Annotated in this window: 50 protein-coding genes and 1 pseudogene (1 of these 51 cut by a window edge); 27 read left to right on the top strand and 24 right to left on the bottom strand. The window is 65.0% G+C overall.

Annotated elements, in window-relative coordinates; genetic code table 11:
* The 4 genes from J8G26_RS10645 to J8G26_RS10630 form a co-directional block, all read left to right on the top strand.
* Positions 1-480: the end of a DUF748 domain-containing protein gene (locus J8G26_RS10645; protein ID WP_210568897.1), read on the top strand. It extends 3,369 nt beyond the left edge of the window; only the last 480 of its 3,849 coding nucleotides appear in the window; its start codon lies off the left edge, out of view; it ends in the stop codon at positions 478-480.
* A 105-nt stretch (positions 481-585) separates the two neighbouring features.
* Entirely contained in the window at positions 586-2,826 is a 2,241-nt protein-coding gene (locus tag J8G26_RS10640; protein WP_210568896.1) for a thioredoxin family protein, read from the top strand.
* A 67-nt stretch (positions 2,827-2,893) separates the two neighbouring features.
* Positions 2,894-3,409: a CoA-binding protein gene (locus J8G26_RS10635; RefSeq protein ID WP_210568895.1), complete on the top strand. Its 516-nt coding sequence runs from the start codon at positions 2,894-2,896 to the stop codon at positions 3,407-3,409.
* Positions 3,410-3,460: 51 nt separating this feature from the next.
* Positions 3,461-4,783 carry an O-acetylhomoserine aminocarboxypropyltransferase/cysteine synthase family protein gene (locus J8G26_RS10630; RefSeq protein WP_210568894.1) on the top strand — a complete coding sequence of 441 codons (1,323 nt, stop codon included), beginning with the start codon at positions 3,461-3,463 and terminating at the stop codon, positions 4,781-4,783.
* 77 nt (positions 4,784-4,860) lie between these two features.
* Here the strand turns inward: J8G26_RS10630 and J8G26_RS10625 are convergent, their stop codons facing one another.
* Both J8G26_RS10625 and J8G26_RS10620 read right to left on the bottom strand, forming a co-directional pair.
* Entirely contained in the window at positions 4,861-5,442 is a 582-nt protein-coding gene (locus J8G26_RS10625) for a DUF2062 domain-containing protein (RefSeq protein WP_232476528.1), read from the bottom strand.
* 12 nt (positions 5,443-5,454) lie between these two features.
* Positions 5,455-6,426, bottom strand: a complete 972-nt coding sequence (locus tag J8G26_RS10620) for a TerC family protein (RefSeq protein ID WP_210568893.1) — start codon at positions 6,424-6,426, stop codon at positions 5,455-5,457.
* Between the two features lie 154 nt (positions 6,427-6,580).
* On the opposite strand from J8G26_RS10620, the gene J8G26_RS10615 reads away from it, so the two are divergent.
* The 4 genes from J8G26_RS10615 to priA all read left to right on the top strand — a co-directional run bounded on the left by J8G26_RS10615 (position 6,581) and on the right by priA (position 13,375).
* On the top strand, positions 6,581-7,486 hold the full coding sequence (locus tag J8G26_RS10615) for a LysR family transcriptional regulator (RefSeq protein WP_087743444.1): 906 nt from the start codon (positions 6,581-6,583) through the stop codon (positions 7,484-7,486).
* Positions 7,487-7,716: 230 nt separating this feature from the next.
* Complete coding sequence (locus J8G26_RS10610) at positions 7,717-9,297, top strand: MFS transporter (RefSeq protein ID WP_210568892.1); 1,581 nt, start codon at positions 7,717-7,719, stop codon at positions 9,295-9,297.
* Between the two features lie 155 nt (positions 9,298-9,452).
* The gene (hemE, locus tag J8G26_RS10605) at positions 9,453-10,565 is read left to right on the top strand and encodes a uroporphyrinogen decarboxylase (RefSeq protein ID WP_210568891.1); all 1,113 of its coding nucleotides are present in this window, start codon (positions 9,453-9,455) and stop codon (positions 10,563-10,565) included.
* A gap of 674 nt (positions 10,566-11,239) precedes the next feature.
* Positions 11,240-13,375 (top strand): primosomal protein N', encoded by a 2,136-nt coding sequence (gene priA / locus J8G26_RS10600; protein WP_210568890.1) that lies wholly within the window; start codon positions 11,240-11,242, stop codon positions 13,373-13,375.
* Between the two features lie 122 nt (positions 13,376-13,497).
* Here the strand turns inward: priA and J8G26_RS10595 are convergent, their stop codons facing one another.
* Together J8G26_RS10595 and J8G26_RS10590 are read right to left on the bottom strand one after the other, a co-directional pair.
* Complete coding sequence (locus tag J8G26_RS10595; protein ID WP_210568960.1) at positions 13,498-14,103, bottom strand: DVUA0089 family protein; 606 nt, start codon at positions 14,101-14,103, stop codon at positions 13,498-13,500.
* A 379-nt stretch (positions 14,104-14,482) separates the two neighbouring features.
* Complete coding sequence (locus J8G26_RS10590; RefSeq protein WP_210568889.1) at positions 14,483-15,436, bottom strand: AEC family transporter; 954 nt, start codon at positions 15,434-15,436, stop codon at positions 14,483-14,485.
* Between the two features lie 155 nt (positions 15,437-15,591).
* Here J8G26_RS10590 and J8G26_RS10585 point away from each other — a divergent pair, with 155 nt between their 5' ends.
* The 4 genes from J8G26_RS10585 to J8G26_RS10570 all read left to right on the top strand — a co-directional run bounded on the left by J8G26_RS10585 (position 15,592) and on the right by J8G26_RS10570 (position 20,212).
* Positions 15,592-17,691, top strand: a complete 2,100-nt coding sequence (locus tag J8G26_RS10585) for a UvrD-helicase domain-containing protein (protein ID WP_210568888.1) — start codon at positions 15,592-15,594, stop codon at positions 17,689-17,691.
* 15 nt (positions 17,692-17,706) lie between these two features.
* Positions 17,707-18,228, top strand: coding sequence for a hypothetical protein (locus tag J8G26_RS10580; RefSeq protein ID WP_246881347.1), 522 nt, complete (start codon positions 17,707-17,709; stop codon positions 18,226-18,228).
* Positions 18,225-19,442 carry a phospholipase A gene (locus J8G26_RS10575; RefSeq protein ID WP_246881346.1) on the top strand — a complete coding sequence of 406 codons (1,218 nt, stop codon included), beginning with the start codon at positions 18,225-18,227 and terminating at the stop codon, positions 19,440-19,442. The genes J8G26_RS10580 and J8G26_RS10575 overlap by 4 nt, the downstream gene beginning before the upstream one ends.
* A 383-nt stretch (positions 19,443-19,825) precedes the next feature.
* On the top strand, positions 19,826-20,212 hold the full coding sequence (locus J8G26_RS10570; protein ID WP_087743428.1) for a hypothetical protein: 387 nt from the start codon (positions 19,826-19,828) through the stop codon (positions 20,210-20,212).
* Between the two features lie 193 nt (positions 20,213-20,405).
* On the opposite strand, the gene J8G26_RS10565 is transcribed toward J8G26_RS10570, so the two are convergent.
* Complete coding sequence (locus J8G26_RS10565) at positions 20,406-20,888, bottom strand: universal stress protein (protein ID WP_210568886.1); 483 nt, start codon at positions 20,886-20,888, stop codon at positions 20,406-20,408.
* Positions 20,889-20,992: 104 nt separating this feature from the next.
* Between J8G26_RS10565 and tgt the strand changes: the two genes are divergently transcribed.
* On the top strand, positions 20,993-22,165 hold the full coding sequence (tgt, locus tag J8G26_RS10560) for a tRNA guanosine(34) transglycosylase Tgt (protein ID WP_210568885.1): 1,173 nt from the start codon (positions 20,993-20,995) through the stop codon (positions 22,163-22,165).
* Positions 22,166-22,474: 309 nt separating this feature from the next.
* A complete protein-coding gene (locus J8G26_RS19360) occupies positions 22,475-22,708 on the top strand; it encodes a hypothetical protein (RefSeq protein ID WP_246881345.1) in 234 nt (77 codons plus the stop codon).
* Between the two features lie 158 nt (positions 22,709-22,866).
* Here J8G26_RS19360 and J8G26_RS10550 read toward each other — a convergent pair whose 3' ends face one another.
* Positions 22,867-23,241 (bottom strand): DUF3597 domain-containing protein, encoded by a 375-nt coding sequence (locus J8G26_RS10550; RefSeq protein WP_210568884.1) that lies wholly within the window; start codon positions 23,239-23,241, stop codon positions 22,867-22,869.
* A gap of 80 nt (positions 23,242-23,321) precedes the next feature.
* On the bottom strand, positions 23,322-24,398 hold the full coding sequence (locus J8G26_RS10545; protein ID WP_210568883.1) for a cell envelope integrity protein TolA: 1,077 nt from the start codon (positions 24,396-24,398) through the stop codon (positions 23,322-23,324).
* A 250-nt stretch (positions 24,399-24,648) separates the two neighbouring features.
* On the opposite strand from J8G26_RS10545, the gene J8G26_RS10540 reads away from it, so the two are divergent.
* Positions 24,649-25,071: a hypothetical protein gene (locus J8G26_RS10540; protein ID WP_246881344.1), complete on the top strand. Its 423-nt coding sequence runs from the start codon at positions 24,649-24,651 to the stop codon at positions 25,069-25,071.
* Between the two features lie 73 nt (positions 25,072-25,144).
* A complete protein-coding gene (locus tag J8G26_RS10535) occupies positions 25,145-25,654 on the top strand; it encodes a YMGG-like glycine zipper-containing protein (RefSeq protein WP_210568882.1) in 510 nt (169 codons plus the stop codon).
* Positions 25,655-25,661: 7 nt separating this feature from the next.
* On the opposite strand, the gene J8G26_RS10530 is transcribed toward J8G26_RS10535, so the two are convergent.
* Positions 25,662-27,596: an MFS transporter gene (locus tag J8G26_RS10530; RefSeq protein WP_210568881.1), complete on the bottom strand. Its 1,935-nt coding sequence runs from the start codon at positions 27,594-27,596 to the stop codon at positions 25,662-25,664.
* Positions 27,597-27,807: 211 nt separating this feature from the next.
* Here J8G26_RS10530 and J8G26_RS10525 point away from each other — a divergent pair, with 211 nt between their 5' ends.
* On the top strand, positions 27,808-28,260 hold the full coding sequence (locus tag J8G26_RS10525) for a YXWGXW repeat-containing protein (protein ID WP_087743417.1): 453 nt from the start codon (positions 27,808-27,810) through the stop codon (positions 28,258-28,260).
* 35 nt (positions 28,261-28,295) lie between these two features.
* Here the strand turns inward: J8G26_RS10525 and J8G26_RS10520 are convergent, their stop codons facing one another.
* From J8G26_RS10520 to J8G26_RS10470, 11 genes are all read right to left on the bottom strand, one after another.
* Positions 28,296-29,078 carry a fumarylacetoacetate hydrolase family protein gene (locus tag J8G26_RS10520; protein WP_087743416.1) on the bottom strand — a complete coding sequence of 261 codons (783 nt, stop codon included), beginning with the start codon at positions 29,076-29,078 and terminating at the stop codon, positions 28,296-28,298.
* A gap of 84 nt (positions 29,079-29,162) precedes the next feature.
* Positions 29,163-29,885: an ABC transporter ATP-binding protein gene (locus tag J8G26_RS10515; protein WP_087743413.1), complete on the bottom strand. Its 723-nt coding sequence runs from the start codon at positions 29,883-29,885 to the stop codon at positions 29,163-29,165.
* A 41-nt stretch (positions 29,886-29,926) separates the two neighbouring features.
* Entirely contained in the window at positions 29,927-31,861 is a 1,935-nt protein-coding gene (locus J8G26_RS10510) for a branched-chain amino acid ABC transporter ATP-binding protein/permease (protein WP_246881354.1), read from the bottom strand.
* Positions 31,862-31,943: 82 nt separating this feature from the next.
* Entirely contained in the window at positions 31,944-32,819 is an 876-nt protein-coding gene (locus J8G26_RS10505; protein WP_026435300.1) for a branched-chain amino acid ABC transporter permease, read from the bottom strand.
* 107 nt (positions 32,820-32,926) lie between these two features.
* Positions 32,927-34,126 carry an ABC transporter substrate-binding protein gene (locus tag J8G26_RS10500; RefSeq protein WP_210568880.1) on the bottom strand — a complete coding sequence of 400 codons (1,200 nt, stop codon included), beginning with the start codon at positions 34,124-34,126 and terminating at the stop codon, positions 32,927-32,929.
* Between the two features lie 183 nt (positions 34,127-34,309).
* Positions 34,310-35,614, bottom strand: coding sequence for an FIST N-terminal domain-containing protein (locus tag J8G26_RS10495; protein WP_210568879.1), 1,305 nt, complete (start codon positions 35,612-35,614; stop codon positions 34,310-34,312).
* Positions 35,615-35,662: 48 nt separating this feature from the next.
* Positions 35,663-36,466, bottom strand: a complete 804-nt coding sequence (locus tag J8G26_RS10490; protein ID WP_087743405.1) for a PhaM family polyhydroxyalkanoate granule multifunctional regulatory protein — start codon at positions 36,464-36,466, stop codon at positions 35,663-35,665.
* A gap of 86 nt (positions 36,467-36,552) precedes the next feature.
* Complete coding sequence (locus J8G26_RS10485) at positions 36,553-37,038, bottom strand: copper chaperone PCu(A)C (protein WP_210568878.1); 486 nt, start codon at positions 37,036-37,038, stop codon at positions 36,553-36,555.
* Between the two features lie 68 nt (positions 37,039-37,106).
* On the bottom strand, positions 37,107-37,667 hold the full coding sequence (locus tag J8G26_RS10480; protein WP_210568877.1) for a YcnI family protein: 561 nt from the start codon (positions 37,665-37,667) through the stop codon (positions 37,107-37,109).
* Between the two features lie 14 nt (positions 37,668-37,681).
* Complete coding sequence (locus J8G26_RS10475; protein ID WP_210568876.1) at positions 37,682-40,021, bottom strand: TonB-dependent receptor; 2,340 nt, start codon at positions 40,019-40,021, stop codon at positions 37,682-37,684.
* 80 nt (positions 40,022-40,101) lie between these two features.
* Positions 40,102-40,470: a DUF2946 family protein gene (locus J8G26_RS10470; RefSeq protein WP_210568875.1), complete on the bottom strand. Its 369-nt coding sequence runs from the start codon at positions 40,468-40,470 to the stop codon at positions 40,102-40,104.
* A 127-nt stretch (positions 40,471-40,597) separates the two neighbouring features.
* Between J8G26_RS10470 and J8G26_RS10465 the strand changes: the two genes are divergently transcribed.
* From J8G26_RS10465 to J8G26_RS10445, 5 genes are all read left to right on the top strand, one after another.
* Positions 40,598-41,245, top strand: a complete 648-nt coding sequence (locus J8G26_RS10465; protein ID WP_210568956.1) for a glutathione S-transferase — start codon at positions 40,598-40,600, stop codon at positions 41,243-41,245.
* A 121-nt stretch (positions 41,246-41,366) separates the two neighbouring features.
* A complete protein-coding gene (locus J8G26_RS10460) occupies positions 41,367-41,738 on the top strand; it encodes a TraR/DksA family transcriptional regulator (protein ID WP_210568874.1) in 372 nt (123 codons plus the stop codon).
* Between the two features lie 65 nt (positions 41,739-41,803).
* Positions 41,804-42,178: a hypothetical protein gene (locus J8G26_RS10455; RefSeq protein WP_087743393.1), complete on the top strand. Its 375-nt coding sequence runs from the start codon at positions 41,804-41,806 to the stop codon at positions 42,176-42,178.
* A gap of 60 nt (positions 42,179-42,238) precedes the next feature.
* Entirely contained in the window at positions 42,239-42,652 is a 414-nt protein-coding gene (locus J8G26_RS10450) for a VOC family protein (RefSeq protein WP_087743392.1), read from the top strand.
* Positions 42,649-43,242, top strand: a complete 594-nt coding sequence (locus J8G26_RS10445; RefSeq protein ID WP_087743390.1) for a MarC family protein — start codon at positions 42,649-42,651, stop codon at positions 43,240-43,242. The genes J8G26_RS10450 and J8G26_RS10445 overlap by 4 nt, the downstream gene beginning before the upstream one ends.
* A 69-nt stretch (positions 43,243-43,311) precedes the next feature.
* Here the strand turns inward: J8G26_RS10445 and J8G26_RS10440 are convergent, their stop codons facing one another.
* Positions 43,312-43,851 carry an Rrf2 family transcriptional regulator gene (locus J8G26_RS10440; protein WP_087748130.1) on the bottom strand — a complete coding sequence of 180 codons (540 nt, stop codon included), beginning with the start codon at positions 43,849-43,851 and terminating at the stop codon, positions 43,312-43,314.
* 151 nt (positions 43,852-44,002) lie between these two features.
* On the opposite strand from J8G26_RS10440, the gene nhaR reads away from it, so the two are divergent.
* The gene (nhaR, locus tag J8G26_RS10435; protein ID WP_210568873.1) at positions 44,003-44,899 is read left to right on the top strand and encodes a transcriptional activator NhaR; all 897 of its coding nucleotides are present in this window, start codon (positions 44,003-44,005) and stop codon (positions 44,897-44,899) included.
* Positions 44,900-45,022: 123 nt separating this feature from the next.
* Here nhaR and J8G26_RS10430 read toward each other — a convergent pair whose 3' ends face one another.
* From J8G26_RS10430 to J8G26_RS10415, 4 genes are read right to left on the bottom strand one after another with little or no spacing between them, the layout of a single operon-like run.
* Positions 45,023-45,628: a DUF2894 domain-containing protein gene (locus tag J8G26_RS10430; protein ID WP_210568872.1), complete on the bottom strand. Its 606-nt coding sequence runs from the start codon at positions 45,626-45,628 to the stop codon at positions 45,023-45,025.
* Complete coding sequence (locus J8G26_RS10425; protein ID WP_210568871.1) at positions 45,621-46,277, bottom strand: OmpA family protein; 657 nt, start codon at positions 46,275-46,277, stop codon at positions 45,621-45,623. Before J8G26_RS10425 ends, J8G26_RS10430 begins: the two co-directional genes overlap by 8 nt.
* The gene (locus J8G26_RS10420) at positions 46,277-48,700 is read right to left on the bottom strand and encodes a DUF802 domain-containing protein (RefSeq protein WP_210568870.1); all 2,424 of its coding nucleotides are present in this window, start codon (positions 48,698-48,700) and stop codon (positions 46,277-46,279) included. The genes J8G26_RS10425 and J8G26_RS10420 overlap by 1 nt, the downstream gene beginning before the upstream one ends.
* A complete protein-coding gene (locus J8G26_RS10415; RefSeq protein WP_210568869.1) occupies positions 48,697-49,467 on the bottom strand; it encodes a DUF3348 family protein in 771 nt (256 codons plus the stop codon). Before J8G26_RS10415 ends, J8G26_RS10420 begins: the two co-directional genes overlap by 4 nt.
* A 1,580-nt stretch (positions 49,468-51,047) precedes the next feature.
* On the opposite strand from J8G26_RS10415, the gene J8G26_RS10410 reads away from it, so the two are divergent.
* The 4 genes and pseudogenes from J8G26_RS10410 to J8G26_RS10395 all read left to right on the top strand — a co-directional run.
* The gene (locus J8G26_RS10410; RefSeq protein ID WP_210568868.1) at positions 51,048-53,144 is read left to right on the top strand and encodes a hypothetical protein; all 2,097 of its coding nucleotides are present in this window, start codon (positions 51,048-51,050) and stop codon (positions 53,142-53,144) included.
* A gap of 2 nt (positions 53,145-53,146) precedes the next feature.
* A complete protein-coding gene (locus J8G26_RS10405; protein WP_210568867.1) occupies positions 53,147-55,861 on the top strand; it encodes a hypothetical protein in 2,715 nt (904 codons plus the stop codon).
* Positions 55,858-56,670 (top strand): hypothetical protein, encoded by an 813-nt coding sequence (locus J8G26_RS10400; protein ID WP_210568866.1) that lies wholly within the window; start codon positions 55,858-55,860, stop codon positions 56,668-56,670. The genes J8G26_RS10405 and J8G26_RS10400 overlap by 4 nt, the downstream gene beginning before the upstream one ends.
* Positions 56,671-56,701: 31 nt before the next feature.
* Positions 56,702-57,037 (top strand): annotated as a pseudogene (locus J8G26_RS10395) (DUF3363 domain-containing protein); the annotation flags it as partial.
* Between the last annotated feature and the right edge of the window lie 117 nt (positions 57,038-57,154).

Below are 57,154 nucleotides of genomic sequence, written 5' to 3'. Positions count from 1 at the left end.
CAAAGCCTGGACAAAGTGGCCCAGGCCCTGACCGAGCGGCCCGCGCTCAAGATCACCGTGACCGGCACGGCCAGCCTGGCGCGCGAGCGCGAGGCCCTCCAGCGCGAGCGCCTGCAAGCGCTGGTGCGCGCCGCCAAGCGCCGCGCCACCCCTGCCGACACCAGCCCCGTGCAGGCCGCCGAATACCCGGCGCTGCTCAAGGAGGTGTACCGCCGCGCCGACATGCCCAAGCCGCGCAACCTGGTGGGCATGGCCAAGGACCTGCCGGTGCCCGAGATGGAAGCCCTGCTGCTGGCCCACCTGCCCGCCGCCACCGAAGACCTGGCGACCGAGCTGGCCACGCAACGCGGCCAGGCCGTCAAGGCCTACCTGGCCGAGCAAAAGCTGCCCGCGGAGCGCCTGTTCATCGCCGCACCCCGGACCACCGCGGCGGACGAAAAATGGACGCCCCAGGCCCAGCTGAGCTTGGCGACACAATAGAGGCAACCCGTCAGGCCGCGCCACGCGCAGGGTGCACCACGCCCGGCGTGCCCTGCCAGGGCGCACCGGAACCAACCGCTGCGCCAGCGCTCACACCCTGTAACCATGCCTTATCGTCTGCTCTCGCGCCTCTTTTTCGCTCTGCTTTTCATAGCTGCCAGCGCTTCATGGACGGGCGTCAGCGCCCAATTTAGCCAAAAACCGGGGACCAGCACCAGCAGCGTGGTCACCACGCCCCGAGTGCGCGCCGAACTCATCGCGCACGCCCCCGAAGGCGTGGGCCCCGGCCAGCCGCTGTGGCTGGGCCTGCAAATCACCCACCAGCCCGAGTGGCACACCTACTGGAAAAACCCCGGCGACTCGGGCCTGCCCACCGAGCTGAGCTGGACGCTGCCTGCCGGCCTGGCCGCTGGCGACATCGCCTGGCCCGTGCCCCACACCATCCGCATCGGCACCCTGGCCAACCATGGCTACGAAGGCACGGTGCTGCTGCCCGTGCCGGTGCAGGTGGGCCCCGACTTCCAGGCGCCGCTGGCAGGCAACGGCACGCTGGCTGTGCGCCTGCGCGCCACCTGGCTGGTGTGCCGCGTCGAGTGCATTCCCGAAGAAGGCGAATTTGCGCTGCAACTGCCGGTGCGTGGCTCCACCGCGCTGCACGCCGCCGCCTTCGCCCAGAGCCAGGCCGACCAGCCGCTGGCGCTGGCGGGCGACGGCCAGGGCAGCCAGGTGCGGGTACAGGGCGAGCGCCTGCAACTGACCGTGCGCGGGCTGCCCGCTGCCGCACGCGGCCAAACGCTGGCCCTGTTTTCCGAAACACCCGAGGTGCTGATCCCCGCCGCCGTGCCCGGCAAGGACTGGACGCAGGCCTGGAACGGCGATGTCTGGACCGCCGACCTGCCGCTGTCGCCCCAGCGCGGCGACACGCCCGCCAGCCTGCCGCTGGTGCTGGCACTCGACCAGCGCCCCGCAGACCAGCAAGCGCCCCACGCCTGGCGCACCGTGGCCAGCGTGAGCGGCACCTGGGCCGCCGCCCCGCGCGCCAGCGTGTCGCCCGCCCTCGCGGCGGCGCTGGCGGCCAACCAGGCCCAGTCCGCGCCTTCCGCCCCCACCAGCGCCCCGCTGGGCACGCTGCTGGCGGCGCTGGCCGGCGGGCTGCTGGGCGGCCTGCTGCTCAACCTCATGCCCTGCGTGTTTCCGGTGCTGGCCATCAAGGTGCTGGGCTTTGCGCAGCACGGCAGCAACCGGCGCGCGCAGCGCCTGGCCGGTGCCGCCTACACGGCAGGTGTGGTGCTGTCGTTTCTGGCGCTGGGCGGCCTGCTGCTGGGCCTGCGCGCGGCGGGTGAGCAGCTGGGCTGGGGGTTTCAGCTGCAGTCGCCCGCCGTGGTGGCGCTGTTGGCCGGGCTGTTCACGCTGATCGGGCTCAACCTGGCGGGCCTGTTCGAGTTTGGCCAGTTCGTGCCGGGGCGCCTGGCCACGCTGCAGGCGCGCCACCCGGTGGGCGATGCGTTTTTGTCGGGCGTGCTGGCCGTGGCCATTGCCTCGCCGTGCACGGCACCGTTCATGGGTGCCTCGCTGGGCTTTGCCGTGGGCATGCCCGCCGCGCAGGCGCTGGCCGTGTTTGCCGCGCTGGGCCTGGGCATGGCCCTGCCCTACCTTGCCGCCAGCCTGGTGCCCGCCGTGGTGGGCTGGCTGCCCCGCCCCGGCCCATGGATGGACACCTTCCGCCGCGCCATGGCGTTTCCCATGTTCGCCACGGTGGTCTGGCTGGTGTGGGTGCTGGGCCAGCAAAGCGGTATCGACGGCGCGGGCGCCTTGCTGGCGCTGCTGGTGGCCGGCAGTGCGCTGGTGTGGTCGCTCACGCTGCGCGGGCGCACGCGGGTGGTGATTGCTTCTGTTTTGATAGCTGGCAGCGCTTGGCTGATAAGCGCTATTGGCCAAAATGTCATCAAACCGGTGGAGAACGCCGCCCAGGTCGCCACCGGCGGCAGCGGCGGCACCAGCGCTGCCAATGCCTGGCAGCCCTGGTCCGCAGACCGTGCGGCCGCGCTGATGGCCGCTGGCCAGCCGGTGTTTGTGGATTTCACCGCCGCATGGTGCGTGACCTGCCAGTACAACAAGCGCACCACGCTGGCAGACAGCAGCGTGCTGGCCGATTTTGCCGACCGCAAGGTGGCCCTGCTGCGCGCCGACTGGACGCGCCGCGACCCCGCCATCACCGCCGCCCTCACCCAGCTCGGCCGCAGCGGCGTGCCGGTGTATGTGCTCTACGCCCCGGGCAAGGCGCCGGTGGTGCTGACCGAGATCCTCAGCGTGGCCGAGGTGCGGCAAGCGCTGGCGACGCTGTAGCCGCCAACGCATCCGGCCTGCGGCGCGGGGCGGGCGGGGGCAGACGCGCTTGCGTACACTGCCCCGCATGAGCCGCACCCCCGACACCATCAGCACCCTGCGCGACGTGCTGGGCCGCTGCCGCACCATTGCGGTGGTGGGCCTGTCGCCGCAGTGGCACCGCCCCAGTTTCTTTGCCGCCAAGTACCTGCAGGCGCACGGCTACCGCATCGTGCCGGTGAACCCGGTGGTGGCGCAGGGCGGCGGCAGCATTCTGGGCGAGACCTGCTTCGCCAGCCTGTCCGACGCCTCGCAGGCCATCGCCCGCCAGGGCGGGCGCATCGACATGGTGGACTGTTTTCGCAAAAGCGACGACATCCCGCCGCTGGCCGAGGAGGCCATCGCCATCGGCGCCAGCTGCCTGTGGCTGCAGCTGGGCGTGGTCAACGAGGACGCCGCCCAGCGCGCCGAGGACGCGGGCCTGCAGGTAATCCAGAACCGCTGCGTAAAAATTGAGCATGCGCGCCTCTTCGGCGGCCTGGGCTGGATGGGCGTGAACACCGGCGTGATCACCGCCAAGCGGCTGCGCAAGCTTCCTTATTGATAGCTGCCAGCGCTTTCTGCACAAGCGCTGGAGGCACTTTTGACATAGACCATGGCCAATACCCCTTCTTCCGGCGCCGACCACGCCTACGGTTTCGGCACCCGCGCCATCCACGCAGGCGCCCAGCCCGACCCGGTGACCGGTGCGCGCGCCACGCCCATCCACCAGACGACCAGCTTTGTGTTTGACGACGCCGAGCATGCCAGCAGCCTGTTCAACCTGCAGACCTTTGGCAATGTCTACAGCCGCATCAGCAACCCCACGGTGGCCGTGCTGGAGGAGCGCATCGCCAGCCTGGAAAACGGCCGCGCTGCCCTGGCCTGCGCCAGCGGCATGGCCGCGCAGATGGCGGCACTGCTGGCCATCCTGAAAACCGGCGACCACATCGTGGCGGCGAGCACGCTGTATGGCGGCACGGTGGGGCAACTCGGCGTCGGGTTCAGCCGGCTGGGCATCGAGACCACGTTCGTGGACCCGGCCGACCCCGAAAACTTTGCCCGCGCCATGCGCCCCAACACCCGCGCCGTGTATGGCGAAACCATCGGCAACCCGCTGGTCAACGTGCTGGACATCACCGCGATTGCCGAGGTGGCGCACGCGCACGGCGTGCCGCTCATCATCGACAACACCGTGGCCAGCCCCTACCTGTGCAACCCGCTGCAGTTTGGCGCCGACATCGTGGTGCACAGCGCCACCAAATACATCGGCGGCCATGGCACCACCATGGGCGGCGTGGTGGTGGAAGGCGGCAAGTTTCCGTGGGACAACGGCAAATTCCCCGAGATGGTGGAGCCCAGCCGCGCCTACCACGGTGTGAAGTTTTACGAGACCTTTGGCGACTTTGGCTACACCATGAAGGCGCGCATGGAGGTCAACCGCACCTTTGGCGGCGTGCTCTCGCCCATGAACGCCTGGCAGCTGCTGCAGGGCGCCGAAACGCTGCACCTGCGCATGCGCGAACACTGCCGCAATGCCCTGAAGGTAGCGCAGTTCCTGCAAGGCCACCCGAAGGCGCAATGGGTCAACTACCCCGGATTGAGCGGCTCGCCGTACCACGCGTTGGCCCACAAGCAGTTCCGCGTGGTGGACGGTCACCCCGGCGCCTCGGGCATCCTGACCTTTGGCGTGAAAGGCGGCGCGGCGGCGGGCGAGAAGTTCATCGACGACTGCGAGTTTTTAAGCCACCTGGCCAACATCGGCGACGCCAAGACGCTGGTGATCCACCCGGCCTCGACCACGCACCGCCAGCTCAGCGAGGAGGAACTTGCCCGCGCCGGTGTCAGCGCCGACATGGTGCGGCTTTCGGTGGGCATCGAGGACATCGACGACATCCTGTGGGACATTGACCAGGCCTTGGCCCGCGCCACGGCCTGATTCCATTTCCCTTGCTATCGATTCAGCCCGTTGGCGTCTCCAGCGCCTTTCGGGCTGAGCGCATCCAAACCTGTTGGTCAATGCTCCGCAGGCGGCCTGGTGCAGCCTGCGGTGCGGCAGCGCTGCCAGCGGCGCCCGCGCTGCACAGCCGGAGCCAGCCACAGGATGTGCACGGCCACATAACCCAGCGCCGCCAGCAGCAAGCCCAGGGTGGGCAACCCCACCAGCAGGGGCGTGCCCAGGGCCTGCATCCATGCGGCCAGCGCCTGCACGGAAAACACTCCGTCCGGCGCCACGGTGCCCCAGGCGGGCATGACCTGCTCTCCCGGCATCGCCAGCGCGCCCAGGTAAAAGGCCAGCGCATACAGCGGCACGATCGTCAGGGGGTTGGTATAGAACGTGGTCATGCCCCCCGCCACCACATTGCCCCGCAGCCAGGCGCAAGCCAGCAGGGTGCCGGGCAACTGCAGCGGGCCGGGAATGAGCCCGCAGAACATCCCCGCTGCCACGCCCCGGGCCAGGGGCTGGCGCTGAAAACGGAACAGCGCGCGCTGCTCCAGCCAGGGCTGCAGGCTCAGCAGCCAGGGCCGGTCCATGTGGCCCCGCACGCGGGGCTCCAGCCCCCGCAACCAGCGGCGCAAGCTGCACAGCATCTGCATGGCGGCCAAAGCTCAGCCCTTGGGAGGCAGGGCAGGCGAGCCTTGGCTCGACGCCCGCAGCGACAGCACGATGGAGCCGGCAATCAGCGTGGCCGTGACCAGCAGCGCGTAGCCGATCGGAATCTTCACCAGGTCAATCAGCAGCATCTTGCCGCCGATGAACACCAGCACCAGCGCCAGGCCGTAAGCCAGCAGGTGGAAGCGGTTGGCCAGGTCGGCCAGCAAAAAGTACAGCGCGCGCAGGCCCAGGATGGCGAAGATGTTGGCCGTGAGCACGATGAACGGGTCGCTGGTGATGGCAAAAATCGCCGGAATGCTGTCCACCGCAAAGATGATGTCGGTGGTGCCGATCAGCACCAGCACCACGAACAGCGGGGTGTAGTGCTTGATGCCGCCGATCATGGTGCTGAGTTTTTCGCCGTCAAACCGGTCGGTGATGCGCATGCGCTTTTTCAGCAGCGTGAGCACCGGGTTGGTGGCGATGTCGGGTTCCTGCCCGGCGGCAAACCACATCTTCGCGCCGGTAAACACCAGAAACGCGCCAAACACATACAGCAGCCAGTGGAAGGTGGCCAGCAGCCAGGCGCCCACCAGAATCAGCAGGGTGCGCAGCACGATGGCGCCGATGATGCCGATGATGAGCGCGCGCTTTTGATACTGCGGCGGCACGGCAAAGTAGCTGAACAGCATCAAAAAGACAAAGATGTTGTCGATCGACAGGCTCTTTTCGACCAGATAGCCGGTGATGAACTGCATCGACACCGTGTTGGCCACCTCGCGGCCCTGGCTGCCATCGAGGTACCACCACAAAATGGCCACAAACACAAAGGCCAGTGAGAACCACAGCAGGCTCCAGCGCACGGCCTCTTTCATCGTGACCTTGTGCGCGCCCTGGCGCTCCATCACCAACAGGTCGATGGCAATGGCCACCACCACAAAGACGGCAAATCCCGCCCACATCCACCAGGTTCCTATCGTTTCCATGCTTTTTCTCCGAAAGGGAATTTGTTTTGCCCACCGCTCGCCTCGGGCACAGGGCTGCACTGTAGGGGCGGCATCGATTCTTAAAAACCTGTCATATTGGTAGCATTGGTTCGGTTTTTACGAACCCCACCGCTTCACCCACCGAAAGCCCCCCATGAGCCAAAGCTTCAATTACCGCCATCTTTTCTACTTCTGGGTGGTGGCCAAGGAAGGCGGCATTGCCCGCGCCGCCGAGCGGCTGGACATGGCCGTGCAGACCATCAGCGCCCAGGTGCGCGAGCTGGAAAAATCGCTGGGTGTAAGCCTGCTGCGCAGTGAGGGGCGCAACCTGGTGCTGACCGACGCCGGCGTGGCGGCGCTGCACGAGGCCGACCTCATCTTTGCGCTGGGTGAGCTGCTGCCCGTGCGCGTGCGCGAGGCCGCCAGTGGCCAGACGCTGCGGCTGAACCTGGGCATCTCTGACGGCATTGCCAAGCTGGCCGTGCACCGGCTGCTGACGCCCGTGCTGGACGAGCCCCACCTGCGGCTGCTGTGCCATGAGGGCGAATTTCAGCCGCTTTTGGGCGAGCTGGCACTGCACAAGCTCGACGCGGTGCTGGCCGACCGCGCGGCGCCGCCCAACCCCACCCTGCGCACCACCAGCCAGCTGCTGGGCAGCAGCGCCATCGCCTGGTATGCCCCGCCGCTGTGGGCCGAGGCGACAGCCAACGGCTTTCCGCACAGCCTGGCCGTGGTTCCCGTGCTGCTGCCCACCGACCACGCCGCCATGCGCGCGCGCATCGACCACTGGCTGGAGCGCGAGCGCATCCGCCCGCGCATTGCCGGCGAGTTTGAAGACAGCGCCCTCTTGAGCACCTTTGCCGCCACCGGCATGGGCGTGATGCCCGCGCCCGTGTCGCTGGGCGAGCACCTGGCGCAGACCCATGGCTTGGTGCAGGTGGGCAGCACGCCCGATGTGCAGGAGCAGTTCCACCTGATCTACAGCGCGCGCAAGGTGATGCACCCACTGCTGACGCGGCTGCTGGCGTCGGGGCAGAGTGGCACGCTACTGAATCAATAGCTGCCAGCGCTTATCCATCAAGCGCCGGATGCCAAAAACACCTCAAATGGTGCCAACCCACACCAGCGCGCCCCGGCCATCCAGTCCACCACCACCCGCAAGCACATCCACCCACGGCAGCGCAAACCGGGCATCGCGGCTATCCTCGCAGCACGTCGACCGCATGAACGGCAGCACGCTCGACTGCCGGCTCCACCCGAACCTTCATCGGCCCCATCCAACCAGCGCTCATGTCCTCGCCCTCAACCTCTTTATGGAGCCCCCTGCGCCAGACCGCTTTCCGGGGCCTGTGGATCTGCGGCGGGGTGTTCTTTGTCGGCAACGGCATGCAGACCATGGCGGCCGCGTGGCTCATGGTGGAACTCACGGGCTCGTCGTTCCTGGCGGCGCTGGTGCAGACCGCCGTGTTCATGCCCATGTTCTTGCTGGCGCTGCCCGCCGGCGTGCTGGCCGACACCACCGACCGCCGGCGCCTGATTTCGGGCGCGCTGCTGGCGCAGACCGTGGCCTGCGCGCTGCTGGCCCTGCTGGTGCTGGGCGGATGGGGTGGCCCGGCATCGGTGTTGCTGCTGGTGTTTGTGTGCGGCTGCTGCACGGCCATGCTCACCCCCGCCTGGAACTCGTCGGTGATCGACCCGGTGCCGCGCGACGGATGGCCGCAGGCCATCACCGCCGTCAGCATTGCCTACAACGCGGCGCGCGCCGTGGGGCCCACGCTGGCGGGGCTGCTGTTTGCGCTGCTGGGGGCGGGCTGGGTGTTTGCCGTCACGGTGGCCACCACGCTGGTGATGTGGGAATCGATCCGCCGCTGGCCGCCCAAGGCGCACCCGCCGTCCAAACTGCCCGCCGAGCGCCTGTGGGGCGGCACATTGAGCGGCCTGCGCTTTGCCTGGCATTCGCGCATGATCCTGGCGCAGCTGGTGCGGGTGACGGCCTTTAGCGCGGCGGGCTCGGCGCTGTGGGCATTGCTGCCGGTGATTGCGCAGCGCCTGGGCACCGGCGCGCAGGGCTTTGGCCTGCTGATGGGCTGCCTGGGCACGGGCGCGGTGCTGGTGGGCCTGGTGCTGGGACGGCTGCGCGCGCGCTTCGGGCTGAAGGCCATCGTGGGCACCGCCGGCGGCGTGTTTGCCGCGGCCATGCTGGTGGCGGCGCTCACGCAGCGGGCCTGGTTTGTCTATCTGTGGCTGCTGCTGGCGGGCGCGGCGTGGATGTCGGCCATGTCCACCTTCAACACCGCCACCCAGGCCAGCGCGCCGCAGTGGGTGCGCTCGCGCGCCGTGGCCATGCACATGGTGGCGGCGCTGGGCGCGTTTGCCATGGGCTCGGCCTTCTGGGGCGCCTCGTCCGACCTTATCGGCATCACGCCCACGCTGTGTGTGGCTGCGGCCCTCATGGTGGCCAGCCTGCTGCTGGCCCGCCCCATGCCCCTGCGCATGGGCGCACTGCACGAGGTGACCCAGGCCACGCCGTGGGACGAGCTTTTCATCGAGGCCGAGCCCCTGCCCGAGGCCGGCCCCGTGGCCGTGGAGGTGGGCTACCGCATCGCGCCGGGCACCGACGCGGCCTTTCTGGACGCCATCGGCCGCATGAAGGCCCCGCGCCGGCGCGATGGCGCCACCTTCTGGCGCGTGTACAAGGACCTGGGCGAACCCTCGCGCTATGTCGAGCGCTTCATCGTCGAATCCTGGGCCGGCTACCTGCACCAGCGCGCCCGCGCCACCCTGGCCGACCAGGCGCTGGAGACCGAGGTAAGGGCTTTCCTCGCGCCCGGCGAAATCGTGCGGATGTCGCACTACATCGCTGAACGGTGACCCCCCCTGAGCCGCTTCGCGCCTTCCCCCCTGAGGGGAGACGCTCCCAGCGGCCTGGCAAAGCCAGTTCCGCGGGCGCACTGGCTTGATGCGCGTCAAATTTCCACCGCCGGGTCGAGTGTCGAGGCGGGTGGTCCGCCTGCGACAATTGCGGGATGACCTTCGCGCCCCTCTCCAACGACACCTTCCTGCGCGCCTGCCGCCGCCAGGCCACCGACTACACGCCCCTGTGGCTCATGCGCCAGGCGGGGCGCTACCTGCCCGAGTACAAGGCCACGCGTGCCCAGGCAGGCAGCTTCATGGGCCTGGCCACCAACGTCCAATACGCCACCGAGGTCACGCTGCAGCCGCTCGATCGCTTCCCGCTCGACGCCGCCATCTTGTTCAGCGACATCCTGACCGTGCCCGACGCCATGGGCCTGGGCCTGTCGTTTGCCGAGGGCGAGGGCCCGCGCTTTGCCCAGGTGGTGCGCGACGAGGCCGCCGTGGCCCAGCTGGCCGTGCCCGACATGGACAAGCTGCGCTACGTGTTTGACGCCGTCACCAGCATCCGCAAGGCCCTCAACGGCCGCGTGCCGCTGATCGGCTTTTCGGGCAGCCCCTGGACGCTGGCCTGCTACATGGTCGAGGGCAAGGGCAGCGACGACTACCGCCTGGTCAAGAGCCTGATGTACGCGCGCCCCGACCTGATGCACCGCATCCTGGCCGTGAACGCGGACAGCGTGGCGCAATACCTGAACGCCCAGATCGACGCAGGCGCGCAAGCCGTGATGATTTTTGACAGCTGGGGCGGTGTGCTGGCCGATGGGGCATTTCAGGAATTCAGCCTGGCCTACACGAAGCGTGTGCTGGCGCAACTGAAGCGCACCGGCGTGGACGGCACCGACGTGCCGCGCATCGTCTTCACCAAAGGCGGCGGCATCTGGCTTCAAGATATGAAGGACATCGACTGCGAGGTGCTGGGCCTGGACTGGACGGCCAACCTGGGCAAGGCGCGCGCCATCGTCGGTGGCAAGGTGGGCGGCCCCGGCAAGGCGCTGCAGGGCAATATCGACCCCAACGTGCTGTTTGCCCCGCCCGCGCAGATCGTCAGCCAGGTGCACAAGGTGCTCGACAGCTTTGGCGCGCCGCACACCGACCGCACCACCACCGGCCCCACGCACATCTTCAACCTGGGCCACGGCATCAGCCAGTTCACCCCGCCCGAGCATGTGGCGGCGCTGGTGGAGACGGTGCACGGTTACTCGCGCGCGCAGCGCCAGCGCTGAAGGGACGGGGCCGCCGCCCCATGCACCACGCGGTGGCGTGCAGGCCACGGTTATGCACAAAATGGGGCGCCCCCAGTCGCTCGGCGGCGGCGCTTGCACACCGTTCCAACGGTCTGTGCCATTTCTAAAAATTTCCGCTAAGTGATTGATTTTGAACGATTTAATCCAAATGCCTTTTTTGTAAGCAAACCAGCCGAAACGCGTCATTTCAAGGACTTGCAGGCCAAACCCCCGAGATATCAACAAAGTTATCCACAGAAATTCTGGATTTCTTGCAAATCCCCCATGAAATCAATCACTTGCAGGTCAAATTGAAGAATTTTTTGAGGAGCAGCATCGGTGGCTAGCACAAATCGGGGGCATTTTTCCCTCTTGACGAACCCGGGCTGTACGACTTATGCACACAAATCGTGGTGCGGCGCAGCAAATATCCGGACGACCGTGCTAACACAAAAATTCCCCCTGAAATTCTTCAGACGATTGATTCATAAGGATTTTTTGTTCATGCCCTTTTTCCGGGCAATCTGTTGCAGGCCAGCATTCATGCGGCCTGGCAGGGCATCCTGACAGGATGTCAACAAAGTTATCCACAGAAAACCGGGATTACCTGCCGGCACCAGCCAAATCAAGCACTTAGCCGCCACACCCCCACATCACATCAAGATGCGCCCGTAATGTCCGCCCACCCCACCATCGTCCATGTGGCCCTGCAGACCCCGTCGCACAGCGGCGTGGGCGACCTGCTGAGCTACGCCAGTGAGCGCCCGCTCGCGCCCGGCACGCTGGTGCGCGTGCCACTGGGCACGCGCGAGGTGCTGGGCGTGGTGTGGGATGCCGACGCGGCCACGGGCGAGCTGCCCGACGGCGCCACCCTGCGCTCCATTGCCGGCGTGCTCGACGGCGTGGCCCCGCTCGATGGGCCCTGGCGCCGCCTGGTGGCGTTTGCGGCGCGCTATTACCAGCGCGCCCTGGGCGAAGTGGCCTTGGCCGCCCTGCCCCCGCAGCTGCGCGACCTGAAACCCGAACAGCTGGCGCGCCGCCTGCGCCGCCCGGCCCAGGCAGTGGGCGACCACTCAGACGCTATTCAAACCATAGCACTTAGCGCAGAGCAGGAAAGCGCCAGGGCCAGAATTGCCTCTGAAAAAGGCCCCTTCCTGTTGTTTGGCAGCACCGGCAGCGGCAAGACCGAGGTGTACCTGCGCTGCGTGCAGGAAATGCTGGAGGCCGACGCCACGGCCCAGGCGCTGGTGATGGTGCCCGAAATCAACCTCACGCCCCAGCTCGAAGAGCGCTTTGTCGGCCGCTTCGCACCACGCTTTGGCGCAGGCGCCGTGGTCTCGCTGCACAGCGGCATGACGAACCCGCAGCGCCTGAAAAGCTGGCTGGCCGCGCACAGCGGCAGTGCCCGCATCGTGCTGGGCACGCGCATGGCGGTGTTTGCCAGCCTGCCGGGCCTGAAACTCATCGTGGTCGATGAAGAACACGACCCGAGCTACAAGCAGCAGGAGGGCGCCCGCTACTCGGCGCGCGACCTGGCCATCTGGCGCGGGCGCGAGCAGGGCGCCAAGGTTCTGCTGGGCTCGGCCACGCCCTCGCTGGAAAGCTGGCACGCCAGCCGCCCGCCAACGGCCGAAGACCCCGAAGGCGGGCGCTATGTGCGGCTGCACATGCCAAGTCGAATCGGTTCCGGCAGCGGCGCCGGTGCCCTGCCCCGCGTGCGCCGCGTGGACATGAACCAGCAACCCCGGCGCACGGTGTTCAGCGCACCGCTGCTGGCCGCCATCACCGAGCGCGTGGCGCGCGGCGAGCAAAGCATGGTTTTGCTGAACCGCCGTGGCTACGCCCCCGTGCTGCACTGCGCCGACTGCGGCTGGAAAAGCGACTGCCCGCACTGCAGCGCGCACCAGGTCTTCCACAAAACCGACCGCACGCTGCGCTGCCACCACTGCGGCTATACCGTGCGCGTGCCCTACCACTGCCCCACCTGCGGCAGCCCCGACATCCACCCCATGGGCCGCGGCACCGAGCAGCTCGAAGAGCAACTTGGCGCCCTGCTGCGCAACGTGCAGCGCCCCGACGGCGCGCCCGCCCGCATCGCCCGCATCGACGCCGACACCACCCGCGCCAAGGGCGCGCTGGAGGCACAGCTGGCGCAGGTGCATTCGGGCGAGGTGGATGTGCTGGTGGGCACGCAGATGATTGCCAAGGGCCACGACTTTCGCCGCATCACGCTGGTGGCCGCCGTGCAGCCCGATGGCGCCCTGTTCAGCAGCGACTTTCGCGCGCCCGAGCGGCTGTTTGCGCTGCTCATGCAGGCCGCCGGCCGCGCCGGGCGCGACGCCGCCTACATGGCCGCGCAGGGCACGCCGTGCGAGATGTGGGTGCAGAGTTTTCACCCCCAGCACGCCGTGTTCGAGGCGCTGCGCACGCACGACTACCCGGCCTTTGCCGCCCAGCAACTGAAGGAGCGCGAAGAGGCCGCCATGCCGCCGTTCTCGTACCAGGCCCTGGTGCGGGCCGACGCGCGCACGCAAGAGGTGGCGCAGGGTTTTCTGACCGCCGCCACCGCCGCCGCCCATGCGGCAGGACTGCCGGGGCTGGAGGCGGTCACCCTGTTCCCGCCCGTGCCCCTGACCATCCAGCGCGTGGCCAATGTGGAACGCGCCCAGATGCTGATGGAAAGCCCCAGCCGCGCCGCGCTACAACGCTTTCTGGCCGCGTGGCAGCCGGTGCTGCAAACCACCCGCAGCCAGCCCGAGCACAAGGGGCTGGTGCGCTGGCTGGTGGATGTGGACCCGCTGGCGATTTGAAGTTGCCTGGGGTAGTTTGAGGTGTTTTATGGCTCCAGCGCTTGTAGATAAAGCGCCTTAAGCTATCAAAAGAGAAGCAGGCCGCAGCGTCGCCGGAAACCGGCATCTGGCCCTGTCGTTGCTCAGCGCGCTTTCGAGCGGCGCGAGGCAACGCCCAGACCGGCCAGCGCCAGGCCCATCAAGGCCAGCGAGCCAGGCTCGGGCACCGGGTTTGCCGACACATTCATTACATAGGCACCGCTGTTGCCCAGCGCGCCGCCACTGACGGCAAAAGCGTTTCCAAAGCCGCAACCGAAGCGGCACACCCCGATGAAGTAGTTACCCGCAGCCACGTTGAAGTTGACGATGGCGGCATCCAAAATAGAACCACCAAAGTCGTAGTTGTTGTCATCGTTCGCCGCCAACAAGGTGCCCGCAGCGTTCCACAGGCCGACTTCCATGTCCGTGTAGTTGACGCTGTCAAAGTCGATCGTGACGAGTCCACCAGACGTGCCAAAGGTGTAGAAGTCATACGCCGTCCTCAACCCGGTTGACCGCGTGACCTCGACGTGCGGCTGCGTGGTCGAGTTGGTCACTGTAGAGACGAAGTTGGTCGAAAACAGGCTTGCACCAAGGACTTGTGCGGTGGCAACACTGCCAGCGCCGATGGACGCCACCGGCAAGGCATGGGCCGCGACCCCGGCAACACTGATGGCAGCAGCAAGCGCTATTTTGGAGAACATGGTCATAGAACTTCCGATTGTTTTGGGTGAGGTAAATGGAGCCCCATGGGTTCGTTCCGCGCGATTGCCTTGGGTCTGGGCACTTGAAAGCAAATTACGCGCCACGCACGTGTTTTGTTGTTTTATTCGTTACAGATCAAACACTTACAAATGTTTCGGCGTGCGATCGCGATCCAAAAGAGCCGCGAGTGTAAAAAAACCCGACACTTCGACGGCCAAGACTACCTGGCTGGCGCCAGAAGCCCGGACGAACTGGCTCGCCCTGTGCTGGACATACCGAATCAGGCCAGCCCCTTGCAGAGAGTTTTCGACCACAAGAAAAGCGCATCTTTTTAACCTCTGGCGCTTATGGACAAAGCGCCACCAGCTATCAAAATAAAAGCACTCAGGTCAACAGCGCCACCGCCCCCGAAAAGCTCAAGAACGCCAGCGCCGTGGACACCAGGATGATCCGCGCGATGCGCCCGTTGTGCGCGCCAAAGCGTTCGGCCAGCAGCGAAACATTGCTGGCGCTGGGCAGCGCCGCCAGCAACACCAGCACCGTGAGGGCGAACGGCGTGAGCGGCACCCCCAGCGCGATGGCGGCCCGGCCCACGGCCCACACCAGCAGCGGGTGCAGCAGCAGCTTGGCCAGGGCGATGGGCACGTAGTCGCGCACCAGCACGCGCTCGTGCGGGCTCATCTGCGAGCGGGCCAGCACGGCGCCAATGGCGAACAGCGCCACGGGCGAGGCGGCGTCGGCCAGCATGGCCACGGTTTTGTTCAGCGGGCCGGGCAGCGTGAACTGCAGGGCCGAGGCCAGCGCGCCCAGCGCAATCGACCAGGGCATGGGGTTGGTGGCGATGCCCCTGAAGGCATTGCGCAGCGCCACGCCCACGCCGTGGGTGCCGGCGCCATCGAGCCGCGACAGCGCGATGCACAGCGAGCTGGTGATGACCATGTCCACCACGATGGCGACGATGGCCGGGCCCGCGCTTTGCGCACCCAGCAGCGCCACCAAAAGCGGCACGCCCATGAAGCCGGCGTTGGGGAAAGCCGCCACCAGCGCGCCAAAGGCGGCGTCGTTCCAGCCCATGCGCGGCCCGCGCGTGAGGGCCACCGTGCCGCCCACCATGACCAGCGCGCACAGCAGGTACACGCCGGCCACGGCCGGGTCGAGCAGTTGCGCTATGGGGGTGCTGGCGCCAAAGCGGTACAGCATGCAAGGCAGCGCAAAGTACAGCACGAAGGCGTTGAGCCCGGAAATAGCGGGTTGCGGCAGCACGCCGCTGCGCGCGGCCAGATAGCCGCAGAGCACGAGCGCGAAGAAAGGAAAGGTAACGACCAGAACAGACAGCACGGCGGGCATTCTCGCAGGACAGGGCGAAGCGGGGATGGGTGGCCGCCGCTTCGCCATGTGAAATTTTTTGCGCCTGTGCGGGGCGGGGCCGCTTGCCCCGGCTCTGTATCATTGCGCGCTCTGTCGTCCCCCGCTTCGCGCTCTCGTTCCCCCCCATGTCCGCAGGTCTCAATCTCGCCCAGCTCCAGGCTGTCCATTACACCGACGGTGCCTGCCTGGTGCTGGCCGGCGCCGGCTCGGGCAAGACGCGGGTGATCACGCACAAGATCGCGCACATGATCGAGCGCGGCATGGAGCCCAAGCGCATTGCCGCCATCACCTTCACCAACAAGGCCGCCGCCGAAATGCGCGACCGCGCCAAGGGCCTGATTGGCCGCCGTGCCAAGGATGTGCTGGTGTGCACCTTCCACGCCCTGGGCGTGCGCATGGTGCGCGAAGACGGCGCGGTGCTGGGCCTCAAGCCGCAGTTCAGCATCATGGATGCCGACGACGTGGCCGGCATCTTGAAAGACGCCGCCGGCGGCACCACCGACCTGGCCACGGCGCGCCAGTGGCAGTGGACCATCAGCAAATGGAAGAACATGGGCCTGAGCTCCGAGCAGGCGCTGGCCCAGGCAGCAGACGACAACGAGCGCAGCATTGCCGTGGTGATGGCGCGCTACGAAGAGCGCCTGGCGGCCTACCAGAGCGTGGACTTTGACGATCTCATCGGCATGCCGCTCAAGCTGCTGCGCGACTTTCCCGAGGTGCGCGCCAAGTGGCAGGCGGCCCTGGGCCATGTGCTGGTCGATGAATACCAGGACACCAACGCCACGCAATATGAATTGCTCAAGCTGCTGGTGGGCGAGCGCGGCCACTTCACGGCCGTGGGCGACGATGACCAGTCCATCTACGGCTGGCGCGGCGCCACGCTCGACAACCTCAAGAAACTGCCGCTGGACTACCCCGCGCTCAAGGTCATCAAGCTGGAGCAGAACTACCGCTCCACCAGCGCCATCCTGCGCGCGGCCAACAACGTGATCGGCCCCAACCCCAAGCTGTTTCCCAAGACGTTGTTCAGCGAGCTGGGCGAGGGGGAGCCGGTGCGCGTGGTCGATGCCGACACCGAAGAGCACGAGGCCGAGCGCGCCGTGGCCCGCATCCAGAGCCTGCGCGCCGCCGCCAACCCGCCGCCGGACTGGAAGAGCTTCGCCATCCTGTACCGCGCCAACCACCAGGCCAAGCCGTTCGAGAAGGCGCTGCGCAAGGCGAACATTCCCTACAAGGTGTCGGGCGGCACCAGCTTTTTCGACCGCGCCGAAATCAAGGACCTGTGCGCCTGGTTTCGCCTGTGGATCAACAACGACGACGACCCGGCATTCTTGCGCGCCATCGGATCACCGAAGCGCGGCATCGGCCACACCACGCTGGCCGCCCTGGGCGCCTTTGCCACGCAGCACAAGCAAAGCATGTTCGGCGCGCTGTTCAACGGCATGCTGCCCGCGGCCGTGCCCAAACGCGCGCTCGATGGCCTGCACGAGTTTGGCCGCTACATCAACGACCTGGAGCACCGCGCCCGCCAAACGCATGGCGCCGAAGACGCGCGCGCCTTTCTAACCGACTGGCTCCAGGAAATCGGCTACGAACAGCACCTGTACGACGGCGAAGACAGCGAGAAAGTGGCCGCCGCCCGCTGGAGCAATGTGCTGGAGTTCTGCGACTGGATGGCCCAGCGCGCCGGCGGCCAGATCGACGACACGGCCGGTGCCGTGGTGGCCAGGGAGACCAAAAGCCTGCTGGAGGTGTCGCAGACCATTGCGCTGCTCTCCACCATCTCCGAGCGCGAAAAAGAGCAGGACATGGTCACGCTCTCGACCTTGCACGCCAGCAAGGGGCTGGAGTGGCCGCATGTGATCTTGGTTGGCGTGACCGAGGGCATGCTGCCCTTCAAGCTCGACGACGACGAAGGCCGCCAGCTCAAGGTGGCCGACGACACCCTGCAGCGCCTGCAGGAAGAGCGCCGCCTGATGTACGTGGGCATCACCCGCGCCCAGCGCACCCTGGCCGTGAGCTGGACCAAAAAGCGCAAAAAGGGCCGCGAGATGGTGGCCGCGCGGCCCAGCCGCTTCATTGCCGAGATGGGCCTGGACAAGGCCACCACGCGCGAAGACCCGCGCGAAAAGCTCAAGGCCCTGCGCGCCGAATTTGCCGCCAAGGCCCAGGCCGCCAGCGCCGCCAATGCGGCTGCGCCCACCCACCCGGCGCCTACCGCCTGAGAAGGTTCACGCACCATGGCAACACATCCCGTCACCGCCCACGCCACGCCCGGTCCCACCGCGCCGCGTGCCCGCAGCGCCTGGGAAATTGCTGCGCTTTTGATAGCTATCAGCGCTTATCCCGCAAGCGCTATTGGCCAAAATGACCCAAAATCCACGGCAGCGTGCCCGGCTGCGGCCGACATGACGCACCAGCACCTGCAGGGCCGCTGGCAAGCCACGCTGCAGCCCGCCACACCCGATGCGGCGCCCCAACCCGCCACCACGGCCGTGCTGCAACTGGGCTCCCATCCCGAGCTGGCCGAAAGCGTGCGCGGCACCGTGCAACGGGGTGAAACCCGTGCGCAACTGAGCGGCGATGTGGATGCGGGCGAGCTGACCCTGGAAGAATCCATCAACGGCACCAACATCAGCGCCACCTGGACAGGCCAGGTGGTCGAAGGAAGTTGTGGCAAGGAAATACACGGAACATGGACCAACGCCCAACCCCCCACCGCCCTGCCTTTCGTCCTGCGCAAGCAGGCGGGCTGGCAATGAACGCGCGCCACGGCGCCGCCCTGGCGCTGGCGCTGCTGGCCCCAGCCAGCGCCGCCCTGGCCCAGCAGGCGCCCGCCGCCCGCAACGCAACCGCCAGCGCCGCACCTGCCAGCGCCGACACGGCATGGCGCCGGTGCGCGGCCCTGGCCGACGACAACCAGGCGCGCCTGGCCTGTTTCGACCAGTGGGCCAGCCAGCAGGCCTGGCAGGCGCCCAGTGCATCGGCCAAAGCAGGTGCAGTGGATGCACCGGGTGCTGCCGTCCAGCAGGGCGCAGACGCCTCGGCAGTGCCGCTGCCGGTGGACACCCGGCTGCCAGCCACCCGCATCATCGAGGTGTCGAACACCGCAGGTTGCCGTGACACGCAATACAGCGACATCTCGCGCTTTTGGGAACTGGAATCGGGCAGCGACTGCGGCACCTTCAGCTTTCGCGGCTACCGGCCCATCACCGTGTCGGTGGTGGCCGCCAACAGCGTGAACCGCCAGCCCAGCTCGGATGCCGAGGGGCACACCGCCACCGAAGCCACGCCCTACCGGCGCACCGAAACCCGCATCCAGCTGTCGGTGCGAACCAAGCTGGCCCAGGGCATGCTCACGCGGGGCCACCCCACGCTCAAGGATTCGCTGTGGTTTGGTTACACGCAACAGTCGCACTGGCAGCTGTTCAGCCCCGACCTTTCGCGCCCCTTCCGCACCACCGACCATGAGCCCGAGGTGATCTACGTCTATCCCACCGATGCGCAGCTGCCCTTTGGCTGGCGCTGGCGCTACAGCGGCGCCGGGCTGGTGCACCAGTCCAACGGCCAGAGCAACCCCTTGTCGCGCAGCTGGAACCGCGTCTATCTCATGACCGGCATGGAGCTGGACAACCGCTGGAACGTGCGGGCGCGCGTCTGGAAGCGCCTGTCCGAAAACAGCACCAGCGACGACAACCCCGGCATCAGCGACTACGTCGGCCGGGGCGAGTTGCAGGTGTTCTGGAACCTGGACAAGGACAACACCCTGGGCGCCACGGTGCGCCACTCGCTGTCCAGCACCGGGCGCGGCTCGGCCCGGCTGGAATGGCTGCAAACCCTGGGCACCGGCCTGGGCGGCAGCAAAAGCAACCTGCGCCTGCACACCCAGCTGTTCAGCGGCTATGGCGACAGCATGATCGACTACAACCACAAGCGCACGGCGTTCAGCGTGGGGCTGAGCCTGGTGGATTTCTAGCGTACATCCCCCTGAGGCGCTTGCGCGCCTTCACCCCTTCTCTCGAATTGCTGCGCAATTCGAGAGAAGGGGGACGCAGCCAGTGCGGCGGGGCGGCCCTTGCACGGCTGCCCTGGCTTGGGCCGCGCCAGTGTCACGCGCTGCAGGTAGCGCGCAGCGCCGGAGAGGGCCAGGGCCATCACTGCCGCCCTCGTCGCCTCACAACTCGTTACGACATCGCCCTCAAGTTTGGCCCTCACGCGCCGGGACGCCGCCACAATGGCACGCGCACCAACGCCGGCATGGCCCCTGCGAAAGGCGCCAGAAAAGAGCTGCTTTCCAGCCCTTTACCCGCCTTTGCCCGCACCGTGCGCCCTCGACAATGCCGCTAAAGAGGAAACCCCATGGACATGCAATACCAGCTCAAGGCCGGCAGCTATTACCTGTACGACATGCGTGACACGCCCAGCGCGGTCACGGGCGAGCGCCGGTTCAAGCTGAAGACCGACACGGTGGCGATTGCGTTCGATGCGCACACGGGCCAGGTGCACCAGCATGGCAGCCCCACGCGCATCCAGTCGTGGGCCAACAACACGCGCCGGCGCCTGCGCGCAGCGGGCGCGCAGGACATGGCCAATGACATCGTGGTGGTGTCGGGCCCACTGCCGGTGGACGAGCTCAACAAATGCCTGTGGGTCAATGGCTATGCGCGGCGCATGTTCAAGCGCCTGGCCAGCCTGCCGCACGGCAAGCTGCAGCGCACGGCCGAGCCGTTTCGCAAGGCGGCCTGAAGCCGCCGAAGCCCTCTGCTTCTTCCAACGCCAAGGGCCGCAGCAAGCGGCCCTTGGCGCATCTGCGGCTCAGAGGCTGAGAGNGGTCTAGGCGCAAAACACAGCCATAGCTCGGGCTATGGCGAGTATTTGCAACGACGAGCCGGTGTGTTTTGGCGTGCAAGGCGGGCATGGATGAAAGACTCTCAGCCTCTCAGGCTGCCAGGTCTGCGGCGCCTTCCCCATCATCCTCTTGCTCTGGTAGCTCGGCGTGCTTCACGATGGTCACCGGCACCGGGCTGGCATGGGCCAGCTCTTGCGATACCGACCCCAGCAACGCACTGCTGATGGCGCCCTGGCCGCGCGCGCCGATGATGACCATGTCGCAGCCCGAGCTTTCGATGATGTCCACCAGCACATGCGCCGGGTCGCCCACGCCCACGGCGGTTTCGCAGCTGAGACCGGCCGCCTGCAGCAGCACGCGGGCCGGAGCCATCAGGTGCTCGCCCGCCTCCACGCTGGCGGCGGCGATCAGGTCGGGGTCGCGCGACACCACCAGCTCATACAGCGACGCGGGTTCTTGCACGTTGGCCAGCACCACGCTGGCGCGCAGGCCGTCCTGCACCAGACGCAGCACATGGTGCACGGCGTCAAGCGAGAGTGCCGAGCCATCCACGGCGATGAGTATCTTGATCATGGCAACAACTCCTTTTGATTGAACGGTTCGAACCAGTGTAGCGGCGCGTTGGCGGCGCGCGGGCCAGCGGCAGGGAGATGGCTCCATCTGGGACAATCGCGCCCATGCTCCAGTTCGACCTTCTCACCACCGACCCCACCAGCCACGCCCGCCGTGGCACCCTCACGCTCAACCACGGCGTGGTGCAAACCCCCATCTTCATGCCCGTGGGCACCTACGGCACCGTCAAGGGCGTCATGCCGCAAAGCCTGCACGACATGGGCGCGCAGATCATTTTGGGCAACACCTTTCACCTGTGGATGCGCCCCGGCCAGGAGGTCATGCAAAGTTTTGGCGGCCTGCACGGCTTTGAGAAATGGGACAAACCCATCCTCACCGATTCGGGCGGCTTTCAGGTCTGGAGCCTGGGCGCCATGCGCAAGATCACCGAAGAAGGCGTGCACTTTGCTTCTCCCGTGAACGGCGACAAGCTCTTCATGTCGCCCGAAGTCAGCATGCAGATCCAGACCACGCTCAACAGCGACATCGTGATGCAGCTCGACGAGTGCACACCCTACGAAACCAAGGGCCACCTCACCACCGAGGCCGAGGCACGCAAGAGCATGGAAATGAGCCTGCGCTGGGCCCAGCGCAGCCAGGACGAGTTCCACCGCCTGAACAACCCCAATGCCCTGTTCGGCATCGTGCAGGGCGGCATGTACAAGAACCTGCGCCAGGAGTCGCTGGAACGCCTGGTCGAGATGGACTTCCCCGGCTACGCCGTGGGCGGCGTGAGCGTGGGCGAACCCAAGGACGAGATGCTGGACATCATGGCCCACACGCCCCACCGCCTGCCTGCGCACAAGCCGCGCTACCTGATGGGCGTGGGCACGCCCGAAGACCTGGTGGAAGGCGTGGCCCAGGGCGTGGACATGTTCGACTGCGTGATGCCCACGCGCAACGCGCGCAACGGCACGATGTTCACGCGCTTTGGCGACCTGAAGATCCGCAACGCGCGCCACAAGGCCGACCACAAGCCCATGGACACCAGCTGCACCTGCTACGCCTGCGCGGGCAGCTCCGGAGTATCGTGGGACGACGGCGGGCGCGAAGGCTTCAGCCGCGCCTACCTGCACCACCTCGACCGCTGCGGCGAAATGCTGGGCCCCATGCTCACCACCATCCACAACCTGCACTACTACCTGAACCTCATGCGCGAGGTGCGCGCGGCGCTGGATGCAGGGCAGTTTGCGCAGTTCCGGGCGCAGTTCAAGGCGGACCGGGCGCGGGGGGTGTGAACATGGGGTGATGGCGGCACCCTTTCGCTATTTATTTGATAGCTATTAGCGCTTATCACGCAAGCGCAAGGCGCCAAAACCATTCGTAAATTTCTGCACCATCTGCTGCGCTGGCCCGTGCGTGCCATGACTGGCCTGGGCAGCGGGCAGCGGGCTGCTGGCGCGCATTGGCCGCTGGCCTGGCCTGCGGTGGGTCGAGGCGCGTGTGCGCAGCCTGCCGCCCTGGGCGGCGGTGGCGGTCTTTCTTTTGCCCACGGCCCTGCTGCTGCCCGTCAAGCTGCTGGCCTGTAGGCGGTGGGGCGCGGGCTGGTGCTGCTGGGCATGCTGGTGATCGTGGTGACCAAGATCGTGAACACCGCCGTGGTGGCGCGGCTGTTCACGCTGACGCAGCCCACACTCATGCGGTTGCGCTGGTTTGCCTTGACCTATGCACTCTGGATGCGCTTCAAGCATGCCGTGCTGGCGCGCGCGCGGGCATCGTGGGCCTGGCGCCTGGCGCGAGTAATCAAGCGCCAATGGCGGCAGCGGTGGCGCAGGCGCTGACGCAGACCGGAAAACCTACACCCGTACATGGCAATACCAGGGCGGTGCGTGCCCAACGACGGGACTGCGTCACCAACACGGCGCCAGAAAAAAGGCCCCTGCCATGCGAGATGGCAGGGGCCTGCTGAGGCGGAACCGAAGGCGCGCGGCGCCGCGGATCAGTCGCGCAGATCGGCCGGCAGCGTGCCACCGTTGGCGGCGATGCTGCGCATCACCTGCTTGTGCAGCCCGATGTTCCATTCGGCCGAGCCGGGTTCGCCGTTGCCGCTGTAAAGCAGCTCGCCGGCCAGTTCCTTGCGGGCGGCCAGGCTGCTATCGAGGCCCAGCAGCTTGAGCAGGTCGACGATGGAGGTGCGCCAGTTCAGCGCGCTGGCGCCGGGCATGGCGTCGAGGATGGGCGCCACGTCACCCAGCGGGATGGACGCCGGTGCCGCGGGGGCGGCCGCGTCTGGCGCCGATGGCGCGGCCACTACGACTTCGGCAGCGTTGGCCGACGGGAAAATCTTGGAAAAAATATTGGAAAAGAAACCCATATGTGCTCCCGGAGTGACGTTGAGGTTGCTGAGAAACGCGGCACGCGGGGGGGAAGCCCTGAGCGCCGCCTGCCTTTGTATCACGCGGATGTGGCAGGTGGGATTGCCGGTGCGGTTGCGGCGGGCTGGCTCGACGTGCCGCAGGCGTGGCAAAACCGTGCAAACGCGCTCTTGCGCGTGCTGCAGTGGCCGCAGTGGTCAAACAGGCCAATGCCGCAGTGCGGGCAAAAATCGATCTTGTCGTTCTTCAGATCGACCGGGCGCTCACAACCGGGGCACACGCTTTTGGCCAGGCGCGCCAGGGCCACGTCGTAGCCCAGTTCCTTGCGGCGCTGCGGGTCGGGCAGGGACTCGGCCTGCTTTTGCCGCTCTAGATAGCGGTTGAGCGCCACGATGGCGTAGCGCCCCACCAGCGCCGTGATGGCAATGCCCACCACATAGCGCACGTAGCCGCCATAGCTGGGCAAATACGGCACCAGTTCGACAAAAAAGGCGAACAGCGCAAACCAGATGAAGCCCCACACAAACGGCCACCAAGTGCCCTTGCGCTTTTTGACAAACAGCCAGCCGGCGATGGCCAGCAGCGGCAGCGTGAGCGCCAGGCGGTACAGGAACACGCGCAGTTCGACCTTGCGGCGCTCGGCGTTGAGCTTTTCGTAGCCGGCGGCTTCGAGCTGGCCCAGGCGTGCCTGGGCGGCGGCTGCGGCCTGGCGGGCATCGAGCGCGGCCTGCTGCTGCGCCTCGACCGCCTGCTGGGTTGTGCGCTCGGCCTGCTTGAGCGTGTCCAGCGCCTGCGTGCGGGCCAGCACCTCGGGGTCATGCTCGGCGCGCTGGGTCACGCTGCGCGCGGCCAGCCAGTTGCTGAAGGTTTCGCGCTCGACCTGGCTTTCGCTGCGCGCCTTGCTGCGCTGCAGCTGGGCCTGCTCCAGCGCGGTCTGCGCCTCTTGTTCGGCCTGGCGCGCGTCCTTGACCTGGGCGCGCAGCTTGTCGGCTGCGGCGCGGTCCAGGAAGTCATCCACGCGCAGCGGTGTTTCGACCTTGGGCAGATCGCCCACAATGGTGCCGCCCAGCCCGATGAGGAAGCCGGCAAACACCAGCGCCACCAGCCACAGGCCTCGGCGGAACCATTTTTCGGACAGGCGCAGTGATTTGCTCATGGCCCCTTCTCCCTGCAAATGCTATGCATTTAATAGCTATTGGCGCTTTCAAATAAAGCGCTAGAGCCCGTTTTTACCATTATTCCCGCCCAACGATGCCGCTACACTGTGCACCGCGCTCCCGGCCTGGCGTCTGCTTCATGGCAGCGAGGGTGCCCGGCCTCGTAGCGGCCATGCCAGGCGCAGGGGAAGGAACTTTTGCCCCGGCATGGCCCCCAACAACATCCATACAGATCACCAAGGTGAAATCATGATGCGGCAAAAACTGCGGCCTCTCGCGCTGGCTGTGACGGCCCTCACCGCGCTGGCCGCCAGCGGTGTGGCGTGGGCCGATCGGGGCGGGCACGGCCATGGACACCGGGGTGGTGCGCGGGTCGGCATCGGCCTTTACCTGGGCCCGGGTTTCGGCTATCCCGTTTACCGCCCTGCCTACCCTTACTACTATGCCGACCCGTACGGCTGGTCGCCCCCGGTGGTTGCGGCGCCTGCCGAACCGCCCGTTTACATCGAGCGCGGCAACGACACACCGGGCTACAGCGGTGGCACCACCGGGCAGCCGCCCCAGGGCTACTGGTACCGCTGCAACCAGCCCGATGGCTATTACCCTTACGTCACCCAATGCCCCGGCGGTTGGCTGCAGGTGCCGGCCCAGCCACCGGCCAACGCCAACTGACGGACACCCCAGCCACCGACGGCCATGGCCATGGCGCCTGGCCGGCGCCCCATCTCCTACCTGAGGACGCATGATGAGAACCCTTTCCCTCGCAACGTTGCCGCTGCTGGCGCTCACCTTGACCGCCTGCACGGTGATGCCCACCGGCCCCAGCGTGACGGTGCTGCCGGGCAGCGCCAAGAGTTTTGAGCAGTTCCGGTATGACGACGTCAACTGCCGGCAGTACGCACAGGTGCAGGTGGGTGGCGCCACCGATGCCATCAATCAGAGCACGGTCGGCAGCGCGGTGGTGGGCACGGCGGTTGGCGCCCTGGCCGGCGCTGCGCTAGGCGGCAACCACCAGGGTGCAGCGGCGGGCGCGGGCATGGGCTTGCTGATGGGCTCCACCGTGGGCGCTGGCAATGCCCAATCTGCCGGCTACGGCAGCCAACGCGGCTACGACAGCGCCTATGTGCAATGCATGTATGCCCGCGGCCATCAGATCCCGGTGTACGGCCGCATGCTCACCAGCCCGGGGTCAACCGGCCCGGCCTACGGCGCACCCATGGCGCCGCCACCGCCGCCCGGCTACTGGCACCGATAGTCCTTCTTCAAGCCTCCAGCAGGCGCGCCACCCGCTCGCGCAGCAGCGCGGGCTGCACCTGGCGCGCTGGCATGGGGTGCCCCACGTTGAGACCCACGCGGTTGAACATGCCGCGCCGCAGCGGCCGCACCATGGCAGTGCCGCGCTCAATGCGGCTGAAGAATGAGCCCCACAGATTGGTCAGCGCCATCGGAATCACGGGCGCTTCCACGCCCTCTTGCTGCGCGCGCTCGATGATCTTCATGATGCCGCCCTTGAACTCCTGCAGCCGCCCATCCCTGGTGATGCCGCCTTCGGGAAAGATGGCCAGCAGATCGCCCTCGCGCAGCACCTGGGCCGCGCGCTCGAAGGCGGCTGCATACACGCGCGGATCGTCCTTTTGCGGCGCAATCGGAATGGCCTTGGCCAGGCGGAACAATGCGCCCAGCACCGGCACCCGAAAAATGCGGTGGTCCATCACAAAGTAGATGGGACGCGGGCTGGCGGCCATGAGCAGCACGGCATCGACAAAACTCACATGGTTGCAGGCCAGGATGGCGGCGCCGGTGGTGGGCAGGTGTTCGTCGCCCTGCACCTTGAAGCGGTAGACAAAGCGCGAGAGCACCCAGGCCACGAAGCGCAGCAGGTATTCGGGCACCAGCATGAAGATATAAAACGCCACCACCGCGTTCGCAATGCCGGTGAACAAGAAGATTTGCGGCACCGTGAAGCCCGCGCCCAGCAGCACGCCGGCAATGACCGCGCTGCCGATCATGAACAGCGCGTTCAGGATGTTGTTGGCCGCGATGATGCGGGCGCGGTGCGTGGGCTGGCTGCGCATCTGGATCAGCGCATACATGGGCACGCTGTACAGCCCGGCAAACAGGCTGAGCAGCGCCAGGTCGGCCATCACGCGCCAGTGCGCGGGCTGCGCCACGAAGGCGGCCAGGCCCATCACGTCGGAAGGCGGCAGGCCCCGCGCGGCAAAGTAAAGGTCGATGGCAAACACACTCATGCCGATGGCGCCCAGCGGCACCAGGCCGATCTCGACATGGCGGCGCGACAGCACCTCGCACAGCAGCGAACCGGTGCCGATGCCGATGGAAAACACCACCAGCAGCAGCGAAGCCACCTGCTCGTTGCCATGCAGCACCTCTTTGGCAAAGCTGGGGAACTGGCTCAGAAACACCGCGCCAAAAAACCACATCCAGCTGATGCCCAGCAACGAGCGGAACACCACGATGTTCTGGTGCGCCAGCTTCAGGTTGCGCCAGGTCTCGGTGAAGGGGTTCCAGTTGATCGCCAGGCCCGGGTCGGTGGCGGGCACCGGGGGGATGAACTGCGCCACGGCCCGCCCTAGCAGCGCCAGCAGCACACAGGCCACGGCCACGGTGGTGTGGCCCCCTGTCAGCCCATTCCCGGGCAGCGCCACCAGCAGGCCACCGGCCACGTTGCCCAGCAAGATGGCCACGAAGGTGCCCATCTCGACCATGCCGTTACCGCCCGTGAGCTCGCGCTCGCTGAGCACCTGGGGCATGTAGGCAAACTTCACCGGGCCGAACAGCGTGGAATGCACGCCCATCAAAAAGGTGCACAGCAGCAGCACCGGCACATGGCCCGCGATGAACCCACCCGCCGCCACCAGCATGATGGCGATCTCCAGGTTCTTCACGAAGCGGATCATGCGCGTCTTGTCGTACTTGTCGGTCAGCTGGCCCGAGGTGGCCGAGAACAGCAAAAACGGCAGGATGAACAGCGCCCCGATCACCAGCCCCGCCATGGCCGGCGGCAGCCACGACACGCTGAGCTGGTAGGTCACCATCACGGTGAAAGCGAACTTGAACAGGTTGTCATTGGCCGCGCCCGAGAACTGCGTCCAGAAGAACGGCGCAAAGCGGCGCTGGCGCAGCAGGGCGAACTGGTTGGGGTCCGCGTGCGCCGGATCGCTCTTTTCATTCGCCATGAAGACTGCTCCTGGGTGTTGCTGTGGGTGCAATTTTGCACAGTCTCCATGGCACCCAACCTGCGCCGGCACCGGCTTGCAGGGCGCGTGCGTGCCAGCGCGCTGAAACACAACTTCACAACACTTCGCACAGCACCTACATGCGCTTGACGCGGCGCCCCCACGATCAAGGCTCCCGGTTCCGCACGGAATCATTTCTGAGGAGAACACCATGGCACGCATTGCCCTCGCCGCCGCTTCCATCGCCCTGCTGTCGCTGAGCGCCCTGACAGCGGCGCACGCACAGGTCGGCGCCACTGTCGTCATCCAGTCGGGCAGCCCCCACTACCAGCAGCCTGTGCCGGCGCGGGTGCAATACCAGGCCCCGCCGCCACCGCGCCATGAGGCGGTGCCCCGCCCCCGACGCGGCATGGTCTGGGTACCCGGCCACTGGGAATGGCGCAGCCACCGCCATGTGTGGATGCAGGGCTACTGGGTGAAAGCCCGCCCCGGCTACCACTACCGCGAACCCCGCTGGGTGGAGCATGACGGCCGCTGGGCCATGCAGCGCGGCGGCTGGGACCGTGACCGGGATGGTGTGGCCAACCGCCACGACCGGGACCGCGATGGCGATGGCGTGGCCAACCGCCGCGACCATCAGCCCGACAACCCGCGCCGCAACTGACGCCGGCGCCCTTCGCCCGCGCCGGGCGCGGCACATCAGTGCAGCTGCAGCTCGGCGCGGCCCAGACCGGCGAAGTCTGCCACCACCACCGTGCCCGGCGCCACCAGCACGGTGCCGGTGCACGAGCCGGTGGTCACCCACTGGCCCGCCCGCAGCCCGCCCAGGCTGCGCGCGCCGTCGTTGGCCAGCCAAGTCAGCAGCCGCAGCGGGTCGCCCGCCGGGTTGCCCCAGGCAGAGTGCTGCACGGCCACCGCGCCATTCACCGACAGGCTCACCCCTTGTGCCAGGGACTGCACGGAAGCCACATCGACCGTGCCCGAACCCACGATGAGTGCCCCATGGCAGGCCTGGTCAGCCAGGCGGCTCCATTCGCCCTGCTGCGCCCAGGCGGCATAGCGCGTGTCGCACACTTCGATGGCGGCGCGCACCGATACCACGGCCGCCAGCACCTCGGCCGCTCTGTAGGGCGTTGCGCGGCCCGGCAGGTCGGCGCCCAGTTCGTACACCAGTTCAGCCTCCACCCCCATCACAAAAAAACCGGCGGCAGACAGGCGCACGGGCTGCCCGGCCGTCGCCACCCACACCGAATCGTGCGTGAGTGGCGCACGCGCGGGCTGCGCCTGGGGCGATGCGGCGCCCACCTTCCAGCCGGCGATCTCGCCGCGCTCGCGCACCACGGCGTCCTGCACGGCATAGGCCTGGACCGCATCCTGCGGACGCAGTGCGGCGGGCAAGTCCAGCGGCCGGGGCGTGCGCCCCAGGCGGGCCATGGTGAGCAAGGCCGCGCTGACAAAGGGATCAAAAGCGGTGTCGGGCATGGGGGGTTCCTGGGTTGGGATCAGCGTATCGACCGACAACGGGCACTGCGGCCCGGCCACTCCTCAACCGCCGAGTGCGCCAAGTCAGTGACTGCCGCCGAGGTAGGCGGCCTTGACGGCCGGGTCATCGCGCAGGCGCTCAGCCGGGCCTTGTACAGAAATACGGCCATTTTCCAGAACATAGCCGTAGTCGGCAACCGCCAGGGCGGCCGCTGCAAATTGTTCCACAAGCAGCATGGTGACACCCTCTCCCTTGAGGCGTTCAATGATGCGAAAAACCTCCGCCACCAGAATGGGCGCAAGGCCCATCGAGGGCTCATCGAGCAGCACCACTTCAGGGTTGAGCATGATGGCACGGGCCATGGCCAGCATCTGCTGCTCGCCACCGGACAGGGTGCCTGCCAGTTGGGTGCGGCGCTCCTTGAGGCGCGGAAACAGCTCCAGTGCCCGCTCCAGGTCACCGGCCACATCGCCCCGGGGGCGGCTGCCAGTCAGGCGGGGGAACGCCCCCAGGGTGAGGTTGTCGGTCACCGTCATGGTGGCAAAAACGCGCCGCCCTTCCGGGGAGTGCGCCAGCCCCTGCTTGGCAATGGTGTAGGCCTCCTGGCCATCAATGCGCTTGCCGTTGAGCGTGATCTGGCCCGCCGTGGGCGCGATCATGCCGCTCACCGCCCGCATGGTGGTGGTTTTGCCGGCGCCGTTGGAGCCGATCAGCGTCACGACCTTGCCCTTGGGCACTTCGATGGAGATGCCGTGAAGCACCTGTACCTTGCCGTAGCCGGCCGATAGATTCTGGATGGTCAGCATGTGTTGTGCGTCTTGTATCGTCGTTTCTGGGTGCGTCGGGCTCAGGCGGGCTGGGCCACGATAGTCTCGGCACCACCGCCCAGGTAAGCCTCAATCACCTTGGCATCGGCCTGGACCGCAGCGGGCATGCCCTCGGCAATCTTCTGACCAAAGTCCAGAACCGAGACCGTGTCGCAGATGCTCATCACCACATCCATGTGGTGCTCGATCAGGATCACCGTCACGCCGTGGTCGCGAATCTTCTTGATGATGGCGATCAACTCGACGATGTCCGGGGCGGTGAGACCGGCGGCGGGCTCATCGAGCAGCAGCAACTGGGGATCCAGCGCCAGGGCGCGGGCAATCTCCAGCAAGCGCTGTTTGCCATAAGGCAGGTTGCGCGCCTGTTCCGCAGCCAGGTCTTCCAGGCCGACCAGACGCAACAAGCCCATCCCCCGGGCAATGGAGGCATCGCTTTCACGGCGATAGCGCCCCGTGTGCACGGCCACATCAAACAGGTTGCTCGCAAAGCTGTGGTGCAGGCCCACCTGCACGTTTTGCAGTGCGGTCATCTCACCAAACAGCTGCACGTTCTGAAAGGTTCGTGCAATACCCGACAGCGCAATGTCCGACGAGGTGCGCCCCACCACAGAGCGGCCATCAAAGTTGATCGAGCCAGCGGTCGGCACGTAAATGCCGGTGAGCACGTTCATCATGGTGCTCTTGCCCGAGCCGTTAGGGCCGATGAGGCCGTGGATGGTGCCCCGCTGGATGCTCAGGTCCACATTATTCAGGGCCTTGAGACCGCCAAACTGCATGAGCACGCCGCTGGCTTGCAACAGTTCGGTCGATCTACCCGCCTTGGCGGCTGTGGACACCGCATCCGCCTGCGATGCATCGGCGGGTTGCACGGGCAACTCGGGAGGTGCCGTGCGCAGGTTGAGCGCGTTGCGGACAAAACCAACAATGCCATCCTGCAGGTAGTACACAACAAACAGCATGATCACGCCGAAGATCGACAAACGCCAGTCGGTCATGGTCTGCAACCAGAAAGACAGCGCTGCCAGCGCAATACTGCCCACCACCGGAATCACCATCTGGGATACGGTGGAGCGCCCGCTTCGGATGGCAACCACGGCGGTAATAGCCACCAACACCGCCAGGCCCACCGACACGTAGCGGAACAGTTCCACATCATCGAGCAGCTTGGGCAGCAGCACGATGATGGCAGCGCCCACCAGCGAACCAATGCGGCTCTTGCGCCCCCCCATGATCACCGCCAGCAGGAACAGCACCGTGAGTTCAAAGTTGTACGAGTTGGGGGAGATGTACTGCTCGGAATACGCGTACAGACAACCAGCCAACCCGGCAAAACCGGCGCTGATCACAAAAGCGTAGACCTTGTAGCGGTAAACCGATACGCCCATGCAATCGGACGCCACGGGGCTGCCGCGCAGCGCCTCGAAGGCCCGGCCCAGGTGGGAGCGCAAAATGCGGTGCGACACGATGAGCGACAGCACCATCATGGTGGCCACCAGCCAGAAATACTCGCGCTTGGCCAGCTGAAAACCGCCGATCTCGGGCTTGTCCAGCTTGATACCCATGGGGCCTTCAGTCAAAAAACTCATCTCGTTGATGAGAATCTGGATGATGGTGCCGAACGCCAGCGTCACCATGGCCAGATAAGGGCCGGAGACGCGCAGGGCGGGCAGCGCCAGCAGTGCACCAAAGCCCGCGGTCAGCACAATGGCGGCCGGAATGGTGACCCAGATGGGCGCGGCCAGCTTGAATACCAGCACACCCGCCGTGTAGGACCCCAGGCCAAACAAACCCGCATGGCCCAAGGACACCTGCCCGGTGTAGCCCACCACGATGTCGAGACCAAAGAGCACGATCGCGTAGATCATGATGGTCTCCAGCAAGTGGATGTAATAGGGATTGCCGACCACCGTGGGAAACGCCAGCAGCGCGGCGAAAGCCACAACGGACAAGACCAGCCGCAGCACCTTGGTGCCGTGGGACGTTGGCGATACAGCGCCGGGACCGGCCAAGGAGGTAGTAGAGGATGCAGCCACTTTGTCAGACCTTCTTGATCACGGATTTGCCGAAAATTCCCTGCGGACGCACGGCCAGCACGATCAGCAGGAGTACCAGGCCAGGAACATCCTTGTAGCCGGTGCTGAGATAAAAACCGGTGGTGGTCTCTGCCACACCCAGGATGATGCCGCCCACCACAATGCCCAGGCCGCTGGTCAAGCCACCGATGATGGCGACCGCAAACGCCTTGAGCCCCAGCACGGCGCCCATCGTGGCGCCCGTCAGCGTCAGCGGAGCAATCAGCACGCCTGCAAACCCGGCCGTCAGGGACGACAGTGCATATGAAAAAGTAATCACCAGCCCGGTGTTGATGCCCATCAGCTTGGCGGCATCGCGGTCATTGAAGGTGGCCACCACGGCTTTGCCGAAGATGGAGCGGCGGTTGAACAACTCCACCGCCAGCATCATGGCCAGCGCACCGCAGACCACCAGCACTTCCATCGGCAAAATGTTGGCCCCCAGGAACTGGAACGGAGCCTCCGGCAGTGGCGAAGGGAACTTGAGGTCATCGCGGCCCCACACGTTTTCTGCCACGTTCTTGAAGATGATGCCCAGGGCAATGGTGGACATGATCCAGCCGAACTCCGACTTGATCTTGATGGCGGGCCGCACGCCGATGCGCTCCACTACCGCGCCCTGCAGCGCGCCAAACAGGCACACCAGCGGGATCATGAGCCAGTAATTAACACCGAGGCCTACGAGCGTCAGACCAACCAGGGCGCCCAGCATCAGCGCGTCGCCCTGACCAAAGTTCAGGGTGTCCGACGTGGCAAAGGTGAGTTGATAGCCGAATGCAATAACGGCATAAATCATGCCGAGCGCAATGCCGCTAAAGACGAGTTGGGTAAAAATTTGCATACGGGGAGCCCTCGCGTACGGATCGGCCGAATGGCGTGAAAAATGTCAGTGAACGAAAAAATACCGCTGCCAGGCGTTTCTGGCAGCGGCAGCGGGTGGCGAACCGCTTACTTCTTCAGGCGAACTTCAGAAGCCTTCTTCTGGTCTTCGGGATAAGCGTAAACAACGCGCTGGCCCTTGACCTCACCAAACACCGGGATGTTGGCGGTAATGGCTTCGTGGTCGGTCTTGGAGAAAGGCTTCACGTAGGTAGTGACAACGCCTTCCACCGGAGCCTTCAGGTCCTCCAGGGCAGCCTTGACCTTGGGGCCATCCGTGCTACCGGCCTGCTTGATCGCAGCAGCCAGCAAGTAGATGGAGTCATACCCCTGGGCAGCCGACACTGGCGAATCGATGCGGCTGTTCTTCGGGTTGAAGGTTTTCAGGTAATTCACGATGAACGCCTGGCGCTTGGGCGTGGTGGGTTCTTGCACAAAGGTTTGCGGCATGCGCGCACCCTCGCCGCCAGGGCCGGCGTTGTCGATGTAGTTGGCCATGGACAGAGTCCAGCTGCCGACCATCGGGACTTTCCAGCCCAGCTTGGTCATGCCGTTGGCGATCTGGGCCAATTCAGGGCCGATTCCGTAGGTCAGGATCGCATCAGCACCTGCAGCCTTGGCCTTAAGCAATTGGGCCGTCATGTCGACGTCCTTGATGTTGAACTTTTCAACGGCCACCGGCGTGACGCCCTTGGCTTTCAGCGCTTTCTCCAGATCTTCGCGGCCGAGCTGGCCGTAGTTGGTGGAGTCCGCCAGGATCGCCACTTTCTTGAAGCCACGGCGTGTCACGGCTTCTTCAACAATCATGGGGGCCTGGATGCTGTCGTGCGCGGCATTGCGAAACACGTAGTTCTCAGACTCTTTTTCGAACTGCTTGGTGATGATGGAGCCGGTGGCCACGTTGTTCATGACCGGAATCTTGGCTTCCTGAAAGAAGCGCTGTGAAGCCAGGGCCACACCGGTGTTGATATAGCCCACCACGGCGACTACGCGCTCCTTGTTGACCAGCTCCTGGGCAATCTGCACGCCACGCTCATTCTTGGCTTCGTCATCGCGCTCAACCAATTGCAGCGGACGCCCCAGCACGCCGCCAGCCTTGTTGATTTCTTCAGCGGCCAGACGCACGCCATCCCGCATGCTGACACCCATGGAGGACGAACCGCCCGTGAAAGGACCGTCCACACCGATCTTGATAGGGTCTGCAGCGAAGGCCGCAGTGGACAGTGCGACAGCACCAGCGAGGGCAGCAAGTTTGAAGGTGAATTTCATGGGGTCTCCTGAATTTAGACGGTTCGAGCCTGACGTAACAGAACCAAGTTGCGCGGCTAACCAGGACGTTAGTGACTACCGCCCTACCCCCTCGACAGTGAAAACCCTTGAACGCCCGTCATTTTGCTGACATATCGCTGACCACCGATATATCAGGCACCCCTCCCCCAGAAAGTCGATGGACTATGCGCTGGCCGTGAACACGGTCAGCACGCCCGTATAACCGTACAGGTGGTGGCGCGCGATTTCACCGCCAGCGAAAAAGCCCACCAAAGGCACATCGCCCAGCGCATGCCGCACGATCTGCAACTCGGCACTAGGCCCACCAAAGTGCGGGCCACCACGGCCGGAGCAGCTCACGTAGATGGCGCCCCGGATAGACCGGGCCGGTTGGATGACAGCTGGCAGCCCCGCCGTGCCGGGCGCCATGCGCGCTGCTCCCTGCGCATCGCTGGCCAGCGGCGCTGGCTCCAGCTCTTGCGGCGACAGTTCTTCGCGGATTTCGGCGCAGATGCGCATCAAGTCGGCGCGGGCCGCAGCCACATTGCGCTGACAAAACGACAGGTGCATGCCAGGCTCCACATGGTCGGCCAGGGCCACGCCCCGGCGCGCACCATCGAGGCCCACGATGTGGCGTACGCGGGTGTCGGTGCCAAAGTGGCCGGTGCGCTGCGGCCCTTGCGCCGGTTCGCCGACATCGACCAGGCCCGCCAGCGTGGCCCGCACCTTGCGCAGCGCCGTCTGCGGATCGCCGTCCAGCGACACATCGAGCGTGGACAGCAGCACATCGAGCGCGGGCTCGCCGTCGAGCTGCAGCACCACGTTCTCGTGTGCGGCGGTGACGGTGTGCAAGCGCCCCACCGGCTGGCAACCCTGGGTGACCCGGGACAGCAGCGCCACGCCAGGCCCAAAGGCCACGCCCGACAGGCCGCCATCAAACACGCCACCGGCCGCGCCGTGGCCGGCAATGTTGCCGTTGCCAGCCACGGCGAACTGCACGCTGGCGCCGCGGCTGGCGCTCAGCCCCCCAAACAGGTAACCCGTGGTGGTGCGTGCGGCCATTTCGCCCAGCAGCTCCGCCAGTTCGGCGGTGTGGCCATCGGCGTGCACCAGCGCGGTGGCGGCCTCGAACCCGCTGGCAGGGTTGCGCGGCAACGGGGCCACGCCCGAGAACACGCGGTACTGGTCGGCAGGAATATCGAGCAGCATCACCGACAACGCGGGTTCGTCAAAATACTCGGCGTTGTTGGCCGATACACCCACGCCCACGGTGCCGCTCCAGTCGGTCACTTCGGGCAGTTCGCCGCTGACATAGTCGAGCAGCGCTTGCGCCTCGCTGGCGTAGTGGTCGGTGATGTAGAGCAGGCCCAGCGTGGGGGCGGATGCATAGCCGGGCAGGGCCATCTGGGCGCGCAATTGCGCCAGCACCAGAGCGGCAGCCATGCGCCACTGGGGGTGGGTGGCATGGCCGGTGGGAAAGAGTTTCATGGCGTGACTTTACCGGCTGTGGCGGGCACTGCAGGCAGCAACGCCAGATCAGCCTGCTGGCTTGCGCGGTGCGCGGCGAGCCGTGGCTTTTTTGGCGGCGGGCTTGGCTGCAGAGGGGGCGGGTGCCTTTTTGGCGGCGGCTTTTTTGGCAGCGGGCGCCTTTGCCGCGCTGGCGGCGGTGCGCCGGGCGCCCTGCACAGCCTGCATACCCTGGGCAGCAAACTGGCTGGCCACCTCGGTGGCCGTCTTGATGGCCTCGGCGGCCATGGTTTTGGTGGTGTCGATGGCGGCGGTCTGCTGGGCGGCGTCTTTCAATACGTTGGCCGCGATCTGCTGGAACTGGCTGGTCAGCGCGCCCCACCATTGCATGGGGTCCACCACGCTGGGTTCGGCCTCCTTGGTGGCCTGATCGCCGTCAGCCGGGGCGGGCTTGGCCGGTTCTGCGGGTTGTGGCGCAGGGGCGGCCGGAGCGGTTGCAGCGGCCCGGCTGGCAAAGCTGTCGGCCGCCTTGTCCAGGCCACTCTTGCCGCTGTCGGTCGCCTTGACCTTGAAGGCGTTGGCCACGTCGCCCATGCTGAAGTTCATGCCCTTGAGCGTGGCCAGGGTCATCTTCTGCACTTCCAGCGCCTGGACGGTGGCCGTGAGGGCGCGCGAGTTCTGCTCCAGCCAGAACTGCACGGCCTTGAGTTCGTCGATGCGCTTTTCCAGCTCTTCGACGCTGATGGTGGGCGCCACCCAGTTCGACAGGCTTGGCATCTGGGGAATGCTGCTGGAGGCACCTTTCGCCAAGCTTTGCAGAAAGTCAAAGCCGGGGACGAATTTGCCGAAACCAAAGTTGGATGTGTCGCTCATGGCCGCTCCGCAAGAGGTGGTCTGTAGTGGAGTCACAGCTTACTCCAATGCGTTACGCCCGCGAAGGCGCTGCGGCGGCGGTTACCTCAGTGTTTATGCCCATCCATCATGCCGCCCGCCATGGCGCCACCAGGGGCCGTCGTGCCCACGGGCACCGTCAGGTTGAGTTTGCTTTCCACGCCCTTGGCGTCCTGGAACACCAGGGTGAGCGGCACCGAGCTGTCCTTGGCCAGGGGCGCCTTCAGGTCCAGCAGCATGACGTGGTAGCCGCCGGGCTTGAGGTCCACCATCTTGCCCGCAGGCAGGTCCAGCACGGGCACGGCGCGCATCTTCATGATGTCGCCTTCCATCTTCATCTCATGCACTTCGGTCAGACCGGCGGCGGGCGACTCGACGCGCACCAGGCGGGCGCCGTCCTTGGCGGTGAGGCGCATGAACGCGCCCGTGGCCTTCTGGCCCTGCACGCTGGCGCGCGCCCAGGCGCCTTCGACCTTGACGGCGGCGGTCTGCGCCCATGCCGGGGTGCTGAGCAGTGCGGCAACAACGGCGGCGGTGTGAAGCAGTTTTTTCATGGTGAATGTCTTTCGGTTGGCTCAAAAAAATGGGAACGGGAATGGGAATGAGGGACTGGGCCCGACTGTCAATGATGGTGGGCAGCAGCGCCGCCGGTGGGCAAAATCTCCAGCGCTGCCGCTGGGGACTTCAGGTCCGACAGCTTCTGGCCCGGCTTGGGCACCTCGGTCCAGTCGCTCTGGCCCTCGGCGCAGACCTGGCGCACCGGCCAGTACACGGTGCCCGCCTGCTCCGGCGCCTGGGCGACCAGCACAAACTCGTCATAGTGGGCGCTCTGCAGCATGTCATCCGGCGTCTTGGCCGTCCAGGTGATGCGCACCACGTCTTCGGTGATGCTGCGGCCGTGGCTGCTGTAGGGCTGGGCCAGCTTGTCGCGCTGCACATCCAGCGTCCAGCCCGGCTTGGGCATGGGGTGCGCGCCGCGCATGCCGGCCGGGATGTCCACCGCAATCTGCCGCGTGGGCGACGCGCCGCAGCCGTGCCCGACCTTGAAGGTGGCCTTGTAGCTGGCGCCCGCAGGGGCCACCTGGTATTCGAGCACCACATGGGCCGATGCAGAGCCAAACAGGGCTGTAGCGCTTATCAACAAAGCGGTAGCAGCTATCTTTTTCATAGTATTCAGAGACATGGGATGTTTTCCTTTCAGAGGGTTACTTTCAGTTCAGCCATGTAGCTGCGCTGCGGGTAGGGGTGGAAGTTCCAGAACTGGTAGTTGTTAAGGTTGTCGATGCCCACAGCGGCGCTAACCTGCTTGGTGACTTGGTAGCGCACGCGCACATCGGTGGTGAAGTAGCGGCTCGCGCCCTGGTAGGCAAAGCCGTTGGGGTCGGTGTTGTCGAGCGTGCTGTACTGCTTGCCGCTGTAACGCGCGCCCAGGGTGTACGACCACTTGTCGTCCGGCCGGTAAGTGGCCACGGCAGTGGCGCGCCATTCGGGGATGCGCGGCTGCCATTTACCGACGCTGGCGGGGAACTTGTCGTTGCGCGTGATCTTGGAGTCCGTCCAGGTCAGGCTGCTGCCCAGATCCAGCCCGCGCACGAAGACGTTGGCGGCCTGGTACGACAGCTCAATGCCCTTCGTGCGGATGGCGTCCACGTTCTGCACGTTGGTGACGTTGGGTGTGACGAGCACATTGGTCTGCGAATACAGCGCGTCTTTGGTGCACTCAAAGAAGGCCGTGAGGCGCAGCAAACCATTCCCCATGTCCCGCTCGGCGGTCAGCTCGGTGGTCCAGCTTTTTTCAGGCTTCAGGTTCGGGTCGTTGTTGATGAGCGTGCCGCTGCCGCTGATGCCGCCCTGGTACAGCTCGGCCACGGTGGGCATGCGCACGGCGCGGCCCGTCGATGCCTTGAGCACCCACAGCCCATTGGCCTGATAGGCCACGGCAGCCTTGGGCGAGACATAGGTTTCGTTGCGCTCGGGGTGGCTCAGCGTGGTGGTGGCGTTGCCGGTCTGGCCGTTGCTGGCGCTCCAGCGCTCGGCGCGAGCGCCCAGCACGGCTTTCCAGCGCGGCGCGATCTTCCAGGTGTCTTGCGCCCACAAGCCGATGAGCTGCGTGTCACCGTTGAAGGCCTGGTTGCGGGCGCCTGCATCACCGCTGATCCAGTTCGTCGTAGCGTTTTCGATAGTGCGCAGTTGGTAGCTGTCGCGCTGCAAGCCAAAGTCCACGATGTGCGTGCCCTGGATGCCATCCGGCCGCCAGGTGCCCTTGGCAGCCAGCGTGTTCCAACCCGTGCCTTTGCTGTTGACGATGCGCCCTGCCCCGCCGTTCAGCGCCGCAGGCAGCGCGACGGTGGCGGCGCGCAGGGTGTCGGTCTGGTAGTCGTACAGGCTGGCGGCCACCTCCCAGTCAAACACGCCTTGCGTGCGGCTCTTGACCGACAGGCCGTGCATGAAATGCGTGAGGTCTTCGTTGGACACGTTGAAGTCCGTAGGCGCGAGCGCAAACCAGCGGCCATTGATGTTGACCGTGCCGCTGTACACCGCATTGCCATTGGCGTCCCGCAGGTAGCTGGTGGGCCGCCCTTCGGATTCGTTGTGCCACCAGCCAAAGGTGTAGGCCGCGCGCACGGTGGGCGAAAAGTCGTAGGCGATTTTGGCCTTGATGTGGTCTTGCTGCGTGTGGTACTGCGTGGCCGTGCCCAGCAGGTACCAGGGCTGGTTGCTACGGTTGTTGCCCAGCACCGCTCCGGTCACGGGCGTGCCCGCGTTGCCCACGGTGCCGGCGGACACCAGCCGCGTGGGGAAGGTGAGCGGCTGGCCTTCGCTGTCCGTCTTGTTGAAGTTGAGGAACCAGGACCAGTCGCCATTTTTGTTGCCCACCGAGGCGCTCACCTGCTTGCCCCCGTAGGTGCCGCTGGTGTTGTACAGGTCAAATGGCTGGTGCTGGTAGCTGACCTGCCCATGCGCCTCGAACTTTGTCGGCATGCGGGTGACGTAGTCCACCACCGCGCCCACCGAGTTGCCTGCGTACGCGGCCGAGAAGGGGCCGTAGAACACGTCCACGCGCTCGATCTCCTCGGGCGTGACCAGCATCCAGCGCGGCGCATTGGTGGGGCCGTTGCCCAGGTAGTTGCTGAGCAAAATGCCGTCGGCAAACACCATGGACCGGGCCGGGTTGCCCGTGCCCGAGGCGCGCGTGGACAGCACGGCGTGGTTGTAGTCGCCGATGTAGCGCTTGCGCACCAGCAGGCTGGGCAGGTACTTGAGCGCGTCTTCGCTGTCGGTGGCGTTGATCGAGTGCTCGATCTGCTCGCGCGTCACGCCCTCGATGGTGGTGGGGATCTGCGTGGGCAGCGAGGTGGGCTGGCCGCCGGTGATGGTGACCACGCCCAGTTCCTTGACCGGGGCAGGGCTGCTGCCGGTGCTGCTGCCATTGCTGTCAGCGGTCTGGGCGAATGCGGAGGAAGCCCCGGCATACGCGATGCCCAGGACGATGGGAAAGGCACTGGCCACGGCCAGCGCCATGCGGCTTTTGCGCATGGAAACTCCTGAAAATCAAGCCAAATAGGCCGCTAGCGCTTATTCATCAAGCGCAAGCAGCTATCAAACAAATAGCAATTTCAGGAGAAAGCCGGGGGGCCGCGGGGCGGCAGCGGCGCGGCGGTGCGCGCAGCAATGTGCGCGGCGGGGATGGGGCGCAGGGCATGCGCCAGGGGGTGTGCCACAGGCAGCTGGGCCTGCGAGGTGGGCAGTGGTGCCCCCACATGCGCGCACAGCGGACAGTCGAGCGTGTGGCTGGGCAGCTCCTTGGCGCCGTCGTCGGTCTTGACCAGCAGCTTGATGGCGCCCGAGCCCGAGCAGATCAGCTCCATCGCCTGCGGGTTGACCAGGGGCGACGCCACGGCCACGCCGATAGACAACACAAACCACGCCAGCACAAGGCGGGCGAGCCAGCGAAGGCTACGAAGGGTTGGCAGGGCGGTCGGCATGAAGGCGCTGATTGTAGGCCGCCAGCCCGCCATGCCCTTGCCCACGGGTCATCTGAGCGACGGGGCTTGGCCCTGGCACCCTCTTACGATGTGCACTTTGCCCAACCACTACAACGGAGACATCCCCATGCTGACACTCTGCGGCTTTTCGGCCAGCAACTACTACAACAAGGTCAAGCTCGCCCTGCTCGAAAAAGGCCTGCCTTTCACCGAGGAAATGGCCTGGGTGGGCGAGACCGACCGCAGCGCCAGCCCGCTGGGCAAGGTGCCCTACCTGCGCACGCCGCAAGGGGCGCTTTGTGAATCGGCGGTGATTGCCGACTACATCGAGGCCGCCCACCCCGAGCCCGCGCTGATCCCCACCGACCCGTACCAGGCCGCCAAGGTGCGCGAATTAATCACCTTTCTGGAGCTGCACCTGGAACTGGTGGCGCGCAACCTGTACCCGCAGGCATTCTTTGGCGGCACGGTGAGCGAGACCGCGCGCGAAAAGGTGGGTGCGCAGTTGGAAAAGAACATCGCGGCCTTCGGCCAGTTGGCCCAATTCAGCCCCTATGTGGCTGGCGACACCTTCACGATGGCCGACTGCGCGGCCATCGTGCACCTGCCGCTGATCAGCTCGGCCACCAAGATCATCTATGGCCGCGACTACTTGGCCGACCTGCCCGTGCGCGAATATCTGGCCCGCATGGCCGAGCGCGCCCATGTGCAGCGCGTGAACGCTGACCGCAAGACCAACACCGCAGAGATGCTGGCGCGCCCGCCCAAGCGCTGATCCCGCCGAGCGGCGCACCCAGGGCGGGGGGCACCGCGCACCATCCCTTGACCCTGATCAACCCAGGGCACCACGCACAGGCGCACCATGCAGGTATCCGATCACCCTGAGGAGTCCCCGCATGGACAAGACCCAAGCCGCGCCATTGCGCCAGCAGTTATTGGCCCAGCAATCCGAACTGCTGGCCCAGCTGGCGGCACAGCGCGGCGGTGTCGTCGGCCGCGCCGAGGCCGCCGCCGACCATTTCGGACAGCCCGAAGACCCACGCGCCCAGGTCGCCACCGAGCGCGAGGTGGAGTTTGCCCTCGACGAGCGCGAGACCGCACACCTGGCGGCCATCGAGTCCGCCCTGGCCCGCATTGAAGCGGGCACCTATGGCGAGTGCACGGACTGCGGCAACCACATCACCGCCGCCCGCCTGCACGCCACGCCCGAGGCTGCACGGTGCGTGCATTGCCAGGAAAAGGCCGAGCAATACCACCGGGCTGCGTGAGTTCGCTCACGCATTCAGTCCCCTTCCCTCCCCCGTTTTTGTCATCACTTCAAGAAAGCCGATTCATGAGCACTTTTCACGCCGTTGTCTGGATGGACCAATCCGAAGCCCATGTGGTGATGTTTGACCGCGAACACGCCGAAGCCCAGCGCATCAAGTCCCGCAGCCACCACAAGCACCAGGGCAAGGCCGACGACCTGACGCCATTCTTTTCCGACATTGCCCAGGCGCTGACGCATACCCGCGAGGTCCTGCTGGCGGGCCCAGGGCTGGTGCGTCACCAGTTCCGCGACTGGGCAGCAAGGCACCATGCTGCAGTTGCAGGCGTGGTGGTGGACTCGGTGGCCGCAGACCACCCGACCGACGCCCAGCTGGTGGCTATGGCACGCCAGTACTTCAAGAAGTTTGACAACATGGCCGCCGATCCATCCATGGCCTGACCGCTGCGAGACCCCATCGGGCCCGCCCAGGCGGTGCCCTTGGCTGCTATCCTTTGCGGGATGCGCAGCCTCTTTCACCTCGCCTTTCACGTCACCGACCTGGATGCCGCCCGCCGCTTTTACGGCGGCGTGCTGGAATGCCAGGAAGGCCGAAGCACCGACACCTGGGTGGACTTCGACTTCTTCGGTCACCAGATCTCGTTGCACCTGGGCACCCCGTTTGCCAGCACCCGCACCGGGCATGTGGGCGACCACCTCGTGCCCATGCCGCATTTCGGCGCCATCTTGGAGCTGCCCGACTGGCATGCGCTGGCCGCGCGGCTCAAGGCCGCCGGCACCGCATTTGTGCTGGAGCCCCAGGTGCGTTTTGAAGGCCAGCCCGGAGAACAGTGGACGATGTTCTTCCACGATCCCAGCGGCAATCCGATTGAGATCAAGGGCTTTCGCTCGCTAGACACGGTGTACGCAGCGTGAGCTATACCTTCGCGTCCGCCACCATCCTGCTCCTGCTGATCACCGATCCGCTGGGCAACATCCCCATCTTTGCCAACGCCCTGCGCGGCGTGGCGCCCGAGCGTCGGGCGCGCGTGATCCTGCGCGAGGTGCTGATCGCCTTTGCGCTGCTGCTGGTGTTCCTGTTCTTTGGCGCTCAGTTTTTGCAGGTAATGAACCTGAGCGATCTGTCGCTGCAGATAGCGGGTGCGGTGGTGTTGTTTTTGATCGCACTGCGGATGATCTTTCCGTCGGCGGACGGACCGCAAGCAGAGTTGCCGGGCGAGCCGTTGATCGTGCCGCTCGCCATCCCCGCGCTGGCTGGCCCCTCGGCACTGGCCACTGTCATGCTGCTGGTGGCCCAGGCACCGGAACGCCGGTGGGAATGGGTGGCCGCACTGTGCGTGACCATGGCCGTGTGCGCCGTGGTGCTGCTGCTGGCCGAACGCATCCAGCGCCTGGTGGGCGAACGCGTGGTGATGGCTTTTGAACGCCTGATGGGCCTGATCCTGGTCGCAATCTCGGTGGAGATGCTGATCCGCGGCATCAAGCAGCTCGCGCAGCAGCTGTAGGCCACATGCCCTGGGGCCGGCCTCAGGGCTTTCGGCTGGGATGTAGCGTCCCGGTCGCCGCGCGCAATTTCATTTGCGGGCCAGTGCCGGCATGGCGCCCAGCGCAAAGACCGAATTGGGCACACCGGCGCGTGCCATCAGCGGCGCCGGACGACGGGCCAGTTTTGCGCGCGCCACCACCGGCGACTCAACCCGAACGCCCCGGGCCTGCTGCTCGGCCACAAGATCGCGCAGCGTAACGGACTGGAGGTATTCCATAACCCGCGCGTTGAACGCCGTCCAGAGCGATCCGGTCATGGACACCATCTGCGAAGACACGTGCGCCGCTGGCACGGACTCTTCGCCAGGCTTGTGGTTCTCTACCGCCACCACGATGTCAGCCACCGACACCTGCTCGGGCTTGTGGGCCAGGGCATAGCCGCCCCCGGGGCCGCGTGTGCTGTCAACCAGCCCGGCCCGCTTGAGGGCGCTGAAAAGCTGTTCGAGGTACGACAGTGATGTGCCCTGGCGCGCGCTGATGGTGGACAGCGCAACGGGGCCGGTGTTCTGGCGCATTGCCAGATCGGTCATCGCAGAAACGGCAAGTTGACCTCTGGTGGTAATTCGCATCTTCACTCCTTGTGAACATTGATCCCTCCGAGCGCCGGCAAACCCCGTGCAGCTCGGTCCATCAAACCAATGTAGCGCATCAAACACTTCGCGTATATTCGTTTTATTGTTAAAAACATTGCGGTTTTTTCGAACTATTTCGTACCTTTTCATGAACTTCAAGCATCTCAAATATTTCTGGACGGTGGCCAAGGCCGGTGGCGTGGTGCGCGCGGGCGAGCAGCTGCACACCACGCCCCAGACCCTGTCAGGGCAGATCAAGCAACTGGAACAATGGCTGGGCCACGACCTTTTTCGCAAACGCGGCCGGGGGCTGGAGATGACCAGCGAAGGGCGGATTGCGCTCGGGTATGCAGAGCAAATATTTGCCCTGGGCGACGAGCTGGAAAAATCCGTGCGCCTGTCACGCGGTCAGGCAAAGACGCTGGAATTTCGCGTGGGCATCGCCGATTCGGTGGCTAAGCCGGTGGCCTACCATCTGCTGGAGCCGGCGCTGGGCCTGCCCGATCGCGTGCACATGATCTGCCACGAGGGCAAGTTTCCGGAGTTGCTGGCGCAACTCACCCTGCACCGCCTTGATCTGGTGATTGCCGACGAGCCGGTGTCCCGCAAGGTAGGGGTAAAGGCCTTCAACCACGCGCTCGGAACCAGCGCCATGAGCTTCTTCTGCGCTCCGTCGCTCGCCCGGCAGCTGCAAGGCCCCTTTCCCCAATGCCTGCACGGCGCACCGATGCTGATCCAGGGCCCGCAGTCTTCCGTGCGCCAACAACTCGATCACTGGTTCAACAAATACCAGCTACAGCCGCATATCGTGGGAGAGTTCGATGACAGCGCTCTCATGAATGCCTTTGGCCGCGAAGGACGCGGCGTCTTCACCTTGCCCAGCGTGCTCGAAGACGAAGCCATGGGGCAGTTCGGCGTGGAGGTGGTGGGCAGAACCTCCGAGCTGGTGGAGGAATTTTTCGCCATCTCCGTCGAGCGCCGCATCACCCACCCCTGTGTTTCAGCCATCACGCGAGCGGCCAGAGCGGAGTTGTTTGCGCGGTGAGACATCGCAGAACAGCAGGTGTCCGGGCACATCCCCTCGCGTTTTGCCAAGCCCGACCCCTCGCCGTGCGCGGGGGCCGATCCCTCCATGCTTGCCCCCACTGCGGTGCGCCCGCCGGGAGGCTCAGGGCCTGGGCCGACTCTTGCGCCCCGGTTTGGCCGTAGAGCGCAGGGGCTTCGCGCTCGCCTGCTCCAGCCACAGCAGCGAATCCACCTGCGACAAAAAGCGCCGCAGGTAGTCAGGCGACAGTGACTGCATCAAGCTGAGTGATCGCAACATGAGCCTGTGCGAGTTGAGCGGCCCGGCATTTTCGGGCCCACGATCCAGCGCCTGCGCCACCTGCCGTTGTGCAGAAATCTTGGACCAGACTTCGCTGAACTGGCGCACGCTCTTCATGTCTGACAGGCTGCCGCCATCGCCCGCACGAACGACATCTGCGTCGGCCTGTACGCGGGCGCTCAGGTCACGGTTCAATTGCACCAAGGGGGAGATCGCTGCAGGTATTGCAGACCGACCCACCTGCTGGGCCGCATCCGGGCTCGACCGGGCTCGCTCGGCATAGTCCGCTACAGCGGCATGCAGCCGCCCCTCCAGTACCTGCCGCACGGCCACAGGCTGGCCTGGCAGGCGCCGTGCCAGCACCTCCAGAAAGTGAAAGCGCGCCGGGTCGTGGCGGTCGGCGCCGTCGGCCCGCAAGGACCCCAACGTGGGTTCGCTCGGCTCACTCATTGCGGGCGGGCTTGGCATTGGGAGCCTTGGGCACCGGGGCCATCTCCACACGGCGGTTTTGCGCGCGCCCCTTTTCATCGGCGTTGTCGGCCACGGGTTGTTCGGCACCAAAGGCTGCGGCAAACACCTGCGACGAGGGCATGCCTTCGTCAATCAGGGCCCGAGCCACGGTGAGGGCCCGCTGGGCCGACAGCTCCAGGTTGTCGGCAAAGCGCTGCTGAGGCCCTTGCAGCAGCGTGGTGTTGTCGGTGAAGCCGCTCACCATGAGCATCTCGTCGCGCTCGCGCAGGTAGACCTGCAGGGGCTGCACCAGGCTCTTGAGGAGCTGACGGCCTTCGGAGCGCAGCTCGTCGGAGCCTGCAGCAAAAAGCACGCTGCCGCTGATGCCTATACGGCCGTTGTGCACGGTGACCCGGCCGCTGGCCAGTGGAATGGCCAGCGCCTTCTCCAGCGCCATGCGGCGCTGCTCTTCCATCTGGCGCTTTTCCACCTCCTGCTTGAGGCTGGCCACCAGGTCGATCTGCACCACAAGCACGCCCACTAGGATCAGTACAAACGCGCCCAGCAGACCTGCCATAAGGTCGCCGAAAACAGCCCACACGGGGGCCGTCTGTTCGGTGGCATCGTCCAGGGTGTCGTCAACGCCCATCACGCAGCCACCCCTTGTGCCGAGGACGCCTTGCCGTGCAGCCGGCGCAAGTCTTCCACGATGCCCTGCTGCGCGCTGATGCTCAGGTCGATCACCTCGCGGGCCTGGGCCACGTAGTAGGCCAGTTGCTCGTCACTTCGGCTCATCGACTGGCTGATCGCGCCTTCGATGCCCTGCAGGCTTTCCATGAGTTTCTCGTTGCTGGCGCTGAACAGGCCCGCACCGTGGCTGAAGGATTCACCCAGGCTGGCCAGTTCCACTGCGCTGGCAGCCACATGCGCGGCCACTTCGTCCACCTTGCGGGCCTGCGTGCTGATCGACTGAGCAAACTGCTGGCCTGCCTGCTCCAGCACCTGGGTAGCCGAGCCCACCAGGGCATCGATCGCTGCGCGCTGCTGCATGGCCACTTCGTTCACCGACTGCAGCAGCGTGCTCAGCTGCTCCAGCATGGCCGTGCGTTCTGCCAAGGCTACATTGTCGCGCTCGCTCAGGCGCGTCATTTCCTGGCGCAGCTGTGTGATGACCTCGGCTGCCGCCTGGGGTACGTTCGAAGCGGTCTGCAGCAAGCGCGTGAGCGGGGCCTCCAGGGCTGATCCCAGGGTAGCCAGGTGCTGCGCCACGGCAGCCTGCAGCGTATCGAGCCGCTCCACGGCAGCCTGACCGCGCTGGGCCTCGGCATCACGCAGGGCAACCAGCTCGGTGCGCCACACACCGGTCAGTTCGTGCATGCGCTGGCCTTGGGCCTGCACCCACTGGGCCTCAGCCTCCATGCGGGTGCGCAGCAGCGCGTCTGACTGGTCCAGCAACCTGGCAGCACCGCCCAGTGTGCGAGCCACCTGCTCGGTCATGCGTTCGGTGATTTGCGTGGCGGTTGCCTCCAGTGCTTGGCATACGCCCTGCTGCTGCGCCACTGTCTGTACACCCACGCGCTGCCATTCGGCGCTGAGCGTTCTGGCCATGGCCTCCATGGAGCGGCTCCAGCCATCCTGGCGCTGTTGGTCGGCCGCAGTTTGGGCGGTGTGCGATTGCGCCACGGTGTCCTGCAGCGTTGTCAGCAAACTGTCGGAGCGCTGGTCAAACGCCTGCGCGGCCATCTGCAGGCTGCGGTCGAGCTGCTGAACCGCACCTTCCAGGGCCTTACCGACACGCTGCTGCTGTTCCAGCATCTGCGCGCCTGTGCGTTGCCACTCGCCGCCGAGTGTGCTGGCCATGCCTTCCATGGAGCGATTCCAGCGTTCCAGGCGCTGCTGATCGGCAACTGCCTGGGCTGCGTGCGCTTGCGCAGTTGACGCCTGCAGCGAGTCCACTAATACGCTAGAGCGCAGGTCAAATGCTTGTGTGACCGACTGCAGAGCACCATCGAGCTGTGCCACCAGGCTACCTTGTGTCTGGGTGTGCCTGTGCAGTGCCGAAGTCCATGTGTCAGACACCTGACGGGCCGTTCCCTCCCATTGAGCCGAGAGCGCCTGCAGCTGTGCATCGGTGGTTTCGCGCAGTCGCTCATGCGAGCGCTGGGCCTCGTTGGCCAGCGTGGCCATTGCCTGCTCGACCACGGGGCGAATCGCCTCTCCCACCTGGCAGGCGCTGGCGCCCAGGCTCTCCTGCAAGGATGCCCCCACCGTGCTGGCAAGTTGGGTGTAGGCCGCTGCAGCTTCACGATGAAACCCCTGCTGCTGTGTCAGCAGCTGCTCGCCCAACTGACCGTTGCGGCGCTCCAGACCCTCCATCAGGCCCTGAAGGCGCTCGGCGATCAGCGGCAGTGCCTGGGCCTGTGTTTGCAGGGCCTGGAGCATTTCCTCGCGCCGATGGGCCGAAGAGAACGGACGGAACAACGTGAGTATGTGCGCATCAAGCTGGCGCACCGTCTCCAGCCGCTCCCGGCGGCTCATGGCAGACAGAAGACCCAGCATGGCCGACGCGGCTACCCCGGCGACCGAGGTTCCAAATGACAGGCCAAGGCCCTTGATGGGCGCCGCCAGCGCCGAACGGATCGACTCCAAGTTGGACGAGGCCTCCAGCGCAAACACGGCGCCATTGAAGGTAACGACCATGCCCAGAAAGGTCCCCAGCATGCCCAGCATGACCAACAGCCCCACCAGGTAGGGCGTGAGCGCAGCGCCGGGCAAGGCCACCCGTTCGCCCTCGATGCGCTGGCGCACAGGGTTGCGCAGTGAAGGGGCGAGGCGGCCCAGCCACCCGCCCAAATCCACCAGTGGCTCTGCGGAACAGCCCCCAAGCGCGGTGGCCAGGGACACCGTGGCCGCCCGAAACTGCATCTGCTCATAGGCGCCCAGCACGTAGACCCCACCAATGACAGCTGTCATTGCCAGCGCCAGCGGACTCGATCCCACAAAACCCCAGCCCACCCAGCCCACGACCGCAAGGCCCACGGCGAAGATGGCGGCCATCACACTCTTGTTCATTCCTGTTGTCCTGTTGTCTCGTTGTGTGTCGCTTCCAGCAGCCCCACGATCGGCTGAAGGCGGACCTGCATCTCTGCGAGCAGTAACGCCTGTAAATCCTGCTCGAAGGTCCACAGCAAGCCACCGGGCTGGCGCCAGCGTTGTGGTGCATCGTCCTGGCCACTGGTCTGCAGCGCCTGCTGGTGCTGCTGGAGCCGGTGCGCCAGGCGTCGCTCCAAATAACCCGGTAGCAAGGCCCAAAGCCGTTGCTCTCGCGCACCCAGCATCTGCTCCATCACACCGTCCAGGGCTGCCAGTTGTCGCAGGGCCGGCGTACTTCGAGACAGCCACTGCCGCATCTGCGCACGCAAGGCGGCCAGCTTTACGTCCATCTGCTTTTGTAGGCCAAGATAGCGCTGTATGTAAGCAGCGAAATCTTCTGGCGCCTGCGAATACGAGTCATCAGCGAGCGCGTGCTGTGCCCGCCCACGCATTGCCGTCGCTGGAGCGATATTGATCTGAATAAGCCCCATGACATCGGCTTTTGCGGTATGAAAATCAGCGTTCAACCTGCACATATCCACGGCTGGCCCCGACCGCTCCGCCACGGACGGCATCGACCCAATGGCGTGCAGTGCCCTGCTAAGTTGGATTGCATCCACGGCACGCAACCACTGGCTCAGCGCTTGCGCCGTGTCCTGCCGCGGCACGCCCTCTGGTTCCACGGCCGTCCATTGCTGCAGGAGGATAAGAAGACTAGAGCTATTAAATCGGTGGTGCAGATACATTCCATGGAAACTTGTCACTGCGCCAGCAATTCAGCCAAAAGGCGCAGACATCGGGGACGTAACCCGCGCCGCACAAAACCACTTATTTCCGCAGGAATGCGCTCTGGTGCGACTCCTCACCCTATCTTCATCGCAGCTTGAGGGCCCGCACACCTTCGTGTGCCGACTTCAAAGAGGGTGAACGCGCAGACCGTGATGATGACCACATCCGTATGCGTCCACGGTTAACGCATCTATGACTAGGTTTCGATACCCAAACAAACCTAAGTACAAACAACAAAGCCCACTTCAAAGTGGGCTTTGTTGCAGCGTTAACCGCTTTTTTGGTTGCGCGAGAAGGATTTGAACCTCCGATGGGTTATGAGTCGAAATAAACCATTGCATACCTGCATTGGTCTTGGATGTAGACAAGCGGCTTTAAACGACAACAATCCATATAAATCAATGCCTTAGACCGTGACATGATTTGCCACTTAAACACGATAGACGGCGTGTCCGTCACAGCAGCGCCCCAAAACTCTCCCCTGCGCCCCTCCAGCACTTTCCGACCATTGGGCTTGAATCTTGCAGATTTCATTGATCCCGCAAAGACTCTCAACACGCGCAAAACGCCGCCTGCTGCTGAGTGCGGCACTTGGGATTTCGTCACCGCGCCACGAAATCTTCGTCGATGATGGACAAGGCCAACCTGATCGGACAGGCCATCAAGTCCTTTGTACCAGTTCAAGCCGCGAAGCTCGCGGACGCAGACTTTGGCGGATCTGCAGCCCCTTCCGCCTAGCTGCAGGCCAGTTTTCGAGAGGCGATGACGTTTGTGGAACATGAGCCGCTTTTCGGCCTGGGCTGCGGGCTCGTGAATCTCTCCCTCCTCGCCTCTACTTTAATGACGCCGGGCGCGAGCCTGTGGATCTTGAATAAATGACCCGCCACGCTGGCCGAGCGCTTTGGCGCCCCGCATCTGCCCCAGGTGCATTAGTTTCAAGCGGGCGATGCTGCAGCTGTAGGCCCAAAGCCAACGCCCACTCTCTCAGTAAAGTTTGTGATCTTGAGAAGAAGATCGGCAACCATCGTCGTGCGTCTCGGCTGTGGAACGAATCATCGCGCGACGCCGCAAAGTGCCTCATCGATTTCGCATCTACAAAAAATTGTTATAAGATGTTCGATGTGTGATTTGCCAGTAGGCGAGTCGTAGGCAACCATGAAGACATTCGTGCTGCTTATTCCCTAAGTGCTAGGGAGTGCGCCGAGCTAACGGTCAATTTGGCAGTTTAATTTCACCAGCCATAGAGCACTGCTCCAACGCTGGTCTACTTGCCCATGTAAGGGCAACCGCGTCATTGCGGTTTTTATTTGACACGTCACTCGTGCCATTTTCATGACCCGCTGGTCTCCCAGCCATAGCGGGTCGACCTGTCTGTCAGGTTTCTCAACGCCCATCGCGGCGACGCGCTGCACGCCCTCGGCGCAATTCCCATTTGATGCGGTTCTGGTCCCGCTGCGCTTCGCATTGACCAATTAATCCTGACTACCCGGGCGTGGGGGGTCTTTTTCGTCCGCAATTTTCTTGAGGAGAAGGCCCCATGACTATGCTCATTTTCCCCGACCTGGAGCCGGTAGCTCGACTGCGCTCTGCTATCCCTGAATCCTGCCATGCGCTGCTCGCTCAGTTGCTTGGCATGGTGCCCCAGCCCCCAGATCAGCCAGCGTGCGCGACGTCTATCGCTACCCTGGCCAAGTGCCTAGTGGATTATGCGGAGACCATCGCGAACACACGTCCATTTTTTGTGGAGTGGGCGGGAGCCGCGCAATGCATCCACGACAGCGCCTCCAACCACATCCTGGATATTCAGGGCTTGACGCCGTCCGCGTCACTGACCGGTCGGTTCTCTGATTTTCCCGCCCTGGCCTTGCTGCTCACTCTCAAAGAGGAGCACCATCCGCTACGGGTCCCATTCGGCGCCGAAATTGCTCGCTGCCTGTTGGAGCAGACCCAGCTCAAACAGGATTACTGCGTTGCCCTGCGCCGAGACACAGCCAAGTATGGCCGCCCTCAGCCCGGCGACGTTCGCATGCCGGAGGACTTGGCCGAGTTGGGGTTTGGGCGCGGCTGGTTGGTGCGTTTCCAAAAAATTGATGTGCAGGTGCGCCGCCGGGTGGAACTGGACGAGCTCGGCCCGCGCCGCCCTCAGCATGCTCACCCCCACCATGTATTGGACCTGCTCGCCAGATTGCGCTGGCGCCTTGACTACCCGAATCCCAAACACCGCCAAGCGGCCATTGACGACAGTCACCTTCCTCTGGCGCATTACCGGCGTGTCGCGACGATGCTGCGCACTCGAGTCGAAGCCAGGGATGGTGCTGCAGTAATCCAGTCGCTGTGCCTGCTCGTGAACCTGCCTCCGCGCCTGTTGCTGAGTCTGCCCTTGGTGACTGGGTACCGACCGTTAAACATGCTCGGCATTTCCGTTCAGACCGGGTGCCTGCAGCTCAATCTGCGCGCGCTGTTTCCTAATCGAGCGCGTCCGCCGGATGCGACAGCCAACCTCTTTCACTTTAGCGGCGACACCGTTGTTGTGCCCCTGCCAGCTTTTCTTGTGCAGGAAATCCAGCGGCGCAGCCAAACCTGCCCGCAAGCGCTTCTCCTCGGAGACTTGGTGGACTGGGTGCAGGCGGACTCGCGAGACTCGCTGATTCCAGTCGAGTCTTGCAAGCTTCACGCCTCCCTGGCCCGTGCCAGCAAGTCCACCGGCGCTATCTCACTGGCCCTAGGCAACGACCGTCTTGTGTCCGCGTGCGTGGGCGCGGACTTTTCCCTGATCGGGTCGGCACGTATGTACTACGCCCGGCTGACAGGCCGCGAGATTCACACCGGCTGCACGAGACTCTATGCTGGCATTGGCTGGGGTGTGCCAGTCATGGATGCTGAACACCTGCCGTCTCTTGGTTCGCGCGCTACGCTGCGCCCCGATGGAGCCAAGCACTTGTTTTCCGCGCTGGCTGAAGCAGTCACCGCCTCTCGGCCAGGACGAAACGCGCATGCACCCCGCCTGCTCGCTCACCACACTCACTTCACCCGCTACTGTGTCGCGCTGATCTGCTTTTGCGCTGGGCTGCGCGACGTCCAGTGCTACCGCCTGCTGGCAGAGGAGCTCCTGTGGGGGCAGGATCAAATCGTGGTGCACGACAAGCAAGGCGGGGATGCGCTGATGGCCCAGCCGACCCTGCTGAATGCGCTGACAAGAGAACAAATCCGCCTCTATGCAGCGCACGCTAGAGCTTTGGTGCAACGGCTACAGCGGATTAATGACCGTCAGGTGCTCGTGCTCGCACAAGAGCTGCGTAATGCCCTGGCGGGCACAGGACCGCTTTTTCTGACACTCAGCTCCAGCGGAACCGTCCTTGCAGCAGGCGCCCATTTCACCTGGCGCGAGGTTCCCGAGTCCATCAAGGTGCCACCCAATATCGGCCGGCACTTCTGGCAGAACGTACTGCGCGAACGCGGGCTGAGTTCAAGGGACATTGATAGCTTCATGCGCCATCGTGTCGTGGGCCTGGAAAGAAATACCAACTCCCAGGTCAGCGTCCCCCGTCAAACCCTTGATCGCATCGAAACGACCCAACTGGCCGTCATGCGAGAAATCGGCATCCAAGCCCTGACGGGGCTGCGCAGGGAGTGATGATGAATCAGGCAAAAATTCGTCGATCGTCGTTCAAACATTCACTTTTCATCTCCGACCCCAGCCGGCGGATGCACTTCCTGCACCCGCAGAATCTCGGCAGCAGCACCCAGCAGTTCGAGGAATTTCAAGCCTGGCTGACCTCCTCCGGCGTGCAAGAGCTGAAACCTGCCAGCCTGACACTGGCATGCCTGATCGCATTTGATGGCATCGCCAACGACACCGAGCTGCAAGCCGCCTACGCCGCTTGCCCGCAGGCGAGTCGATTCGAGACCGCAGTCCGGTTGGACTGGAAAATTGGCTCCCGCCTTGATGCTCGCCACCTGAGCGCCTGGACCACCCAAGCGCTGGCCCGAGTGAAGGAGTGGGAACCATATGACCTGGTCCGCGGGCATCTCGTAGACGCGCTGAGCGCTCGCGCCCTCACGAGCTGCTTTGCCTCACCCGCCGAAACGATCTGGGAACATCTCCTCACGACCGCCATGGGTTGGTTGCAGATCCATCTGCCGGCAGTCCTGTACGGCCATGTGAGCGGTGCAGCCCCCTTAAGTGCCCTGCCGCGCGGCGCGCTGGCACGGGCGCAAACAAGACAGGCGATGCTGCCCGAAGTTGTGGATCCAGCGACAGAGGACACTCTCTCAACCCCGGTCTACGAGCGCGCCTTTGAAGCCGCCCTCCTTGGGCGTTCTGCCTCGGTTCGCAGTGGCACCGCCTTCATCCGTCAACTTCTTGCGGCACTGCGCTCACCAGCTAAAGGATCGAATGCCAGCAAGCGTGAAGAGATCCTGCGTCGGCTGCGTTCACTGGCTGCCAGCCTGGACGCTGCCGACGAAACATGCGCAGTCCTTTATGCATTTTCGCTGGATCTCGTCGAGCACGGCACCAAGCGCAAGAAGAATCTGGCGCCCACCACGCCGTCGGACTACCTGAACGCATTTGCAGATGATTTCCATGTAGCGCTTGACGGTGTTCGGCTATATGGCATCAGTGAGGCAACTTACGCTGGCGTTTTTCGCAAGTTATTGAAAAGCGGCGCAGCAACGGGCCCGGCACGCATCGCTGCGCTGAAAGCAGTCCACCAGTTCCTGCGCGCCTGGTGGCAAGTTCCGCCGCTACCGACTGACCTCCTACAAATCGAGGTCGAATCCACCGTCCGGGCCAACTTGGTCTGGCCTCACGAAAAAGAGCGGCTGCGTCAATGGCTAGCCGACGATGCACGAGAAAATCGCTTTGTCGCCCAGCTGGGTGCCGCCCTGGAAATTGCGGGCGATGCCCCGGTGCGCATTGGTGAGCTCCTGGTACTGCGTATTGGCAATCTTCTCGACGAGGGAAGCCATCTGGTCGTGGAAATCGCACGCGAGCTGCGTGACGGCCGAGAGAAGTCACGCGAGGGGCGGCGCCGCGTAATGATCTGCGACATCACGGCGATAGCCATCGTACGGACATGGCTCGCGCGGCGCGCAGCAGAACTTGCCACCCATGAAGACTATCTTTTTGGAGAGCCAAATCGACCGTCGGAATTGGCCCATTCCGGTCGGATGTACTTTTGGCTGAACCGACTTCTTAAGACGGTCACCGGGGATGAGAGCATCAGCTTGCATGCCTTCCGCCACGGCTATGCCAGCCAGCGCCTGGCCATTATGCTGCTGCAGGACAACGACGATGAAGTCAATCCGCTGGATCGGCTGACCAACGAGGTAGGACACATTGGCGGACATATCACCGCGGTGCACTACTGCCATATCTATGACGCTGGTATCAGGCACGCCATCGACTTGGCACTGAAACGTCTGCAACTGGACTATGCAGGGACATCGGCCTGGACAGGGGTGACCCCCGAAACACTGCGCCAACGCGCGAGCCGCGCCACCAGACGCGGCGCATCCAGTGCGGAGGTGCTGCGAAATTCGCTCACCGAAGCAGCCCTGCGCGTTTCACTTCCAGCGATCAACGAGTCCATCGCCATGGCAATACCGGCCAATCCATTGCCGTCACCGCAACCGCATGCGCTTACATACGCTCAGGTCGTGGGAGTACTCCGTGAAACCGCAGCGGGTCTTTCGACGCAGCAGGTTGCATTGCGCCATGGAGTGCCCGAGGAGCAGGCCATTCGAATCCTAGAAGCCATTGGCACCTTTGCAGAGCGCCACGGTAGAACGCCTGCGTTGATGCTGGATGCACTCAACCATGGCGTGCATGCGCTGCAGGAGCCATCCGGTAGTGTGCTGGGAACGCGAGCGGACTTTGGCAGGCTCTCTCAGCGGCGCTGGTGTCAGCTGACAGAGGTGTTTGGAAAGATAGAGGTCCTACGACTGCAACAAGCGACAAGCTATTGGGAGCGTGCCGTCGACGGCCAACACCTGGCCGTGCGCCCCGGATCGGAATGGGACAGCTTCATATGGCTGCTCGCTGACTCCGGCATCAACAGCAGTCTTATGTCCATGCACTGGTCATCGACCGAGCAACGGCTCAATGAGATCAGTGACACGCTCGCACGTGCACAGGCGACCGTGCGATATCGGCTGGGAGCCTCGTTTGCACAGGTGTGCCGTACCCATCGCCATGGCCGCCCTCCTATCTGGCTGGTCATCAGTTCCGATGGGGCCCTACGCAATACAGATGGCAGTGCCAATTCAATCACCGGGCTGCACTGTGCTTTCCTGGCCGCGTGGGTGTGGCTGCGTGTCACTCTCCCCGAAGGGAGCGACCATAAATGAAACCATTGATAGCAATGAAGGTAATGGAGCTGGAGATTCAGGGGTTGCCAGACCTTTTTGATGAAAAACAGTTGCAGCAGCGAGCCCACGCCGTGATCTCAGACCTTGCGAGACTGCTTGGGGTGGACAGGCTGCTGCAATACACGACACTGACATACCGCTACCGCCTGCACAGCAAGGACCCGGACGGCCCCCTCATCGTTTTGGTGCTTGAACTTGCGCCGCGACCGCAGCGACTATTGGACTTCCTGACTGACGACACCACTCTCGGCACATTGGAAAAAAACTTGCTCGCAGATCGGCAACGCCTGCGGCATGCATGCCAGGAATTGCCAGTTCAAAATTCGCATGCTGCCATCGCCCTCGCGCAGCGCTTGCACGCGGGATTTCTGGATTTACCGGATGAGACGCTCGCGGCCGAGACAGAAAAGCAACTGGCAGCGCTGGTCAACGCACGCCACCGCCATTGGAACGGCTATCTCTCCGAAGATGATCCTTGGCAGATGGAACTTCCGACGCTGCCTCGCTACCAGTGGAGTCGCGAATTGCTTCATGTGCGCGCCAAACTTTCCCGGGAACGCAGGGGGTTTACTTTAAAATTATTGCGCCGAGCCACCTTGCCTGCCCAACTGCGTTCCATCCACAATCTGCGAATGCCGGATCGACCGCCGAATCTAGAGGATGCCAGTATGCTGGACCGAGCGGAGTACACGGGAACTCCTGTCGATTTAGTGATTCGCGTCGGATCCGTTCTCGGAAGCGAATCTATCAGCGTGGCAGATTTTGTGCGGTTAGCAGATGCGAAGTAATCATGTGAATAAAGCCCCCCATGACTCCTGCCTGGCCGAGCGGCGCGGTCAGCGCGTGTTCCTGGCGCGCAATCTGCTGACGGTGATGCGCAATCGGGAAGTGGCGCAGGCCGGGAAGGACATTGCCGCCGAAACCGGGCTGGAGCATCGGCCTGCGGCAGATGGCCAGCGCGTGGCCGGCATCTATCGCCGCAGCGTGATGCTCGCCAGCGGGCGCTACGCGATGCTCGATGACGGGATGGGATTCAGCCTGGTGCCGTGGAAGCCGGTGATTGAGCAGCGGCTGGGACAGCAGATCGCCGCGACGGTGCGCGGCGGTGGGGTGTCATGGGAAATTGGACGGCGGCCTGGGCTGTCCCGAGGTTAGTCAGGCCGACGCCAGCGATCCCACAGAATGGATTCAACGTGCTCTGCTGGAGCACCAACTGGGGGCTATCAACCCCGGGAGTAGAGACGCAGACGCTCGGAGCGTTCGGCAGGTGAC

It is taken from the genome of Acidovorax sp. JG5, assembly GCF_017939685.1.
GTDB lineage: Bacteria > Pseudomonadota > Gammaproteobacteria > Burkholderiales > Burkholderiaceae_C > Acidovorax.
Note: the sequence above shows the minus strand (reverse complement) of the source record. Positions and strands in the feature narration are given on the sequence as shown.

Excerpts from the sequence above, each read along its gene's own strand:
- J8G26_RS10565 (WP_210568886.1), bottom strand. The coding sequence starts at position 20,888 with ATGATCAAGATACTCATCGCCGTGGATGGCTCGGCACTCTCGCTTGAC.
- J8G26_RS10580 (WP_246881347.1), top strand. The coding sequence starts at position 17,707 with ATGGCAACACATCCCGTCACCGCCCACGCCACGCCCGGTCCCACCGCG.
- J8G26_RS10575 (WP_246881346.1), top strand. The coding sequence starts at position 18,225 with ATGAACGCGCGCCACGGCGCCGCCCTGGCGCTGGCGCTGCTGGCCCCA.
- J8G26_RS10640 (WP_210568896.1), top strand. The coding sequence starts at position 586 with ATGCCTTATCGTCTGCTCTCGCGCCTCTTTTTCGCTCTGCTTTTCATA.
- J8G26_RS10465 (WP_210568956.1), top strand. The coding sequence starts at position 40,598 with ATGCTGACACTCTGCGGCTTTTCGGCCAGCAACTACTACAACAAGGTC.
- J8G26_RS10405 (WP_210568867.1), top strand. The coding sequence starts at position 53,147 with ATGAATCAGGCAAAAATTCGTCGATCGTCGTTCAAACATTCACTTTTC.
- J8G26_RS10425 (WP_210568871.1), bottom strand. The coding sequence starts at position 46,277 with ATGGGCGTTGACGACACCCTGGACGATGCCACCGAACAGACGGCCCCC.
- J8G26_RS10520 (WP_087743416.1), bottom strand. The coding sequence starts at position 29,078 with ATGCCCGACACCGCTTTTGATCCCTTTGTCAGCGCGGCCTTGCTCACC.
- J8G26_RS10495 (WP_210568879.1), bottom strand. The coding sequence starts at position 35,614 with ATGAAACTCTTTCCCACCGGCCATGCCACCCACCCCCAGTGGCGCATG.
- J8G26_RS10595 (WP_210568960.1), bottom strand. The coding sequence starts at position 14,103 with ATGACCATGTTCTCCAAAATAGCGCTTGCTGCTGCCATCAGTGTTGCC.
- J8G26_RS10410 (WP_210568868.1), top strand. The coding sequence starts at position 51,048 with ATGACTATGCTCATTTTCCCCGACCTGGAGCCGGTAGCTCGACTGCGC.
- J8G26_RS10415 (WP_210568869.1), bottom strand. The coding sequence starts at position 49,467 with ATGTATCTGCACCACCGATTTAATAGCTCTAGTCTTCTTATCCTCCTG.
- J8G26_RS10505 (WP_026435300.1), bottom strand. The coding sequence starts at position 32,819 with ATGCAAATTTTTACCCAACTCGTCTTTAGCGGCATTGCGCTCGGCATG.
- J8G26_RS10500 (WP_210568880.1), bottom strand. The coding sequence starts at position 34,126 with ATGAAATTCACCTTCAAACTTGCTGCCCTCGCTGGTGCTGTCGCACTG.
- J8G26_RS10480 (WP_210568877.1), bottom strand. The coding sequence starts at position 37,667 with ATGTCTCTGAATACTATGAAAAAGATAGCTGCTACCGCTTTGTTGATA.
- J8G26_RS10475 (WP_210568876.1), bottom strand. The coding sequence starts at position 40,021 with ATGCGCAAAAGCCGCATGGCGCTGGCCGTGGCCAGTGCCTTTCCCATC.
- J8G26_RS10550 (WP_210568884.1), bottom strand. The coding sequence starts at position 23,241 with ATGGGTTTCTTTTCCAATATTTTTTCCAAGATTTTCCCGTCGGCCAAC.
- J8G26_RS10585 (WP_210568888.1), top strand. The coding sequence starts at position 15,592 with ATGTCCGCAGGTCTCAATCTCGCCCAGCTCCAGGCTGTCCATTACACC.
- J8G26_RS10470 (WP_210568875.1), bottom strand. The coding sequence starts at position 40,470 with ATGCCGACCGCCCTGCCAACCCTTCGTAGCCTTCGCTGGCTCGCCCGC.
- J8G26_RS10420 (WP_210568870.1), bottom strand. The coding sequence starts at position 48,700 with ATGAACAAGAGTGTGATGGCCGCCATCTTCGCCGTGGGCCTTGCGGTC.
- J8G26_RS10440 (WP_087748130.1), bottom strand. The coding sequence starts at position 43,851 with ATGCGAATTACCACCAGAGGTCAACTTGCCGTTTCTGCGATGACCGAT.
- J8G26_RS10530 (WP_210568881.1), bottom strand. The coding sequence starts at position 27,596 with ATGGCGAATGAAAAGAGCGATCCGGCGCACGCGGACCCCAACCAGTTC.
- J8G26_RS10450 (WP_087743392.1), top strand. The coding sequence starts at position 42,239 with ATGCGCAGCCTCTTTCACCTCGCCTTTCACGTCACCGACCTGGATGCC.
- J8G26_RS10540 (WP_246881344.1), top strand. The coding sequence starts at position 24,649 with ATGATGCGGCAAAAACTGCGGCCTCTCGCGCTGGCTGTGACGGCCCTC.
- J8G26_RS10525 (WP_087743417.1), top strand. The coding sequence starts at position 27,808 with ATGGCACGCATTGCCCTCGCCGCCGCTTCCATCGCCCTGCTGTCGCTG.
- J8G26_RS10625 (WP_232476528.1), bottom strand. The coding sequence starts at position 5,442 with ATGCAGATGCTGTGCAGCTTGCGCCGCTGGTTGCGGGGGCTGGAGCCC.
- nhaR (WP_210568873.1), top strand. The coding sequence starts at position 44,003 with ATGAACTTCAAGCATCTCAAATATTTCTGGACGGTGGCCAAGGCCGGT.
- J8G26_RS10455 (WP_087743393.1), top strand. The coding sequence starts at position 41,804 with ATGAGCACTTTTCACGCCGTTGTCTGGATGGACCAATCCGAAGCCCAT.
- J8G26_RS10630 (WP_210568894.1), top strand. The coding sequence starts at position 3,461 with ATGGCCAATACCCCTTCTTCCGGCGCCGACCACGCCTACGGTTTCGGC.
- J8G26_RS10545 (WP_210568883.1), bottom strand. The coding sequence starts at position 24,398 with ATGAGCAAATCACTGCGCCTGTCCGAAAAATGGTTCCGCCGAGGCCTG.
- J8G26_RS10535 (WP_210568882.1), top strand. The coding sequence starts at position 25,145 with ATGAGAACCCTTTCCCTCGCAACGTTGCCGCTGCTGGCGCTCACCTTG.
- J8G26_RS10430 (WP_210568872.1), bottom strand. The coding sequence starts at position 45,628 with ATGAGTGAGCCGAGCGAACCCACGTTGGGGTCCTTGCGGGCCGACGGC.
- J8G26_RS10610 (WP_210568892.1), top strand. The coding sequence starts at position 7,717 with ATGTCCTCGCCCTCAACCTCTTTATGGAGCCCCCTGCGCCAGACCGCT.
- J8G26_RS10515 (WP_087743413.1), bottom strand. The coding sequence starts at position 29,885 with ATGCTGACCATCCAGAATCTATCGGCCGGCTACGGCAAGGTACAGGTG.
- J8G26_RS10460 (WP_210568874.1), top strand. The coding sequence starts at position 41,367 with ATGGACAAGACCCAAGCCGCGCCATTGCGCCAGCAGTTATTGGCCCAG.
- J8G26_RS10635 (WP_210568895.1), top strand. The coding sequence starts at position 2,894 with ATGAGCCGCACCCCCGACACCATCAGCACCCTGCGCGACGTGCTGGGC.
- tgt (WP_210568885.1), top strand. The coding sequence starts at position 20,993 with ATGCTCCAGTTCGACCTTCTCACCACCGACCCCACCAGCCACGCCCGC.
- priA (WP_210568890.1), top strand. The coding sequence starts at position 11,240 with ATGTCCGCCCACCCCACCATCGTCCATGTGGCCCTGCAGACCCCGTCG.
- hemE (WP_210568891.1), top strand. The coding sequence starts at position 9,453 with ATGACCTTCGCGCCCCTCTCCAACGACACCTTCCTGCGCGCCTGCCGC.
- J8G26_RS10490 (WP_087743405.1), bottom strand. The coding sequence starts at position 36,466 with ATGAGCGACACATCCAACTTTGGTTTCGGCAAATTCGTCCCCGGCTTT.
- J8G26_RS10615 (WP_087743444.1), top strand. The coding sequence starts at position 6,581 with ATGAGCCAAAGCTTCAATTACCGCCATCTTTTCTACTTCTGGGTGGTG.
- J8G26_RS10485 (WP_210568878.1), bottom strand. The coding sequence starts at position 37,038 with ATGAAAAAACTGCTTCACACCGCCGCCGTTGTTGCCGCACTGCTCAGC.
- J8G26_RS10620 (WP_210568893.1), bottom strand. The coding sequence starts at position 6,426 with ATGGAAACGATAGGAACCTGGTGGATGTGGGCGGGATTTGCCGTCTTT.
- J8G26_RS10570 (WP_087743428.1), top strand. The coding sequence starts at position 19,826 with ATGGACATGCAATACCAGCTCAAGGCCGGCAGCTATTACCTGTACGAC.
- J8G26_RS10400 (WP_210568866.1), top strand. The coding sequence starts at position 55,858 with ATGAAACCATTGATAGCAATGAAGGTAATGGAGCTGGAGATTCAGGGG.